The organism is Petrotoga mobilis SJ95 (assembly GCF_000018605.1).
GTDB classification, from domain to species: domain Bacteria; phylum Thermotogota; class Thermotogae; order Petrotogales; family Petrotogaceae; genus Petrotoga; species Petrotoga mobilis.
This window is the reverse complement of record NC_010003.1, coordinates 1-57,671: the sequence shown is the minus strand read 5'-3', so window position 1 is coordinate 57,671 and position 57,671 is coordinate 1. Positions and strand designations below refer to the sequence as shown.

62 protein-coding genes and 2 riboswitches (1 of these 64 running past the window's edge) are annotated in these 57,671 nt (G+C 33.9%); of the genes, 31 read left to right on the top strand and 31 right to left on the bottom strand.

The window, feature by feature from the left end; all coding sequences use genetic code 11:
• On the bottom strand, positions 1-1,463 hold the 5' portion of the coding sequence (pulA, locus tag PMOB_RS00305) for a type I pullulanase (protein WP_012207917.1). The gene continues 1,237 nt to the left of window position 1, outside the view; only the first 1,463 of its 2,700 coding nucleotides appear in the window; its start codon is at positions 1,461-1,463; its stop codon lies beyond the left edge, outside the window.
• Positions 1,464-1,537: 74 nt separating this feature from the next.
• Entirely contained in the window at positions 1,538-2,542 is a 1,005-nt protein-coding gene (locus tag PMOB_RS00300) for a LacI family DNA-binding transcriptional regulator (RefSeq protein ID WP_158245174.1), read from the bottom strand.
• Between the two features lie 538 nt (positions 2,543-3,080).
• On the opposite strand from PMOB_RS00300, the gene secG reads away from it, so the two are divergent.
• From secG to PMOB_RS00280, 4 genes are all read left to right on the top strand, one after another.
• Complete coding sequence (secG, locus tag PMOB_RS00295; protein WP_012207915.1) at positions 3,081-3,317, top strand: preprotein translocase subunit SecG; 237 nt, start codon at positions 3,081-3,083, stop codon at positions 3,315-3,317.
• A gap of 15 nt (positions 3,318-3,332) precedes the next feature.
• Positions 3,333-4,526 carry a tyrosine--tRNA ligase gene (tyrS, locus tag PMOB_RS00290; protein ID WP_012207914.1) on the top strand — a complete coding sequence of 398 codons (1,194 nt, stop codon included), beginning with the start codon at positions 3,333-3,335 and terminating at the stop codon, positions 4,524-4,526.
• A 99-nt stretch (positions 4,527-4,625) separates the two neighbouring features.
• A complete protein-coding gene (locus PMOB_RS00285; protein WP_012207913.1) occupies positions 4,626-5,582 on the top strand; it encodes an S-layer homology domain-containing protein in 957 nt (318 codons plus the stop codon).
• A 104-nt stretch (positions 5,583-5,686) separates the two neighbouring features.
• Entirely contained in the window at positions 5,687-7,021 is a 1,335-nt protein-coding gene (locus tag PMOB_RS00280; protein WP_012207912.1) for a hypothetical protein, read from the top strand.
• A gap of 61 nt (positions 7,022-7,082) precedes the next feature.
• On the opposite strand, the gene murA is transcribed toward PMOB_RS00280, so the two are convergent.
• The 3 genes from murA to PMOB_RS00265 are packed head-to-tail and all read right to left on the bottom strand — an operon-like array spanning position 7,083 to position 10,005.
• On the bottom strand, positions 7,083-8,375 hold the full coding sequence (gene murA, locus PMOB_RS00275) for a UDP-N-acetylglucosamine 1-carboxyvinyltransferase (RefSeq protein WP_012207911.1): 1,293 nt from the start codon (positions 8,373-8,375) through the stop codon (positions 7,083-7,085).
• A gap of 33 nt (positions 8,376-8,408) precedes the next feature.
• Positions 8,409-9,221: a hypothetical protein gene (locus PMOB_RS00270; protein WP_155811028.1), complete on the bottom strand. Its 813-nt coding sequence runs from the start codon at positions 9,219-9,221 to the stop codon at positions 8,409-8,411.
• A complete protein-coding gene (locus PMOB_RS00265; protein ID WP_012207909.1) occupies positions 9,172-10,005 on the bottom strand; it encodes a Cof-type HAD-IIB family hydrolase in 834 nt (277 codons plus the stop codon). The genes PMOB_RS00270 and PMOB_RS00265 overlap by 50 nt, the downstream gene beginning before the upstream one ends.
• Positions 10,006-10,211: 206 nt before the next feature.
• Between PMOB_RS00265 and PMOB_RS00260 the strand changes: the two genes are divergently transcribed.
• The gene (locus tag PMOB_RS00260; protein WP_012207908.1) at positions 10,212-10,634 is read left to right on the top strand and encodes a PPC domain-containing DNA-binding protein; all 423 of its coding nucleotides are present in this window, start codon (positions 10,212-10,214) and stop codon (positions 10,632-10,634) included.
• A gap of 34 nt (positions 10,635-10,668) precedes the next feature.
• Positions 10,669-11,436 (top strand): TatD family hydrolase, encoded by a 768-nt coding sequence (locus tag PMOB_RS00255; RefSeq protein ID WP_012207907.1) that lies wholly within the window; start codon positions 10,669-10,671, stop codon positions 11,434-11,436.
• Here PMOB_RS00255 and fmt read toward each other — a convergent pair.
• The 3 genes from fmt to surE are packed head-to-tail and all read right to left on the bottom strand — an operon-like array spanning position 11,423 to position 13,678.
• Entirely contained in the window at positions 11,423-12,382 is a 960-nt protein-coding gene (gene fmt / locus PMOB_RS00250) for a methionyl-tRNA formyltransferase (protein ID WP_012207906.1), read from the bottom strand. The genes PMOB_RS00255 and fmt overlap by 14 nt on opposite strands.
• Positions 12,379-12,915 carry a peptide deformylase gene (def, locus tag PMOB_RS00245; RefSeq protein WP_012207905.1) on the bottom strand — a complete coding sequence of 179 codons (537 nt, stop codon included), beginning with the start codon at positions 12,913-12,915 and terminating at the stop codon, positions 12,379-12,381. Before def ends, fmt begins: the two co-directional genes overlap by 4 nt.
• 4 nt (positions 12,916-12,919) lie before the next feature.
• Positions 12,920-13,678 (bottom strand): 5'/3'-nucleotidase SurE, encoded by a 759-nt coding sequence (gene surE, locus PMOB_RS00240; RefSeq protein ID WP_012207904.1) that lies wholly within the window; start codon positions 13,676-13,678, stop codon positions 12,920-12,922.
• A gap of 389 nt (positions 13,679-14,067) precedes the next feature.
• On the opposite strand from surE, the gene PMOB_RS00235 reads away from it, so the two are divergent.
• From PMOB_RS00235 to PMOB_RS00210, 6 genes are all read left to right on the top strand, one after another.
• A complete protein-coding gene (locus PMOB_RS00235) occupies positions 14,068-15,360 on the top strand; it encodes a nucleotidyltransferase (RefSeq protein WP_012207903.1) in 1,293 nt (430 codons plus the stop codon).
• 30 nt (positions 15,361-15,390) lie between these two features.
• Positions 15,391-16,914 carry a glutamine-hydrolyzing GMP synthase gene (guaA, locus tag PMOB_RS00230; RefSeq protein ID WP_012207902.1) on the top strand — a complete coding sequence of 508 codons (1,524 nt, stop codon included), beginning with the start codon at positions 15,391-15,393 and terminating at the stop codon, positions 16,912-16,914.
• 17 nt (positions 16,915-16,931) lie between these two features.
• Positions 16,932-17,585, top strand: a complete 654-nt coding sequence (locus PMOB_RS00225) for a histidine phosphatase family protein (RefSeq protein WP_012207901.1) — start codon at positions 16,932-16,934, stop codon at positions 17,583-17,585.
• A gap of 31 nt (positions 17,586-17,616) precedes the next feature.
• Positions 17,617-18,318: a 2-phosphosulfolactate phosphatase gene (locus PMOB_RS00220; RefSeq protein WP_012207900.1), complete on the top strand. Its 702-nt coding sequence runs from the start codon at positions 17,617-17,619 to the stop codon at positions 18,316-18,318.
• Positions 18,319-18,346: 28 nt separating this feature from the next.
• Entirely contained in the window at positions 18,347-18,892 is a 546-nt protein-coding gene (locus tag PMOB_RS00215) for an ECF transporter S component (RefSeq protein WP_012207899.1), read from the top strand.
• Positions 18,893-19,032: 140 nt separating this feature from the next.
• Positions 19,033-19,485, top strand: a complete 453-nt coding sequence (locus tag PMOB_RS00210) for an RrF2 family transcriptional regulator (RefSeq protein WP_012207898.1) — start codon at positions 19,033-19,035, stop codon at positions 19,483-19,485.
• 9 nt (positions 19,486-19,494) lie between these two features.
• On the opposite strand, the gene PMOB_RS00205 is transcribed toward PMOB_RS00210, so the two are convergent.
• From PMOB_RS00205 to PMOB_RS00190, 4 genes are read right to left on the bottom strand one after another with little or no spacing between them, the layout of a single operon-like run.
• Complete coding sequence (locus PMOB_RS00205) at positions 19,495-20,247, bottom strand: PfkB family carbohydrate kinase (RefSeq protein WP_012207897.1); 753 nt, start codon at positions 20,245-20,247, stop codon at positions 19,495-19,497.
• 10 nt (positions 20,248-20,257) lie between these two features.
• Positions 20,258-21,028: an ABC transporter ATP-binding protein gene (locus PMOB_RS00200; RefSeq protein ID WP_012207896.1), complete on the bottom strand. Its 771-nt coding sequence runs from the start codon at positions 21,026-21,028 to the stop codon at positions 20,258-20,260.
• A complete protein-coding gene (locus PMOB_RS00195) occupies positions 21,025-22,035 on the bottom strand; it encodes a FecCD family ABC transporter permease (RefSeq protein WP_012207895.1) in 1,011 nt (336 codons plus the stop codon). The genes PMOB_RS00200 and PMOB_RS00195 overlap by 4 nt, the downstream gene beginning before the upstream one ends.
• A complete protein-coding gene (locus tag PMOB_RS00190; protein WP_012207894.1) occupies positions 22,032-22,910 on the bottom strand; it encodes an ABC transporter substrate-binding protein in 879 nt (292 codons plus the stop codon). The genes PMOB_RS00195 and PMOB_RS00190 overlap by 4 nt, the downstream gene beginning before the upstream one ends.
• Positions 22,911-22,978: 68 nt before the next feature.
• A riboswitch (cobalamin riboswitch) is annotated at positions 22,979-23,143 on the bottom strand.
• 160 nt (positions 23,144-23,303) lie between these two features.
• On the opposite strand from PMOB_RS00190, the gene PMOB_RS00185 reads away from it, so the two are divergent.
• The 7 genes from PMOB_RS00185 to PMOB_RS00155 all read left to right on the top strand — a co-directional run bounded on the left by PMOB_RS00185 (position 23,304) and on the right by PMOB_RS00155 (position 29,443).
• Positions 23,304-23,603, top strand: a complete 300-nt coding sequence (locus PMOB_RS00185) for a stage V sporulation protein S (protein WP_012207893.1) — start codon at positions 23,304-23,306, stop codon at positions 23,601-23,603.
• A gap of 26 nt (positions 23,604-23,629) precedes the next feature.
• On the top strand, positions 23,630-23,860 hold the full coding sequence (locus PMOB_RS00180) for a hypothetical protein (protein ID WP_231282472.1): 231 nt from the start codon (positions 23,630-23,632) through the stop codon (positions 23,858-23,860).
• Positions 23,844-24,806: a DUF1385 domain-containing protein gene (locus PMOB_RS00175; protein ID WP_012207891.1), complete on the top strand. Its 963-nt coding sequence runs from the start codon at positions 23,844-23,846 to the stop codon at positions 24,804-24,806. Before PMOB_RS00180 ends, PMOB_RS00175 begins: the two co-directional genes overlap by 17 nt.
• A 409-nt stretch (positions 24,807-25,215) precedes the next feature.
• A complete protein-coding gene (gene rho, locus PMOB_RS00170; RefSeq protein ID WP_012207890.1) occupies positions 25,216-26,541 on the top strand; it encodes a transcription termination factor Rho in 1,326 nt (441 codons plus the stop codon).
• Between the two features lie 19 nt (positions 26,542-26,560).
• Positions 26,561-27,298, top strand: a complete 738-nt coding sequence (locus PMOB_RS00165) for an alpha/beta hydrolase (protein WP_012207889.1) — start codon at positions 26,561-26,563, stop codon at positions 27,296-27,298.
• Positions 27,299-27,401: 103 nt separating this feature from the next.
• A complete protein-coding gene (pyrE, locus tag PMOB_RS00160) occupies positions 27,402-27,992 on the top strand; it encodes an orotate phosphoribosyltransferase (protein WP_012207888.1) in 591 nt (196 codons plus the stop codon).
• An 89-nt stretch (positions 27,993-28,081) separates the two neighbouring features.
• On the top strand, positions 28,082-29,443 hold the full coding sequence (locus PMOB_RS00155) for a Do family serine endopeptidase (RefSeq protein ID WP_012207887.1): 1,362 nt from the start codon (positions 28,082-28,084) through the stop codon (positions 29,441-29,443).
• A 61-nt stretch (positions 29,444-29,504) separates the two neighbouring features.
• Here PMOB_RS00155 and glmM read toward each other — a convergent pair whose 3' ends face one another.
• The 4 genes from glmM to PMOB_RS00135 form a co-directional block, all read right to left on the bottom strand.
• Complete coding sequence (gene glmM, locus PMOB_RS00150) at positions 29,505-30,827, bottom strand: phosphoglucosamine mutase (RefSeq protein ID WP_012207886.1); 1,323 nt, start codon at positions 30,825-30,827, stop codon at positions 29,505-29,507.
• Between the two features lie 5 nt (positions 30,828-30,832).
• Entirely contained in the window at positions 30,833-31,684 is an 852-nt protein-coding gene (locus PMOB_RS00145; protein ID WP_012207885.1) for a carbohydrate ABC transporter permease, read from the bottom strand.
• Positions 31,685-31,697: 13 nt separating this feature from the next.
• Positions 31,698-32,600: a carbohydrate ABC transporter permease gene (locus PMOB_RS00140; protein ID WP_012207884.1), complete on the bottom strand. Its 903-nt coding sequence runs from the start codon at positions 32,598-32,600 to the stop codon at positions 31,698-31,700.
• Positions 32,601-32,704: 104 nt separating this feature from the next.
• Complete coding sequence (locus PMOB_RS00135; protein WP_012207883.1) at positions 32,705-33,946, bottom strand: ABC transporter substrate-binding protein; 1,242 nt, start codon at positions 33,944-33,946, stop codon at positions 32,705-32,707.
• A 322-nt stretch (positions 33,947-34,268) separates the two neighbouring features.
• On the opposite strand from PMOB_RS00135, the gene PMOB_RS00130 reads away from it, so the two are divergent.
• Both PMOB_RS00130 and PMOB_RS00125 read left to right on the top strand, forming a co-directional pair.
• Positions 34,269-34,799: a dihydrofolate reductase family protein gene (locus PMOB_RS00130; RefSeq protein WP_012207882.1), complete on the top strand. Its 531-nt coding sequence runs from the start codon at positions 34,269-34,271 to the stop codon at positions 34,797-34,799.
• A gap of 85 nt (positions 34,800-34,884) precedes the next feature.
• Positions 34,885-35,808 (top strand): carbohydrate kinase family protein, encoded by a 924-nt coding sequence (locus PMOB_RS00125; RefSeq protein WP_012207881.1) that lies wholly within the window; start codon positions 34,885-34,887, stop codon positions 35,806-35,808.
• Here PMOB_RS00125 and PMOB_RS00120 read toward each other — a convergent pair.
• From PMOB_RS00120 to PMOB_RS00075, 10 genes are read right to left on the bottom strand one after another with little or no spacing between them, the layout of a single operon-like run.
• Positions 35,778-36,398 (bottom strand): ComF family protein, encoded by a 621-nt coding sequence (locus PMOB_RS00120; RefSeq protein ID WP_012207880.1) that lies wholly within the window; start codon positions 36,396-36,398, stop codon positions 35,778-35,780. The two genes, PMOB_RS00125 and PMOB_RS00120, sit on opposite strands and share 31 nt — an antisense overlap.
• 7 nt (positions 36,399-36,405) lie before the next feature.
• Positions 36,406-37,674, bottom strand: coding sequence for a HEAT repeat domain-containing protein (locus PMOB_RS00115; RefSeq protein WP_012207879.1), 1,269 nt, complete (start codon positions 37,672-37,674; stop codon positions 36,406-36,408).
• Between the two features lie 34 nt (positions 37,675-37,708).
• Entirely contained in the window at positions 37,709-38,206 is a 498-nt protein-coding gene (locus PMOB_RS00110; RefSeq protein WP_041533978.1) for a type II secretion system protein, read from the bottom strand.
• On the bottom strand, positions 38,163-38,678 hold the full coding sequence (locus PMOB_RS00105; protein ID WP_012207877.1) for a hypothetical protein: 516 nt from the start codon (positions 38,676-38,678) through the stop codon (positions 38,163-38,165). Before PMOB_RS00105 ends, PMOB_RS00110 begins: the two co-directional genes overlap by 44 nt.
• A gap of 2 nt (positions 38,679-38,680) precedes the next feature.
• Positions 38,681-39,307: an LptA/OstA family protein gene (locus PMOB_RS00100; protein WP_012207876.1), complete on the bottom strand. Its 627-nt coding sequence runs from the start codon at positions 39,305-39,307 to the stop codon at positions 38,681-38,683.
• Positions 39,304-40,077, bottom strand: coding sequence for a patatin-like phospholipase family protein (locus PMOB_RS00095; protein WP_012207875.1), 774 nt, complete (start codon positions 40,075-40,077; stop codon positions 39,304-39,306). The genes PMOB_RS00100 and PMOB_RS00095 overlap by 4 nt, the downstream gene beginning before the upstream one ends.
• A complete protein-coding gene (locus PMOB_RS00090) occupies positions 40,074-40,874 on the bottom strand; it encodes a patatin-like phospholipase family protein (RefSeq protein WP_012207874.1) in 801 nt (266 codons plus the stop codon). Before PMOB_RS00090 ends, PMOB_RS00095 begins: the two co-directional genes overlap by 4 nt.
• Before the next feature lie 15 nt (positions 40,875-40,889).
• Positions 40,890-42,950: a coiled-coil domain-containing protein gene (locus PMOB_RS00085; RefSeq protein WP_012207873.1), complete on the bottom strand. Its 2,061-nt coding sequence runs from the start codon at positions 42,948-42,950 to the stop codon at positions 40,890-40,892.
• 2 nt (positions 42,951-42,952) lie between these two features.
• Entirely contained in the window at positions 42,953-44,614 is a 1,662-nt protein-coding gene (locus PMOB_RS00080) for a PEGA domain-containing protein (protein ID WP_012207872.1), read from the bottom strand.
• A 2-nt stretch (positions 44,615-44,616) separates the two neighbouring features.
• Complete coding sequence (locus PMOB_RS00075; RefSeq protein WP_012207871.1) at positions 44,617-45,054, bottom strand: MarR family winged helix-turn-helix transcriptional regulator; 438 nt, start codon at positions 45,052-45,054, stop codon at positions 44,617-44,619.
• A 239-nt stretch (positions 45,055-45,293) separates the two neighbouring features.
• Here PMOB_RS00075 and PMOB_RS00070 point away from each other — a divergent pair, with 239 nt between their 5' ends.
• The 3 genes from PMOB_RS00070 to PMOB_RS00060 all read left to right on the top strand — a co-directional run bounded on the left by PMOB_RS00070 (position 45,294) and on the right by PMOB_RS00060 (position 48,753).
• Entirely contained in the window at positions 45,294-46,655 is a 1,362-nt protein-coding gene (locus PMOB_RS00070) for an MATE family efflux transporter (RefSeq protein ID WP_012207870.1), read from the top strand.
• A 199-nt stretch (positions 46,656-46,854) separates the two neighbouring features.
• Positions 46,855-47,319, top strand: a complete 465-nt coding sequence (locus tag PMOB_RS00065; RefSeq protein ID WP_012207869.1) for a MarR family winged helix-turn-helix transcriptional regulator — start codon at positions 46,855-46,857, stop codon at positions 47,317-47,319.
• On the top strand, positions 47,320-48,753 hold the full coding sequence (locus PMOB_RS00060; RefSeq protein WP_012207868.1) for an MATE family efflux transporter: 1,434 nt from the start codon (positions 47,320-47,322) through the stop codon (positions 48,751-48,753).
• Positions 48,754-48,797: 44 nt separating this feature from the next.
• Here PMOB_RS00060 and efp read toward each other — a convergent pair whose 3' ends face one another.
• Positions 48,798-49,355: an elongation factor P gene (gene efp / locus PMOB_RS00055; RefSeq protein ID WP_012207867.1), complete on the bottom strand. Its 558-nt coding sequence runs from the start codon at positions 49,353-49,355 to the stop codon at positions 48,798-48,800.
• A 327-nt stretch (positions 49,356-49,682) separates the two neighbouring features.
• Between efp and PMOB_RS00050 the strand changes: the two genes are divergently transcribed.
• The gene (locus PMOB_RS00050) at positions 49,683-49,880 is read left to right on the top strand and encodes a cold-shock protein (protein ID WP_012207866.1); all 198 of its coding nucleotides are present in this window, start codon (positions 49,683-49,685) and stop codon (positions 49,878-49,880) included.
• 66 nt (positions 49,881-49,946) lie between these two features.
• Here PMOB_RS00050 and deoC read toward each other — a convergent pair whose 3' ends face one another.
• Positions 49,947-50,696, bottom strand: coding sequence for a deoxyribose-phosphate aldolase (deoC, locus tag PMOB_RS00045; RefSeq protein WP_012207865.1), 750 nt, complete (start codon positions 50,694-50,696; stop codon positions 49,947-49,949).
• 106 nt (positions 50,697-50,802) lie between these two features.
• Positions 50,803-50,907, top strand: a riboswitch (TPP riboswitch).
• Between the two features lie 132 nt (positions 50,908-51,039).
• On the opposite strand from deoC, the gene PMOB_RS00040 reads away from it, so the two are divergent.
• Positions 51,040-52,017 (top strand): thiamine ABC transporter substrate-binding protein, encoded by a 978-nt coding sequence (locus tag PMOB_RS00040; protein WP_012207864.1) that lies wholly within the window; start codon positions 51,040-51,042, stop codon positions 52,015-52,017.
• A 159-nt stretch (positions 52,018-52,176) separates the two neighbouring features.
• On the opposite strand, the gene PMOB_RS10875 is transcribed toward PMOB_RS00040, so the two are convergent.
• Positions 52,177-52,329, bottom strand: coding sequence for a hypothetical protein (locus PMOB_RS10875; RefSeq protein ID WP_231282503.1), 153 nt, complete (start codon positions 52,327-52,329; stop codon positions 52,177-52,179).
• Here PMOB_RS10875 and PMOB_RS00035 point away from each other — a divergent pair.
• Positions 52,256-53,560, top strand: coding sequence for an ABC transporter permease (locus PMOB_RS00035; RefSeq protein WP_231282502.1), 1,305 nt, complete (start codon positions 52,256-52,258; stop codon positions 53,558-53,560). The two genes, PMOB_RS10875 and PMOB_RS00035, sit on opposite strands and share 74 nt — an antisense overlap.
• On the opposite strand, the gene PMOB_RS00030 is transcribed toward PMOB_RS00035, so the two are convergent.
• Positions 53,557-54,270: a hypothetical protein gene (locus PMOB_RS00030; RefSeq protein WP_012207862.1), complete on the bottom strand. Its 714-nt coding sequence runs from the start codon at positions 54,268-54,270 to the stop codon at positions 53,557-53,559. The genes PMOB_RS00035 and PMOB_RS00030 overlap by 4 nt on opposite strands.
• Positions 54,271-54,467: 197 nt before the next feature.
• Here PMOB_RS00030 and PMOB_RS00025 point away from each other — a divergent pair, with 197 nt between their 5' ends.
• Genes PMOB_RS00025 through PMOB_RS00010 form a run of 4 tightly spaced genes read left to right on the top strand, consistent with a single transcriptional unit; the run spans position 54,468 to position 56,146 of the window.
• Positions 54,468-54,680 carry a DUF2281 domain-containing protein gene (locus tag PMOB_RS00025; protein ID WP_012207861.1) on the top strand — a complete coding sequence of 71 codons (213 nt, stop codon included), beginning with the start codon at positions 54,468-54,470 and terminating at the stop codon, positions 54,678-54,680.
• Positions 54,680-54,904 (top strand): PIN domain-containing protein, encoded by a 225-nt coding sequence (locus PMOB_RS00020; RefSeq protein ID WP_041533977.1) that lies wholly within the window; start codon positions 54,680-54,682, stop codon positions 54,902-54,904. Before PMOB_RS00025 ends, PMOB_RS00020 begins: the two co-directional genes overlap by 1 nt.
• Before the next feature lie 50 nt (positions 54,905-54,954).
• Positions 54,955-55,317 carry an encapsulin-associated ferritin-like protein gene (locus tag PMOB_RS00015; protein WP_012207859.1) on the top strand — a complete coding sequence of 121 codons (363 nt, stop codon included), beginning with the start codon at positions 54,955-54,957 and terminating at the stop codon, positions 55,315-55,317.
• Between the two features lie 31 nt (positions 55,318-55,348).
• Positions 55,349-56,146: a family 1 encapsulin nanocompartment shell protein gene (locus PMOB_RS00010; protein ID WP_012207858.1), complete on the top strand. Its 798-nt coding sequence runs from the start codon at positions 55,349-55,351 to the stop codon at positions 56,144-56,146.
• Between the two features lie 108 nt (positions 56,147-56,254).
• Here PMOB_RS00010 and dnaA read toward each other — a convergent pair whose 3' ends face one another.
• The gene (gene dnaA / locus PMOB_RS00005) at positions 56,255-57,619 is read right to left on the bottom strand and encodes a chromosomal replication initiator protein DnaA (protein ID WP_012207857.1); all 1,365 of its coding nucleotides are present in this window, start codon (positions 57,617-57,619) and stop codon (positions 56,255-56,257) included.
• Positions 57,620-57,671: the final 52 nt, after the last annotated feature.

Sequence of the window (57,671 nt, the reverse complement as noted above, 5' to 3'; positions counted from 1 at the left end):
TATGGATCTGTCGAATAAATACCTTCTGGAACATTGTACACTAAGGGATCGTATCCCCAACCGTATTGCTCATCGAATTTAGTTTCATCTAAAGAACCAGCATCTTGAATAGGCATAATGTGAACGTGAGTAACTCCAAGTTCCTTTAGGTGTGATAATCCTGTTTTCACACCTGTGGGGGATTGTGTATTGTCTACAGTCAATCCAAGATATTTACCCCTGTACTCTTCTGGAACTCCAGAGCTTTCATCTATTGTAAAATCTTTTACATGAATTTCATAAACAATTGCATCTTCAGGATTTTTAAGAACAGGTCTTGTATCGTTATTCCAACCTACTGGGTCTGTATCATTCAAATCTATAATAGCTGATTTCGCGGAATTGACGGCAAGAGCTGTGGAATAAATATCTATTGTTCTTCTTGTTTCGCCATAAGATACGAACTCATATAGATAATATTGCCCTTTTAAATCACCGTTCATAGTGGCATGCCAAACTCCGTTATCGTTTTTTGACATGGGAATTTCTTTATATGGTTCTTCATCCAAATAATCATGGAAAAGTAGTACCTTTGCTTCTGAGGATACTGGGGACCATACTTTAAAATCTGTTTTAGCTGGAGAATAAACCGCTCCTAAATCGTTCCCATAGTAATGAAAAACTTCCTCATCTAAAATATTACGCATAATCACATAATTTTCTGATACATATCCTTCTATATCTATTTTATACAATTTATCCACATCCTGGGAAGATATTGGATTAGCTAGTTTTATTGTAATATTTGAGGTAACAGAAATATCGGTGGGATCGGTTTTATAAACATCTGATACATCCATGGCAATAGGATCAGAACCATCGACCTGATAAAAGTGGACTTTTCCTTCCCACTCTTTTGTATCAAAGGGTACCGTTAGACTAACCTTTATTTCATCGAAAGAATCCATGATAGCTGCATTTACTCGGGGACTTAAGTCAAGGTTTTTAGGATCGGTATAGTAATTCTCTACTCCAGATAAGACCCATATTTCAGCAACTCCGCTTTCAGGTATACTCACGAATCTATCCATTGAAATATCTTTTTCCCAACTATCTGTTCTTACAATGAACCCCAACTCCTCATGTTTTTCCTCAAATTTGACAATCGCATACTTACCAAAACTATCCTCACCTTCAAATAAATATCTAGCGCCTTCTTTGGAAACAGGTTTACTTGGCCAAATCCAAAGATTCCAAGGTTCATAATCACCATCAGGTCTGTGATAGTGTACGATCAAAACGGTCTGTGCGTCAAAGTTAGCAGCGGTTTTCCCTTCAGAAAGGCTTACAAAATTGTTAGGATTTGTACTTTCAACCTCTTCAGGCAAAGCTTGAGTTTGTGTGGCTTGATCTGCTTGCGCGGAACAACCTAACAACAAAGAAATTAAGAAGAATACTAGCAAAAAGTAACCTACTTTCCTCATAAATACCGACCTCCTTTTGAAGTTGTGATATAGTGAAAAGGTTTCCACAATATAGAAAAAAATAATAATATCTTCTATGTTTCTCTTTCTACTATTTTGGCTTCCAATTTGTAATGTTCAGCTTTTTCTCTTCCTTCCATGGAAGAGACGAACATCTCATAAGCAATTTCGACCATTTCGCTAATCGGTTGTCTAATCGTTGTTAATTGAAATAGCCTACTAATAGGAAGATTGTCAACAGCTATCAATGAATAATCCTTTTTTGGATACATATTCATTTCTTCCAAGTATTTTTTGACACCTACTCCAATCATGTCACATGTTGCAAAAATGGATGAATATTTTCTGGGGCGCCTTTTTATAAGGGTTCCAATCGCTTTATACCCCCCATCCCACAATAAATCGCTATATATAATCTTTACCTTTTTATTGTTCTCTTCCATAACTTCTAAAAAACCTTCGTCTCTTTTTTTGAAGACGAAAGAGGTAAATTCATTGTTGAGCTCCTTAAAAGTAACTAAATAGAAAGTACTATTTGCAGGTGAATTATTTATGAGATATTGAGCGGCTGTTTTCCCGACTTGATAATTATCAACGTAAACAGAATCGAATCTCTCATCATATGAATCGATCAATATTATTTTCTTAGGGGGAATTCTGTTATGAAAAATACTTGAAACGGAAAGAGAAGAGATAAACACACCATCGGTTTGATAAATTAGATCAGTATTTTGCTTAATCTTTTCCAGAGATATCTGATCTATGAGGGGAAAAACAATCAACCTATAATTATTTCGAGAAATTTTCTTTTCAAGTAGAGAATACATGATTCCATAAAATTCGTTTCCCATGTCTGGTGTTACAAAAGAAAGAGAATTTATATTTTTTGAAGATAATGTTCTAGCGTTAATGTTGGGAGAATATCCCAACTCTTCTATGATTTCTAGAACTTTCTCTTTTGTCTTTTCGCTTACCTTTTCGGAATTATTTAATACCCTTGAAACTGTTGCTATTCCAACGTTGGCGAGTCGTGCTACGTCTTTAATAGTGGGATTTGGATTTCTCTTTTTCTCTTTCACAATATTCACCTCGGAATCATAATTATATATATAGCGGAGCTTCAGCCCTACATTAAGGGGCAAGCCCCTTAAAAACCCCGAATTCAATACATCATTTGCAAAGCAAATGAGATTAGGAAAGTTATTCAAAAACATTACGAAAAAAACCATTTTGCATAAAACTGCAAAAAAACATAGTTTGCAAATTGCAGCAAACGCTCCCCACCCTAAAGGATAAAAGAGTTTTTGCCCCTTCTCCAAGCTCCTTTACCTAAAGGATAAAGGAGTATTTGCCCCTTCGCCCCGCTTTCCACCAATAAGGAACCGTTTCCTTTTTTACTCAATCTTATTTTACCTTTTTGATTAAAAAAAAGCTAATCAAATTATTCCTGATTAGAGACGATTATAGGCGATTATCATCGAATAAGTGAGAAAAACTTCGTTTTTCTCTATTTTAAGAAATTTGAAAAAGGTTTGCATAACGTTTATTCGTATGATATAATAAAAAAGGAATTATAAAATTTCATTGATAATCTAAGTTATAAAGAGGAGGAAATTTATGGGTTTTCTAGGAGTCTTGCTTATAATTATTCATATCATTTTAGCTTTAGGAGTAATCTACTTTGCACTGCAAAGAATGCAAAAAAACAGTGAATTAGGTGGGGCATTTGGTGCAGGCGGTTCTGCCACCAATTTTGGAAGAGAAAAAGGGCTAGATAAAACCTCCAAAATTGCTCTAACTTTTGGCATACTTTTCATGATCAACTGTTTTTTGGTAACTTGGATAATAGCTTAAAGGAGGAACCAATATTTGAACCCTGAAGACCAACTTAGAATTATACAAGAAGATTCCGTAGATTTTATTACACCAGAAGATTTTTTGAACAAATTAAGAGAAAAAGGCCAATTAAAAGTTAAGTTGGGAGTGGATCCTTCTAGAGCTGATCTTCACTTAGGCCATGCTGTTGTTTTAAGAAAGTTAAAACAGTTTCAAGAGTTAGGTCATATAGTTTACTTAATAATCGGGGATTTCACGGCAAGAATAGGAGACCCTTCTGGAAGATCAAAAACGAGACCTTTACTTTCTGAAGATGAAGTCCGAGAAAATTCTAAGACATACGTTGAACAAGCTTTTAGAATTCTTCACCCGGATAAAACTGTGGTAAAATTTAACAGCGAATGGCTTTCCAAATTATCTTTTGCTGATATAATTAACCTATCATCAAGATACACAGTTGCCAGGATGCTTGAAAGAGATGATTTCAGTAAAAGGTTAAAAGAAAATCAGCCTATAAGTATATCTGAATTTTTGTATCCTTTAGCACAAGCGTATGATTCTATTGTTATTGAAGCTGATGTGGAACTTGGAGGTACAGACCAACTTTTCAATCTTTTAGTTGGAAGAAAGCTTCAAGAAGAGTTCGGTCAGTCCCCACAAGTGGTGCTTACAATGCCTTTGATTGAAGGAACAGATGGGTACCTAAAGATGAGTAAAAGTTACGACAATTATATAGCTTTTAACGATTCTCCACAAGATATTTTCGGTAAAGTTATGTCTATTCCTGATCATCTTATTATTAAGTATATGAAATATTTAACAGATACTCCAAAAGATAAAATAAAAGATATTGAAAATCAAATGAAGAGTGAAGAAGTGAATCCAAGAGATATTAAAATGGTTTTAGCAGAAGAAATAGTTAATTTGTTATATAATAAAGAAGAAGCAGAAAAAGCTAAACAAAACTTTGTCTCAATCTTCCAGAAAAGAGAAATGCCCGAAGATTTGCCAGAGATTCAAATTAAAAGTGGAGAAACGATTTTAGACATAGTTTCCAAGACCAACGTTTACGATAGCAACAGTGAAATAAAAAGGGCTATAATGCAAGGTGCCATTAGAATCAACGACGAAAAAATAAAGGATTTCAAAGATGTTGTTGATTGTGATGATGGAGCTATATTAAGAGTTGGGAAAAAGAGTTTTTTTAAAATAAAAAAGATGAAATAGATTTTGCAAAATTTCTTTAAATATAGTATAATATAGTGACGGTTTTTTGAGAAAAGTAGTTTTTTATCAAATCAAAATCATAAAAGGGGGTAAGGAAGAATGAAGAAAACGCTTGCTTTATTTGCAGTAATGGTATTTGTGGTGTCTGCTTTTTCACTTGGCTTCACCGACGTAGGAGAGGATCATTGGGCGTATGATTACGTTATGAAGCTGGTTGAAAAAGGTGTAATTCCTGTAGACGAACCAACATTTAGAGGCTATGAACCTTTGACAAGGTCGGATGCAGCAGTTTGGATGTCGAGGTTGGTAACTTATTTAGAAAACTCTCCTGAAATCGCAAAGACGAGCGATTTAGCCTATTTGGAAGTCAAAGTAGATGATCTTTCAAAGAAGGTAAATAACGTTGAAAGTCAGTTCAATTCATTGAATGAGCAGTTGCAAGCGGATGATCTTTTATCCGATCTGCAGGCAACATATCAAGATGTTAAAAAGACAGCCTATAGAGCCAAAAACATTGGTGATGCTTTAGAGACTGATCTGTTGGCAGTTAGTCAGGACGTAGCTGGTTTAAAAGCAACGGTTAGTCAATTAGAGGTAACGGTAGAAGAAACAAAGAGTTTAGCTGAACAAAATCAAATGTTTGTCAAAGCATTGCCTTCGCTTTCTCAGAAAGTAGCTTCAAACGAAGAAAGGATTGCTTCGCTTGAAGAATTCAAAACAAGTATGACTAGGCAACATTTGAATCTCAAATACGATACTTACGACAAGATCGACGAATTAAGTAGCAGGGTATCTACAAATGAAGAGCAAATCGCATCTTTGTCTCAAGATTTAGCAGAAGTAAGAACTATAGCTGAGCTAAATCAGATGTATGTTAAGGCTTTACCAGATTTAGCAAAAAAAGCTGCTTCTAACGAAGCAAAGATAACAGAGTTAAGTCAACAAGTTGAAGCTCAAAATGCAGAAATACAAAAAGCGCAAGATAAAACAATGTTATGGTTAGTAGCTGGTTTGGGAGTTATTTTAGGTGCCGTTGGTATCTTCATGCCTCAATAAAATTTTATCAAATGTATGATTCGTATTGACAAGTACTATGGATGTTTGCTATAATAGTAAGGATTTTTTAAAAAATTAAATCAAAAGTAGAAGGGGGTTTTTGTATGAAGAAAGTTTTATTGTCTTTGTTGGTAGTTTTTGCTTCATTTGCACTTTTTGCAGTAGAGCCAGTGTATGATGTTAGCGGTACAGCTGGTTTTGAATTCAAGATGGATGAGAGTCCGTTGGATATCGAATCAGTGTTGGACTACGATGTCAGTATGGATGTTAGTTTTACAACCACACTTCCGGCAACTTTAACAGCAGGTTTCACGTTTTCACCTGTAAATGTGACTAAGGATGCCTCAGGTTATGTTACTGATGTATCACCAGCATTATCCTTAAACTACGTTCAATATGAGCAAGAAGCATGGTTATTAAGATTCCAACCAAGCGTTATAGCTTTAAGTAATTACACCATAAGCGGATTTACTAACGCTGTAGGCTCTTTAAAACTTGGGTTAACAGATTACGGAGTTAATGTCGTATTAGCTGACACAGTAGCTGGAGAGGTTACAGAACATGCTACAGGAGACTTTGCAATCCCTGGGAATATGATTTTAGGTGCTAGTTACGATCTCGATGTAAGTGGAGTAAAAGGTCTTGTTGCTGGAGCTTTCAAATTTGAAGATGCCTCCAACAATAGAGTTACGGTTGAAGTAGAAGTTACAGAAGTGCCAATTCCTGGTGAATTAAGTGCTGATTTAGCTTTTGGTTTACTGAATTTCTTAGATGCTTCTGACGAGGCCTCATCTGCTACGGCATATAGAGTAGATGCTGCTTATAAATACCCATATAAAATGGATACATTAACAGTTACACCCCACGTTGGGTTGACATGGCAGAATAACTTAAAGACTGTTTATGCAGAAGAAGTTGCAAATGATATATATGTCACTGTTAGTTGGGCTGACACACAAGAAGTCACAGCAGGGGTAGATTTGAGCTATCTTTTGGACCCATTGACTGTTGATTTAACTGATACATTAACAATCGATTTTTTAGAAGCAACACCTGTGTATTCCTTGGCTCTTACTCCAACCGTTGAGTACGCTATTTCAGAACTAAGTGTTGCAGGAGTAGAAGTACCTGTTACAATTGCTGATTTAACTGACTTCGCAAGTACATTATCTATTACACCTCATGGATATATAACCTATGGTGTGGCTGAAGTTCCTGTTACTTTAGGTGCAGATGTTTACTATTTCTTCGAAGATGGAGAACAGGCAGAAAATCCAATAGCATATATAGCCAACGTTTCTTATGCTTTCAACGACTACATGTCTGCAGGTGCCCACCTTGGCAACGAAACTCTGGACGTTTATGGTAATGTAATCGGAGCAGATACCTTAGCAGACTTACATTGGTATCTATATCTCAAAGCTGAATTTAAATTCTGAGATGATTGATAAAACAAAAAGCTGGCTATAAGAAGCCAGCTTTTTTAAAAACTAAAAAACATTATTTTTCATAAATTAATTCTATACCCACTTGTTCCAATTTTTCGTGTATGTTTTCATATCCTCTAAAGATATGATCCACATTCGAAATAATTGTTTCTCCTTCTGCAACGAGTCCAGCTATAAGTAAAGCTGCTGCGGCTCTAAGATCTGTAGCTTCTACAGGCGCTCCCGATAGTTTGTTTACTCCTTCTATAATTGCCGTGTTGTCTTCTACCCTAATCTTAGCTCCCATTCTGTTCAATTCGTCAATATGGTAAAATCTACTTTTAAACACAGTTTCTGTTATTGTAGATCTGCCTGGGACCAAAGATAAAAATGTTGTGATCTGAGGTTGCAAATCTGTTGGAAATCCCGGGAAAGGAGCTGTCTCCATGCTGATACTATTTAATGGATTGAGAAGAGTTTCTGATACTTTTACTTCTCTTTTTTTCTCGTCGTAATCTACTGGGCTTCCAATATTATCAAATACTGAGAATAAACTATTTAGATGTTCAGCAGATACATTTTTTATGGTTAGTTTTTCGCCCACGAGTTTACCTAGTATGATGTATGTACCAGCTTCAATTCTGTCAGGAATTATGGTGTATTTTACCCCCGATAATTTTTTTACGCCTTCAATTTTCAATATTGAGGTTCCACCACCTGTAATTTTAGCTCCCATTTTATTTAGAAAGTTTACTAAATCAGTTACTTCTGGCTCTATAGCGCAATTGGTGATAGTCGTTTTTACGCCTTCTAGTAAGCAAGCGGTGGTCAAGACATGCTCTGTGGCTCCAACACTTGGAAAAGGTAAGGATATATTTATAAAACTGTTAGGATTGTTCAATTTACTGGTTACGAAACCGTGTTCAATCGTACTTTCTATTCCCAACTTTTTTAAACCCTCTAAATGAAAATCCACAGGTCTTGCACCGATAGAACATCCACCTGGAAGTGCAACTTTCGCATAACCATTCCTGAGGGTTAATGGACCATAAACGTTGAAAGAAGCCCTCATTTTCCTTACGGGTTCATATGGAATCTCAGAATTGATATTACCTGAACTCTTAATTATCAATTGATCATCGAAACGTTCTATTACTTTTCCTGCACTTTCTAGTATTTCAATCATGGTTCTCACGTCTGCTAGATCTGGGACATTCCTTAAATCAATATCATCATCAGTGAGTAAAGATGCTCCCATAATTGGTAGCACGGCGTTTTTTGCTCCAGAAACGGTTAAAGTGCCTTTTGCCTTTTGAGGTCCTTTTACGATCATTTTTCCAGATGTATCTAAACCAATGCTTTTCAATTTTAGCCCCCCTAAGAAATAATGAAAGAACTTTTACCAATTTTTATTTCCGGTAGGTAGTAATTCACCAGAAAAAACCTTCCTTGCACTTTCTTCAACTGATTTGGAAAAATACGTTACTGATTTTAAATCTGTAGTGTTTATTTTTCTATATAATAAGTTTTCTCCTTCATCACGCCATCCCGTTAATACGATGCTATTGTTAAAAATTTCCTGAATTGTTTCTTCGAGAGTATCTTTACCGTAATTCCACGGAAGTGAAAATAGATTGTTTTTCTGCAAATAAAGATTATTACCATCAAAAAAGAGATCTACATTCTTTATTTGACCTGAATAAGTATAAAACGATCCACTCTTTTGAAGTAATGATTGTGTGGCATTTCTATCGTCTTTGGAGGTTACAATGATTACAGGGGTAACTCCACTTGTTTCTAACCCTCTTATCATTCTATAAAGAATTTCAGATATCAAATAAGGTGAATTTCCAATATACTTCAAAGGATCATCTGCATCTTTTTCCAAAATCATTAAATTACCGAACACAACAAAATCAATTCCCAAGTTTTTAAGGTAATAACCTAATTCTCTTGAAAAATCCTGAATTAAAGAAAAGTTTCTAACTGATCCTAAAGCCAAATAACAAAGCTCGGGATCAATCTCATTTAAATCTAAAAAATACCCCACGATGTAATTTGGGTCTAATTCAGTATTTTCAATATCGGTTAAAGTATGAAAAAATTTTCCAACTATTTGATTATCCTCTTTTATTATATCGTATATACTTCCAAAAGTAAAGCTAAATATTAACATTATCGAGATCATCAGCCAGTATCTTTTCAATGGCATATGCCACACCATCCTCATCGTTACTTGGTAACAAGTAATTTGCTACTTTTTTTACATCTTCTTTAGCGTTTCCCATCGCGAAACTGTTTTTTGTTAATTCAAGCATGTCTATATCGTTTTCGGAATCACCAAAAACGTAAAGAGTATTTGGATCTAAGTTGTAGATTTTTGAAATTATCTTCAAGCTATTTCCTTTGGAGACACCGTAAGGAATAAAGTCCAAATAGGTATCCCAAGATTTCATAAGGTTAAACTCTCCTTGGAGCTCATTTTCCGCTAATTTTTTAATTACGTCTATTTTATCTGGCTCTCCAATTGCCAATATTTTTAATGTTGGGTGAGATGAGGTTTCTATTTCAGCTATTAAATCATCTACCAGTACGTAATCAACAAATGAATGTTTAGAGTAATCTCTAATCTCTTTATCGTCTATTTCCGAAATAAGTTTATCGTTTATATAGATATGTCTGTGGATATTAAGGTCTCTAAGAAATTTTATACATTTAATTGCACTTTCATTTGCTACACCTTTTTCAAAAACTACTTTTCCATTGTGATCGACTATATATCCCCCGTTGTATGAGGAAATAATCACATTCCCTTTCAAAAAAGGTAGAAAGTTTTCCACTACGTACATAGTTGAAGCGTACATTCTTCCACTTGCTATTATTATAATATGTCCTTCTTCTTTTAATCTTTTTAAAGCTTGGTATGTTTTTGGCGAAATTCTTACCTCAGAATTTAAAAGAGTTCCATCCAAATCAAAAACAAAGGTTTTTTTCATATTCTTCCCCTTTCCAAACTGTAACTTTTTTAAAAACAAATTTCTTCTTTTATGAGTATTAGCGCCCCTTCTTTTATACTATTTTACCATATAAATCATTAATTATAAATTAATAAAGCAAACTAACAATGTTTTTCTTTTGCTTAAAGCCATCATAACAAATGTGTGGTATGATTTTTATAATTTAATTAAAGGGGGAGTGCCAGATGGATTTTGCTAAATTTGGTAGTAAATACATAGTTAGGTTGGATAAGGGAGAAGAAATCGTTTCAACATTGAAAGAGTTCTGTTCAAAAAATTCAATAAAATTAGGAACCGTATATGGTTTGGGTTCAACGAACGATATAACAATTGGTTTGTTCAATACTCATGAAAAGAAATACTTTTCAAAAGAGTTTAAAGGAGATTTTGAAATTTTGAATCTCACAGGTAACATATCTACTATGAATGGAGAGACTTATTTGCATTTACATGTAAGTACCTCAGATTCAGATCTTCATTCTTATGGTGGCCATTTGAATTCTGCAATAGTTAGCGGAACCGCTGAAATAGTAGTTGAAAGTATAGAGGGTGCAGTAGAGAGAAAATTTGATTCAGAAGTAGGTCTCAATCTGTATAATTTTAGGTGATAGTGAAGTCTATTTTGAGAAGGGAGCAAATAATTTGAATTTTATTGATACCCATTGCCATTTGTTACTCAAACAGTTTGATGATGATAGGCAAGAGATGTTGAAAAAAGCTAATGAAGAGTTGGATCTGTTGATAGAAATTGGTATAAATGTAGAGTCTTCAAAAAGTGTCGTTGATTTTGTAAAAGATGAGGAAAAAATATTTGGAGCTGTCGGAATACATCCCACTGAAAGCCAGGATTTAAAGGAAACAGATTTAGATAAAATAAAAGAACTGGCAGGAAAGCCTAAGATTGTAGCTATTGGAGAAATTGGATTGGATTTTTATTGGGAAACGAATAAACAAGATCAGTATAAAAGTTTGGATGCACAATTAGATATTGCTGAAGAAATGGGCTTACCGGTAGTTTTCCATATTAGAGACGCATATGAAGAGGCATACAATTTCTTGCAGAAAAAAGGGTTGCCAGCAAGAAAAGGTGTCGTTCATTGTTTTTCAAGTGATTGGGAAATGGCTGAGAAATTCTTGGATTTGGGATTATATTTAGGTTTTGATGGGCCGATTACTTATCCAAAAAATAATAAATTGAGGGAAGTGGTTGAAAAAACACCTGTTGAAAGAATTTTACCTGAAACAGACTCACCATTTTTACCTCCCGTACCATACAGAGGAAAAAGAAACAACCCAACTTATGTAAAATATGTTTATGAAAAAATATCAGAAATAAAAGGGATAGATGTTGAAACTTTGAAAGAGATCACAAAAAGCAATGCTGAAAAGTTTTTCTTTAATAAGGGCTGAAATGTCCCAATAATTTTAGTTTTTTCCCATTGATGGCATCTATTGTAGATATTCTTTTTTTACCAGGGAATTGTATCTCTTTTATCTTTACAGCCCCATCTCTACATTTTACAAGTATTCCGTCTTTTTCAATACGTATTATTGTTCCTGGTTCTTCTTTATTTTCTATTGTAAACAAATCATCAGAAAATTCCGAACCAAATATCTTTACCTCTTCTTTTTCGTAGACGCTTCTTACCCCGGGGTATGGATCGTAAGCTCTAATCTTGTTATGAACCTTTATAGCATCATTATTAAAATCTACAATTAGATCTTCTTTTGTAATTTTTTCTGCATATGAGGCTTCTTCTTCGTTTTGTGGTTTCAAAGTTAAATGATCGAATGAGTTCAAAAACTCTAAAACAGTTTCTTTTGCAAGTGATAATAATTTTTCATAAACTATGCCGTAATTGTCGTTTATTTCAATGGGGACACTTTTTTGAATGGCTATATCTCCCGCATCAAGAGCTTCTACCATCTTGAAAATACTGATTCCCGTTTCTTTTTCTCCATTTTCTATAACGCGTTGAATTGGGGCTGCTCCTCTATATTTTGGCAATAAAGAAGCATGTACATTCCAACATCCTTTAGGTGGAAGTTTTAAAACATTTGTTTTTAATATTTTTCCAAAAGCTGCGGTGATAATAATGTCAGGGTTCAGCTCTTTCAAAAAGTCAAACCCCTCTCCCTTATTAACGCTTTTTGGTTGAAATACCGGGACATTGTATTTTAGGGCAACTTCCTTAACCGCTGGTGGTTGAAACTTTTTCCCCCGCCCTTTAGGTTTGTCAGGTTGGGAAAATACTCCAACAACATTGAAATTGTTTTTTATTAGTTCTTCCAAAACTTGGGCACCAAAATCAGGTGTCCCCATGAAAACAATTTTAAAATCCTTACTATTTGTCATGTTTTTACCGTTTCACCTAACTCCCATGCACGTTTTTTGCCCTTTTCTATTAGTTGGTTCAATTCCTTTTTTAACCTGGCTTTCTTTACAATGGGTAATTTGTCAGTGAATAGAATTCCCTCAAGGTGATCTGTTTCATGTTGAAATATTCTTGCCTGATACCCGTGAAGTTCTTCCTCTATAACGTTGCCACTTAAATCCTGATAACGCACCCTCACACCTTCAGGTCTAACAACATCTTCAAATATATCAGGAATGCTTAGGCATCCTTCTTCAAAGCTAACCTCTTCTCCTAAGAACTCTATTATTTCGGGATTAATAACAACTTTTTTGCCCTTTTCATTTTCTTCCCGAGAATCCATGATGAAAAACCTCAAAGATATTCCCACTTGAGGTGCAGCTAAACCTACTCCATCGTATAGATACATTGTAGAAAACATCTCATCAACGACATCTTTTAAATTGTCATCGAAATTTTCCACTTTTTTTGCCCTTTTTCTTAAAACAGGGTCCCCAATAAGTCTAATTTCCATCTTTTTAAACCTCCAACCAAGATTTTAATTCATCTATAAAATCATATTTTGTCATGAAAACACTTAGCGGCGTTACAGCAACATAACCTTGATTTATTACGTTGTAATCTGAATTGTCATCGTTATCATCTTCTATGATATTTCCCAACATCCAATAATAAGAATTCCCAAAAGGATCTTTTCTTTCTTCAAAGTAATCTTGGTATCTTCTTCTACTCTGCTTGGTAATTTTTATCCCCTTCATTTCATCGTAAGGGATTTTTGGGATATTGACATTTAATGTAGTAAATTCTGGCCAATTGTTCAAATCTAATTTTTCCAATATGTTCAAAACAACCTTTGCTCCATCTTCAAAGTTAGGATTGGAAAAGTCAACACATGAAACAGCGATAGAAGGATAACCACCAACAGCGCCTTCCAACGCCGCAGAAACGGTACCAGAATAAAGGACATCTGTTCCAAGATTGGCTCCCCTATTTATACCGGAGATTACCACGTCGAAATGTATGTCTTTATATATCGCGTCTAATCCAATTTTAACACAATCGGCAGGTGTTCCATTCACTGCGTGACCAAAGAAAGTATCTCCAAACTTAACTTTTTTAGCCCAAAGAGGGTTTCTCACTGTAATTCCATGCCCTGTTGCACTTCTTTCGATGTCGGGAGCGACAACGTAAACATCATGCTTTTGCTGGAGATAAGTTTTTAGTGTGATAATACCTGGAGACATTATTCCATCATCATTTGAAAGTAAAATATTCACAAGTCTTTCTACTCCTTTTTTAAATATATCTATTAATTTGCTTTTTATAATTTTAACATATTTATTTTATAATTTATTAAATACTAAATTAATTTTGCTGCTTTTTGCAAAACGCTTTATTCGTAATGCTTTTGAAACAACATCCAAACCCTCATTTGCGGAGCAAATGATGTATCGCCCTGTGCAAAACGTTTTTTTGTAATGCTTTTGAAACAGCATCCTTATTCTCATTTGCGAAGCTTTTGCCGCCCTGTGCAAAACGCCTTTTTGTAATGCCTTAGAAATAATTACCAATAGCTCATTTGCTTCGCAAATGATGTTTGCAAATGACGTACACAAATCTGGTATAATAAATATAAAAGGCAATATTTTACATAAGGAGACCAATTTTGAAAGTTTTAGGTGTAGTTGTTGAATACAATCCCTTTCATAATGGACACCTTCATCATTTGAGAGAAGCTAAAACTTTAATTAACCCTGATTACACAATCGCTGTGATGAGTGGGAATTTTGTCCAAAGAGGAGAACCTGCGATCTTGGATAAGTTTTCGCGTGCAGAAGTTGCGGTAAATATGGGAGTAGACATCGTCTTCGAATTGCCTTTTGTCTATTGTATACAAGATGCAAGTGGCTTCGCTATGGGGTCCATAGGCGTATTAGAGAGAACCAATGTTGTTACAGATATAGTTTTTGGTAGTGAATCGAGTAATTTAGAAGTTTTGGATAAAATATCGAACATTTTATACGAACAACCCAAAACTTTTAAAAAGTTACTCAATAAACATTTAAAAAAAGGTTTATCTTTTCCAAATGCTCGAAAGTTTGCCTTAGTCGAGTATTTAGAATCTTCAAATTACGAACCCAATGTGATAGACATATTAGAACAATCAAACGATATCTTAGGTTTAGAGTATTTAAATGCCTTAAAATTATATGATTCAAAGATTATTCCACACACTATTCAAAGAATAAAAGCTGAATATAATCAAAAAGAATTCACAGGTGAAATTTCCAGTGCCACTGCGATACGAAATCTTATAGAAAAAAACGAGATGAACAAAGTTAGACAGGGGGTTCCATCCCTTTCATATGAAGTTCTTCGCAGGGAGATTGAGAAAGGTAAGGCTCCAATCATGTTTGAAGATATGAGAGATATGATTTTAGGTAAGCTGCGAATGATGAAAAAAGAAGAATTAATACAAATAGACGGTGTAAAAGAAGGATTAGAAACTAGATATTCAAAATTTTCGAAAATAAGTTCCAACCTCACAGAATTAGTAAACCACGTCAAGACGAAAAGGTTTACGTTGACGCGAGTAAAAAGAACGCTTTTAAAGATTTTTTTTGATTTAAAAGAAAGAGACGTGAAATTATACAACAATCACGGACCACAATATTTAAGGGTTTTAGCCTTCACAGAGAAGGGGCAAGAGTTACTTGGTAAAATGAAAGATCTTTCTGCTTATCCAATTATTACTACCCCATCGACATACAGAAAAATATATAATAGATTAAACGACAATTTATTATCAAGCAAAAAAAGGTATCAAAGTATTCCTGAAATCTATTTAAATCAGATTGAATACGATTTTTTGGCAAGTAATATTTACACCTTATTATTCAAAAACAGGGATTTATCTTCATATGAACCTGATAAAAAGCAAAGGGTTATAATGTTATAATCAAAACATTTCGTTTTCGGAGGTTCTTCAATGGAAAAGATTCTTGTTATCGATTATGGTTCTCAGTACACTCAGCTTTTAGCAAAAAGGATTAGGGATCTGGGGGTATTTTCAGAAGTAATTCAGTATGACGATAATATATCCCTTAGCAATGTGAAAGGCATAATCTTATCCGGTGGACCTGACAGTGTTTATAATATCGATGCACCCGATATATCAGATGAAATTTTGAACGCTGAACTACCTATTTTAGGTATTTGTTATGGAATGCAACTTATAGCGAAGAAACTTGGCGGGAAGGTTGAACAAAGAGGTATAGCTGAGTATGGAAAAACGAAGATTAACATAACCGATCAATCCCTCTTGTTTAAAAAGATTCCCAGTACGTTTAACGTTTGGATGAGCCACAAGGATATGGTAACTAAAGTTCCTGAGAAATTTAAAATTACTTCTCTCACCTCAAACAATATCATCTCTTCTTTTGAAAACGAATCAGAAAATATATACTGCATCCAATTTCACCCCGAAGTTAGACATACTGAATTCGGAATTGATATATTGAAAAATTTCATTCAGGGTATATGTGGTTTGAAAGGTTCTTGGACCTTGATGGATTTTGTTGAAAATAAGATAAAAGAAATAAAAGATACAATAGGTGATAAAAAGGCAATTATAGCTTTATCAGGTGGAGTAGATTCATCGGTTGCCGCTGTACTAACCCACAGGGCTATTGGCAACAACCTGAAAGCTATCTTTGTAAACCATGGTTTTTTGAGAATGAACGAAGTTGAAGAAGTTGAAAGCACGTTCAGAGATTATATGGGTTTGAATTTGACAACAGTAGACGCCCAGGAGCGATTTTTAAGCAAATTAAAAGGGGTCACCGATCCCGAACAAAAACGTAAGATCATAGGGGAAGAGTTTATAAGGGTTTTTGAGCAAGAAGCAAAAAAAGAAGAAGGTTGCGAGTATTTAATACAGGGAACAATATATTCAGATGTCATAGAAAGTGCAAAATCCGGGAAAAAGACATTCAAGATAAAGAGCCATCACAACGTGGGAGGGCTTCCAGAGGATATAGATTTAAAAATAGTGGAACCACTTAAAGAACTTTTCAAAGACGAAGTTAGAAGCGTTGGAGAAATCTTAGGTCTCCCAAGAGAGATACTGTACAGGCATCCATTTCCAGGACCGGGATTGGCGATTCGAATCATGGGAGAAATAAACGATGAAAAACTCACCATTTTAAAAAAGGTAGACAATATTTTTATAAACACCCTTAAAGAAACAGGCTGGTACGATAAAGTATGGCAGGCTTTCGCTGTTTTAATACCGGTAAAAACGGTTGGTATAACTGGGGATAAAAGAAGTTATGGCTATGTGGCAGCTTTAAGATCCGTTGATAGTGTGGAAGGAATGACTGCAGATTGGTCTAAGGTTCCCTTTGAAATTTTGGACTTAGTTTCCAGCAGAATAACCAACGAAGTTGAAGAAATTACAAGAGTGGTTTACGATATTTCATCAAAACCCCCTGCTACAATAGAATGGGAATAATTGGAGGTGTTTGAGTTTTGGATATTTATTTAGTAAGACATGGAGCTACACTTTGGAACAAAATGGGAATTTGGCAAGGTCAAAGAGACGTAGAGCTTGATGAAGAAGGAATTAGTCAGGCGAAGGCAACCGCAGAAAGATTTAAAGATATGAAAATAGATGCAATGTATACATCCGCTCTAAAAAGAGCTATTAAAACGGGAGAAATCATCAATCAATACCACAATTTGCAAATAGTAAAAGATCCTGATTTGAACGAATGTAATATAGGAAGTTGGGATGGGAAAAAGTTAGAAGAGATACTTCTTAATTACAAAGAAGAATTAGAATATTGGCATAAAGATATCTGGGCATTGGTGGAAGGTGTTGAGGCTTTAGGTGATGTTCAAAGAAGAGCGGTAAGGGCAATAAAAAGGATAGTTAAGGAGCATAACTTAGAGGATAGAATAGTGGTAGTTGCACATGGTTTAACCATTAGGACCATTATTTCATGGATTCTCAATATTCCACTTAATCAACACACTTCTTTTAGAGTTGACAATACGTCTGTCTCACACGTTATATATGAAGGAGATTATAGATACGTTTTAGCTTCTTTAAACGAAACGTGGCATCTCGAATATTATGGGCTAGAAACCTATCTCACTCCAGAAGAAAAGGAGATCGATTAAGATAACAGAAGAAAGTCTTTTTGAACGAGAATTGAATGTCTATTTTCTACCGAATGAGAATATAAAAAATCATCAGATCTATGTCCTTATCGATCTTTTAAGGGCTACTTCTAGCATATCAGCATTACTACATTGTGGTGCTGAAGAAATTTTTGTAACAGACGACATCAACATGGCAAAAGAATTGAAAAATATGGGATATTTACTCGCTGGAGAACGAGGGGCTATAAAGTTAGAAGGTTTTGATTTTGGCAATTCTCCGTTGGAATTTTTAAATAATTCTGATAAAATAAGGAAAAAATCGATTGTACTAACCACTTCCAACGGATCTAAAGCTATGAAAAAAATAAACGAACTTGGGGATACGATTGCCCTTTCGTTGCTAAATTTCTCTTCTGTCGTAGATTTCATAATACAGAGGGATTTTCAAAATATTGGCATAGTGTGCTCTGGTACCAATGGGGTCGTTTCTTTAGAAGATTCATATTTAGCTGGATTATTTGTTCAAAGAATCATGGAAAAGCAAACTTACCACTTGAACGATGGCGCAAAAGTATCTTTAAATTTAACAAATAGCAAGAGAAGTTTAATTATGAATTCCGATCATGCCAAAAGGCTTAAAAACCTTGGGCTCAAAGATGATCTGGAATTTTGTTTCAACATGGATTTGTTTCAAGTAGTACCTTATTCAAAACAAAACAGTTATACGTTCAAAAATTTAATTACAATTTAGCTCATACATCAAAATAGGAGTGATTTAGATGGAAAACACTACTGCTCGCCAAACAACCCTAAGAAGAGTCGCAAGATCGCCTGTATATATAGCATTGGGTGTTGTTATTTTTTCTTTTTTGGTTCATGGTATTGGCAATCCAATGCTGGGAACAATAATCTTACCGTTGCATTTTGTTGCTTTAATGGCTGGTATCATGGAAGGGGCAACGATTGGATTACTTGTAGGGGCTTTGATGCCTGTTTTAAATTTCTTGCTTTTTGGTATGCCACCATTCCCTGTTTTTATATTTATGACTATAGAAGTTGCAACCTACGGATTTATTTCAGGACTTTTAAATAAGAAAAACATATATTTTAATCTTATAGTATCAATGTTGATAGGTAGAGGTGTATATATGATAGCTTATTACACCATAGGACTAATACTTAACATAAACCTTAGTCCTCTAACTTCAATTTTGATGAGTTATATGTTCGGAATTCCCGGTATAATTCTTCAACTGTTATTTATACCGATGATTGTGAAAAGAATGCCGTTTTCTGTTAGAGCAGATAGAGGAGCGAAAAGGTAAAAGACTCCTATGATTTTCTGGGTTTGGGTCAAAATAATAAAACCTTTTCCTTATGGGTGGGGAGCGGGGCGAAGGGGCGCTTAAAAGGGTCTTAGAATTCTTCAAGGGACTATAAAAAAAATAAAGGCGGAGGGAGTTTAATGTCGTTAACAGTAAAAAGTTGTTATGCCATACGTGGTTTGTATGAAATGTATAAACTTCAAAATAGAAACGAAGATGAGAAAAACACCAAAATCTCAATAGCAAAGATTGCCGAAAGTTCTGGTGTTTCACAAGAATTTTTAGCGAAGATCTTTGCTGAATTAAAAAAAGCCAAGATAGTTTCTTCAGAAAAAGGTAAATTTGGAGGATTTTATTTCACAAAAGCACCTGAGAAAATCAATCTTTCTGAAATTGTAGAAGTCTTAGAAGTGCCGTTGAATTCTTACGACTGTGTTTCCGGGGGTGAATGTGAAAATCAAAAAAATTGTCCTGTCGAATTTGTCTGGAAAAGGGTACAAGATGCAATATTCAACGAGTTATCTAAGATTACTTTAAAAGACGTGATAGAATATGGAGAGAAGAAAGAAGCTTTAGCAGTTAAAACTAAATAAAAACAATTATTAAAACTCCATATTGATAATTTTGTTGTAAGCTCCTAAGTATTCTGAGATTTTCTGAGTAGCGTCCACGGCATTTTGTAGAATTAGTTCTTCTTCTAAATCATTCAAAATTCCGTCTATTAAGACTGTATCAAACACGTCACCCATACCGATTTCATATGAAGCCTTTTGGCCAGATAATGCTACTATTTTTTCACCCCATTTGGCCCCTTTTTCTCCCATCTTCACAACATCACAGGTAAACAGAAAATTTTCACACTCTTTTTCGTTACCAATAAAAAACACATTTTCACACCTTTTATCTATTAACTTTGGCCTGGGACCTATATCAAAAAAGATTTTTTTGTAATTCAGAAAAATATCGCTGTTTATTATTCGTTCATTAGTTTCGGTAGTGATGAAGAGATACTCTGATTTATTCTTTGGTATAAACAAATCTAAATCATTTATTCTTCTATCTATTGCAATTGGTTTTTCATTTAATGTAATAAAAGTAGCAGTGTTTTTATCAATCATCTTTATCCATTCAACATTAACAGAATGAAAGGATAGTTTTTCCAACAAGTACTCTCCAACGAAATCTTTTCCCACATTACCGAACATCCTCACATTATGGCCTAATTGAGAAAGACCGATAGCCACATTTAGTGCCGATCCTCCCGGAAGTTGTAAAATTTCAGAATTGTGAAAACCATCATTTTTAACTATATAAATGTCTAAAAAAATCCCACCGATTACGTCGATAGTAGCCATTTTTCACACCTTATTTGAATAAAATTTGAGGGACTTTTTTTATCGGATGTTTTATAATATAAGCATCCATTTCAAAGATTTCCCCCATGATGGATTCAGTTAACACCTCTGCAGGTGTTCCTGAATATTTAACAGTTCCATCCTTCATAATGATTATTTTATCGGAGAATAATGCAGCATTGTTCACATCATGAAATACTGCTAGGACCGTTTTCTTTTCTTTGGTGACCATTTCCTTAACTAATTTCAAAAGACTTTGGGTATAACCTGGGTCTAAATGCGAAGAGAATTCATCCAAAAGCAATATGGGAGTTCTTTGGGCAATTGCTCGAGCTATCATAACTTTTTGCTTTTCTCCTCCAGACATAGATGAAAATGGCTTGTTCTTATAATTTATTAGTCCAACAGTTTGAAGGGCTTCATCGATAATCCTCTTGTCCTGTTCGGATTCAAAAAAGCTTATTCTCTTTGAGAAAGGTATTCTTGACGTTGAAACGATGCTTTCCAAATCGTAATCGAAAGAGGTGTTGAATTCTTGGGGTACAACTGCTACCTTCTTAGATAGTTCTTTGTTAGAATAATTCTTTAATTCACTATCGTTTAGTATTATTTCTCCTTTGTAATTTCTGATGATCCCTGAAAGAATCTTGATCAGAGTACTTTTACCCGCTCCATTGGGACCAATTATAGAAATAATATCTCCTTTTATTATTTTTAAATCATCGATTTTCAAAAAAAAGCCATTTCCATAAGTGAAACGGACGTTGTTAAATGTTATCATATTTTCTCTTTTCTCCTCATTACAAAAATGAAAATTGGAGCACCTACTATTGAGGTCACTACACCGATAGGAAGTTCTGTTGGAGCAAATAGTGTTCTGGAAACAAAATCGGCAGACATTAAAAACATTCCTCCAATGAAGAGTGAATACAAATTTGAAACAAACGAGTACGGCCCTTTAATCATTCGAACTATATGAGGGATAATAAGTCCTACAAAACCAATTATTCCTACCTGCGACACAGTAAAAGATACTGCAAAAACGTTTATTACAATCAAAAAAAGCTTCAATCTATCGGGGTTTATCCCTGAGAATACAGCCATGTCATCCCCCATAGAAAGGACGTTCAGTTGTTTAGAAAATAATAAAACTAAAATAAATTGAAAGATAAGTGTAAAAATAAATTTAAAATTGTCGCTCCAAATTAAATCTGCTGTACTTCCCATCAACCATGTATTGACGTGAATTAAGTTTCCCCAATACATCACGGTAAAAAGTGTTGTAAAAGAATTAAACAAAAAACTAATTATCACCCCGCTTAGTATTAGAGATAAAACAGGGAGTTTTTTACCCTGTCGAGCCAATATTAAAACAATAAATGTCGCTAAGATACCAAAAAGAAAAGAAAAAGTTTCCAGTCCGAGAAAAAGAGAAAGACCATAAATACTGCTCAACGCGGTGTATAACACAGCACCAAAGCTTGCCCCTGACGAGATTCCTAAAATGTATGGATCTGCGAGGGGATTTTGTACTACCAATTGTAAAACATTCCCGGAAACTGCTAATATGCTTCCAACAAGAAAACTTCCAACCACTCTTGGAAGCCTTATGTTTAAAATCAAATTGTTGTAAATATCGTTGTTGTTTTTAGCTATTAAAGAGGTGAAAATGTCTTTAACGGGAACCTTGACACTCCCAAAGGATGTGAAAAGTAAAATTAATAAAAAGCTCGAGATTATGAGAAATAAAACAAGGGGAAACTCCCCTCGTTTTTTGATCTGTTTCATCTATTTTCACCAAAATACTCGTATAATTGTTCAAGTATATCGATCAATGATGGAGAAGCTTGATGCATTTTGTTACCATCGACCATTACTATTTTTCCTTCTTTAACAGCTTTTACGTTTTTAAACTGTTCGGCATTTAAGATAGTATTTTTAGAGGTTTCGTCGCCTTCATAATACGAGGAAACAATTATTATATCAGGATTTTGAGCAACGACGAATTCAGGTCCAACCAGTAAAAAACCATTGTTCCCAGTATATGGAGCGGCTAAATTTAATCCTCCAGCGTAGGCAATTAACTCATTTATATATGAACCGGTTCCTGCTGTCCAAATTTCAGATACATTATTTTGAACCATTAAATATAAAACTGTTGGTTTATCTTTCCAAGTGAAAGAGTTTTTGGCAATATTTAAAACACTTTGCCTCAGTTCATTTGAAAGAGCCTGGGCTTTTTCTCTTTCCCCCAAAATACTGCCAATTAATACAATTTCCCTGTAAATATCGTTGAAACTCACTGGATTAATCACCAACGATTTAATATTGTACCTTTCCAACCTACTAATCTCATGCTCTTGAAATCCTCCGGTTAAAAATACAACATCAGGACTTAAAGAAACTATTTTCTCCAGGTTTAAAGGTACTAAATTACCAATTTTCTCGGCATCAATGTTAATATCCCAATCTGTAACGCCCACAACTTTGTCCTCTAAACCTAGATATTTGATGTAATCAGATACAGCTGGTGCGGCGGAAATAACCCTGTTGACCTCCTCTTCAAAAGGAACTAATCTTCCAAGGTCGTCCACCAATAAATACTCAGCGCTCAAAACAACCGACAACAAAACTGTAAAAAAAGTAAATAACACCTTCCTCATACCAAATGGCCTCCTTGTATAAATTAGCGCCATTTAAACATTTTTTCTATCTCTTTGGCGCGAAGAGATAGAAAAAACAGCATTATTCAGGTCTCCCGACTTTCGGATCACTCTACTCCTTACGCCTTCCCGGATCTCTCCAGTGGCTTTTTGTAAGTTTCGTCCCCGATTACGGTGGCGCGACCGTAACGGATTTTCACCGTTTTCCCTTAAAATAATGCAGTAAATATTAACTTCATTACTTGCCGTGAGGCTGTTTCCTTATTTGCCGTGAGGCTGTTCTTTTATCAATTATATCATTTAGATATTCTTTTTTCAATTTTTTCTTTGACATTATTAAAATTTATGATAGAATAAATATATATAGCCTGTCCACAAAGGAGGAGCCAAGACATGGAAGTGTTGAAAGTCAGTCATTCATCTGCACCGAACAAAGTTGCTGGAGCTATAGCAGGAGTTCTGTCAAAAACAGACGAGGTTGAGCTACAAGCTATTGGAGCTGGAGCGGTTAATCAAGCAGTGAAGGCTATTGCCATTGCAAAGAGATTTATCGAGGCTAAAGGCAAGGAGATATACGTTATCCCTGGTTTTGTGGAGGTTGAAGTAGGTTCAGAAAAAAGAACTGGTATTAAGTTTAAAGTCGTTGCAAGGGTTTCTGAAAGTATTTCCCCAGAAGAATATTCTCAACAGTAAAAATGAATGAAAATGAGAAAGCAATATTGGAAATCATTGAAGCGTGTTCACAAAACACGCACCTTTTTGATATAATAAAAGACATTACAAAATTGAATAATGATGAAAGGTACAAATTGAGAAGAAAGGCGTCTCAAGTGCTTAATAAGAACAATGGAATAGACAAAGAGGCTATAAAATTTTACTATGTAGTCACTGAACAAGGTGTTGCAGAAGAAATTTTAAGGAGGATCCAATCTAGTGAAACCAAAACCTAAAACAGTAGGTGGACAAGCGGTTATCGAAGGCGTAATGATGAAAGGAATAAATACCGTAGTCGCGGTAAAAAGAAAAGACGGAAGTATTGCAGTTAAAAGATTAAAGGATAACTCATGGGGAATTTGGGAAAAAATACCCATTATAAGAGGTTTTTTTGTATTGCTACATTCAATGATAATTGGTATGAACGCATTATCTTATTCGGCTAAAGTATCTGGAGAAGAAGATGAAGAATTAACTACAAAAGATATGGTTATCGCCATATTGCTTGCGGTTGCAGTTGCAACATTAGGGTTTGGTGTTTTACCTGTATTTTTAACCAGACCTTTCAATATTAAATCTGAATTTTGGTTTGCATTTGTTGAAGGCTTTATAAGAGCGTTTTTGGTTGTCGCCTACATCTGGGGTATTTCTTTCATGAAAGATATAAAAAGGGTTTTTCAGTACCACGGAGCCGAACACAAAAGTGTATATACCTACGAAAACAACGAACCTTTAGAGGTCAAATACGCCCGAAAATACACAACTTTACATCCTCGATGTGGTACTAGTTTCTTGATAATTACAGTTTTTGCTTCGATTATTGTTTTTGCCATAACGGGAGGATTAGGCTTCAATTCAACTTTACAGAAAGTAATATCTAGAATAGTGCTTCTTCCATTAGTTGCAGGCTTAGCTTACGAATTTCAAAGGTTCACCGCAAAAATCATCGACACAAAAATAGGAAAAATTCTTGCCTATCCGGGTTTGTTGCTTCAAAAAATTACTACCAAGGAACCTGAAAAAGAACAATTGGAAATAGGGCTCATATCTTTAGAATATGCCCTCAAAGAAAATTTTGATGGGGAAATACTTTTAGATAAACATGGAAACCTACTTGAAAATCAAGGTACCGAAAGCAAAGTCTTAGCTCCAGGCGTAACTTCTTTCAAAGTCGATTCTTAATGTCTTAAAATAAATTGCTTGGCTTTTAAAAAGTTTTATCGTGTTTGATAATTTTTTATATTATATTTTCTGAATTACGATTGAACTTCTTTTAGATTCTCCCAAGAACGTTTATTGTTCTCCTCACAATACTATTTTTGATTTTAACCCTTTTTGCTTTTGAGGGATTACTTCATTCTTATGTTGTGGTATCCCCACAAAATTCATTAATATATTATGATCTGTATGTTATATTCTTACTCTAGAAGTCAAATGCCTACATTTATAAAGGATAATTTGTGGGTTGAGCTTCGCAATGAAAGGGTAAAACTACTTTCCTTAGAAGGGTAGGCTGCGGGGCGAAGGGGCGCTAGTACAGTTTTAGGATTCCTAAACACAGTATATACTAAAGGTAATAAGGAGGATTCACATGGATGAAAATACTAACAATTTAGTATCAAAGAAACAAAGTAGGGATAATATCCAAGCCATTGAAATTAATATGGCTAAATTAAACGAAATGACCAGAAAAGAATTATACGAATTAGCTCGTAAACTTGAAATATCAAATTATTCCAAGATGACAAAAAGCGAATTAAAGTTTGCTATTTTAAGAAAGCAAACTGAATCAATCGGATACTTCTTCTATGAAGGAATTTTGGAAGTATTGCCGGATGGTTACGGTTTCTTGAGAAGCGTAGACAACTCGTTGTTGCCTGGAACCGATGATATATATGTTTCTCAATCACAGATTAGAAAATTCAACCTTTTCACGGGAGACATAATAGCTGGTCAAATAAGACCTCCAAAAGAAGGTGAAAGATTTTTTGCCTTATTAAGAGTAGAAGCGGTAAATTCTTTACCTCCCGAAAACGCTCGGGATAGAGTCTCTTTCGAAAATTTGACTCCCGAGTATCCCAAAACCAGAATGGTTTTGGAACATAAAAACGCACCATACAGTTCCAGAATTATTGATCTATTCTCTCCTATAGGTTTTGGGCAAAGAGGTTTAATAGTTGCTCCCCCTAAGGCTGGTAAAACCACGCTGTTAAAAGATATTGCTAACTCCATTGCTGAAAATTACCCCGATACTAGAAGGTACATACTTTTAATAGACGAACGACCTGAAGAGGTAACGGATATTCGTGATACAGTAGATGCTAACGTCATAGCAGCACCGTTCGATATGGATCCAGAAAATCAAATAAGAATCGCAGAAATGGCTTTGGAACATTTTAAGAGGTTGGTTGAGTTTGGCCACGATGTAGTTGTCCTTGTTGATAGTTTGACGAGAGTTGCACGTGAATACAACCTTTATGTACCATCCAGTGGGAAATTGCTGAGTGGAGGTCTTGACCCTGCCGCTGTAATTTTCCCAAAGAAATTTTTTGGTGCTGCAAGAAAGATTAGAGAAGGCGGTAGTCTTACTATTTTAGCCACTGCATTAATAGAAACAGGATCGAAGATGGATGAAGTGATATTTGAAGAATTTAAAGGTACAGGAAATATGGAACTGGTGTTAGCTAGAGAAATGTCTAATGAGAGAATATTTCCTGCCATAAACTTAAAATTATCGGGTACCCGAAAAGAAGAATTGTTATATAGTCCGGATGAGATGAAAAATACAATCATTCTAAGAAAGTTCATTAACGATATGTCCCCAAAAGAAGCCTTGGAATTCATCTTGAGTTTATTACGAAAGCATAAAACTAATGATGAAATAATGGAAGCGATAGAAAATCAAAAAGCTTTGTGAACTGTGATATAATTTGTTTATGAAAATATATCATAGATACTACATGCCAAACACCTATAACTATAAAACTTTATATCTGATTCACGGTCTCGGAGAATATTCTGGAAGATACGTGAATTTCATTAAGCAATTAAATGAAAAAGGGATTGCTGTGTATACCTTTGATCTTCCCGGGCACGGTTATACTTCTGGGAAAAAAGGTGATATAGAGAATTTTTACGAAGTTTATTCTTTTTTGGAAAATTATGTTCAAGAAGAATATATTCTATTCGGACACTCTCTTGGTGGGTTGGTCGCCACAAGATTTGTTGAAATAACAGAGAAAAAACCGAAAAAACTTATACTTTCTTCTCCTGCCTTGGGTGATATTAAACAATTGAGTTGGCTTTTAAACCTTTTCTCAATATTTCCTACCCTTTCCTTTTCAAATCGGATAAATCCTTATGATCTATCGACGGATGAAAAAGCTTGTGAATTTTATGAAAAAGATCCCCTGGTACACGATAAAATAACCGTTCGAACTGCTCGACAAATGTTTGACGAAGCTGATATTGCATTGAATGAAATCGAAAAGGTTGATATTCCCACATTGTTGCTTTTTGGAGAGGAAGATAAAATAGTCAACATCGAAGAGTATAAGAAGATAAAGAATTCAAACATTTCCAAAATTTCTTTTTCCAAAGGTAAACATGAGTTATTTGAATGCATTTACAATAAAAATAAATTTTATGATAAGATTTTAGAATTTTTAAAATAGAGATAAATTCTTTAGAAATAAAAATTGGGTGGGGAGCGGGGCAAAGGGGCGCTAACATAATTTTAGAGTATATAAAAAGAGATATCAGGAGGTAAAAATCTTAATGATAGATAACACAAAAAATGATGAAACTAGAGTATTAAAAATACTGCAAGACACCGGGGCCTTTTTAAAGGGGCACTTTTTATTATCTTCCGGATTACATTCAGACACATATATTCAATGTGCAAAAGTTCTTAAATATCCAGAGTATTCGGAACTTCTTGGCAAATTAATTGCTGATAAAGTAGCCTCAAAAATAGACTACGTTGTTTCCCCCGCATTGGGAGGAATTATCATAGGATACGAAGTGGCGAGAGCTTTAAAAGTACCATTTTTATTCGCAGAGAGAAATGAAAAAGGAAACATGAGTTTACGTAGAGATCAGGTCATAAATAATAACAGCAAAATACTAATAGTAGAAGATGTAATAACTACAGGAAAATCCACACTGGAAGTTGCAAAATTGGTTGAAAGTAACGGAGGATACGTGACTTCATTCGCCTGTATCGTCAATAGGTCTGATAAAATTGTTTTAGAAAACAGAGAAATCATATCTCTAGTTAAGATACAAGCTGCTACCTACTCCTCAGAAAACTGTCCTTTATGTATCCAAGGTTTACAATTAGTAAAACCAGGTAGTAGAAAACAATAGAAACAACAAAACTGAAAATTCAAGCTTTTAAGTTTCTTTTAAGAAGTTGGTTTATAATTTAAATAACTAGAATAATCGGAGGTGCTAGTATGAAAAAATCTATCGTTTTGATTTTGACAGTATTTTTGCTTTCCATATCTTCGTTTTCAATTGTGAATGAAGGATACGAAAGCCCCATAGTTAATGTGGTTGAAGAGGCCGCTCCAGCGGTTGTAAATATTGAATCCACTCGTTCAGCTCCAGTTCCTGTCGACCCATACATTCAAGATTTTTTTGAAAGATTTTTTGGTCAACAAATGCCAGAGTATCAAACAAAAGGAGTGGGGTCTGGCTTTATTTTCGATAAAAGAGGTTATATATTGACAAATTACCATGTGATAGATAGTGCAGAGAAGATATCTGTATCCTTGCCGAATGGAAAGGACTATGACGCCGAGTTGGTAGGTGGTGATGAAGATCTCGATTTAGCAATAATAAAAATAAGTGCTGATGAAGATTTACCAACGCTACCTTTAGGTGATTCAGACAAGATTAGGATTGGAGAGGATGCTATAGCTATAGGCAATCCACTGGGTTTACAAAATACTGTTACGGCAGGGGTTATAAGTGCAACCAATAGGAGCATTCCAAAACCCGATGGAAATGGGAATTATGTTGATTTAATACAGACTGATGCAACTATTAATCCAGGTAATAGTGGAGGTCCCTTACTGAATATACATGGGGAAGTCATTGGGATCAACACTGCAATCGCAGTAGATCCTCAGTTAGGAAGCGTGAACATAGGGTTCGCCATTCCTATTAACATAGCGAAAAGATTTGCTGATTCTGTAATGGAAACAGGGACCTTTCAAAGAGCTTATTTAGGTGTATACATCAGCGATATAACTGAAGAATTGAAAAAATCTTTGGGGTTAAAAGTAGACAAAGGAGCCTATGTCCAAGATTTGGTACCAGGAGGAGCTGCTGAGAAAGCAGGTATAAAAGTGAATGACGTAATAGTTGAAGTGAACGGTAAAAAAATTGAAAATACAGACGATTTAACTTCATTGTTGGCTACTTATCCAGCAGGGAATACTGTAGAGGTTGTTGTCGATAGGTTTGGAGAAAGGATTACTTTCAATGTAACTTTGGGGAGCCAAACGCCTGAAGTTGTAGAAGCCTATTTTGGAATCGTAGTTAGGGATATAACTTCAGAAGATCGACAAAAATACAGTATAAGAAGTAGCATTCAAGGAGTCATCGTTGAAGAAATACAAGACGATACATACGCGCTTGGGCTAAGAGCAGGTGATGTTATTACAGAGATAGCGGTTAATGGAGTGTATTACGACATACAGAACGTAGCTGACTGGGAAAAAATAGCTTCCTCAGTTGAAAAGAACAGTTATGTGGCATTGATAGTTTATAGAAATAATGTGAGGTACGTTGTTCAATTCTTCTATAGGTAAACCAGAATAATCAATTAAAAAACGGGGCTTTTTAACACTAACCCCGTTTTTTTAAGCTATTTCACTCGTTATCAATACTTTGTATAAGTTGGCTAAATTCTGTGACGCATGTTTTAATTGTTTCTTCATTGGACCCTTCTGTCATGATTCTTATTTTTGGTTCAGTTCCTGAAGGTCTGACTACAATTCTGAATCCTTCAATACTTTGATATTTTCTTATTAAATTTTCAATTCTGCTGTCCTTCATGATTTTTACTTTATCTTTTACTGTAACGTTTTCCAAGTGTTGTGGATATTTAGGAATTTCTTGAAGAAAATTATCAAGAGACTTAGAAAAATATTTCAGCGTTTCCAAAGTCTCTAAAGCGGTAATTATTCCGTCGCCGGTAGTGGATCTATCAAGAAATATAATGTGTCCTGATTGCTCACCACCGATTGTAGCATTTTCTTGTAGCATTTTTTCCAAAACGTATTTATCTCCTACGTCTGTACGTATAAGATGTATTTCATTTTTCTTTAAATACTCTTCCAAACCTAAATTACTCATAATTGTTGAAACAACAATTTTGTTTTTTAGTCTTTCTTGAGCCTTTAATTTCAGAGCGTTGATAGCCATCAAAACATCACCATCTACGAGATTACCGAAGCGATCAATAAAAAGGCATCTGTCTGCATCCCCGTCGAACAAGATGCCAAAGTCATATTTTTCTTCCTTAACGATTTTAGATAATGTTTGAGGTGATGTAGAACCACAGTTTTCGTTGATATTGAAACCATCTGGGGCATTTTGGTATACCGTATAATTCAAGCCAAGTTCACCAAAGATATCGTTTATTATCGCTCCAGCAGCTCCATTAGCGACATCAACAGCAATTTTTAAATCATTACATTGTAAGTTCTTTTTATATAGAGAAACCACATAATCAACATATTCTTTTTTTGAAGAGTCTTCTATGTATCTTCCAATATCTCTATAATCACTGTATTTAAGTAGACCTTTCAAAATTTTTTCTTCTAACTTTTCTTCTGTTTCATCTGAAATTTTAAATCCTTCACAAAAAACTTTTAATCCGTTGTACATTGGAGGATTATGAGATGCAGAAATGACAACACCTATAGATTTTTCTATTTTCGTTATAAATGCTAATCCTGGTGTAGTCAGAACTCCACATGACTCTACATTCATTCCACCTACCAATGCTCCAGAAGCTAAAGCCATTTCCAATACCTTTCCTGAATTTCGTGTGTCTCTTGCAATATACAATTTTTTATACTCTGAACCAAAAAGGTTAGCAAGTGCGTTTCCGAGTTTCATCGCCAAGTCAACGGTCAGCTTTTCATTAACGACCTCTCTTATGCCGTCTGTACCGAATAAAAACTTCATCTACATCATCCTTTAACGCTACCGGCCGTTAAACCTTGAACTATCCTGTTTTGGAACACTAAAACTAAAATAACTAAAGGCATCGTAACTATTACAGACGCCGCCATTAGTTGTCCCCAAGGAACTTCGTAGAAGGTTTTACCTGTAAACATAGCAATTGCCACAGGAACTGTGTATTTTTCAGGAGTTTGCATAAAAGTTAGAGCAAATAAAAACTCATTCCAAGCTTGAATAAAAGCTAACAAACCAGTCGTGACCAAACCTGGAGCGGAAAGAGGCAAAACAATTCTCCACAAAGTTTCAAATTTTGAACATCCGTCTATATAAGCAGATTCTTCTATCTCTTTGGGAAGCTCTCTGAAGAAATTTTGTAAAATCCACGTTGTTAAAGGCAAGTTCAATGCAATATATGGGATTATCAGCCCAGCATAAGTGTTTATCAATCCTAAATTTCTGAGCAACTGAAAAAGGCCACCCAATATAGAAACTTGAGGGAACATACTTACCGCAAGTATCAGTAACATCAAAGGCCCTTTCCCAGGAATCTTTAAACGAGCTATTGCGTAGGCTGCAAAAGAACCAACGATTATTGAGAAAATAGTCGTAGCTCCAGCAACTATAATAGAATTTAATATATTTAATCCAAAAGGTCTCTCTGTGAAAACCTTTATATAGTTTTCAAAGGTAAAACCTTGAGGCCAGAGTGTAATGTTTTTTGTAAAAAGGTACTGATCGGCAGTAAAAGAACTTTTAATTGCCCAATAGAAAGGGAAAATGTAAAAGATAACCATCAGTATAACCAGAATATATAAAATTGTACGTTGAGTATTTCTTTTTGCTCGCATTCCCCATCTCATATTTTTGCCCTCCTCAATCTAATTTAATGTTCAACGAGCGCATATAGATTATTGTAAATATACCAATTATCAAAAATATTACAACCGATAATGCAGAGCCATAACCAAACAAACCTCTTGGAGAGAAGATATTATCCATTAAAAGTGACCTATTGTAAACTGCGAGAGTTTCCGTTCCCACTGCTCCTTGTGTCATGATGTAAACAATATCGAAAACCCTCAAAGCGTCCAAAGTTCTGAAGATCAACGTTACACCAATCGTAGGCCTTAACACAGGTAAAGTGATAGAAGTGAATTGCTTCCATATAGTGGCGCCATCAATTCTAGCTGCTTCGTATAACTCATTAGGTATGATTTGAAGTCCTGCAAGGAGTAAAAGAGCAACAAAAGGAGTAGTTTTCCATACATCAACGCCTATAATCGCAGCCATAGCCATACCTGGAGTTCCTAGAATGGGGGTACCTTCCTCAAGTATTCCTAGATTATATAGCATTAAACTTATTACACCATATTGATCATTATACATCCATTTCCACATTTGGGAAGAGACGGCTGTAGGTATTGCCCATGGTATTAAAACTGCTGCTCTTACCAAACCTCTCAATTTAAAATCCGCATTCAATATTAAAGCTGTTCCTAATCCCAAAAGGAATTCTATAAGTACAGAAAAAAAAGTGAAATAAATTGTATTCCACAAAGAACTCAAAAATCTGGGATCTTGAAACAAATTGACATAATTTTGAAATCCTACAAACTCTCTTTCAAATCCTGGTCTGAGAGACCATTTGAAGAAACTATCATAAAGAGTTTGTCCTAGAGGATAGAAGGCGGTAATACCGATAGCAATTAAAGTTGGAATAATGAGCCAAAAGGCAAGCCAGATATCGGATCTCTTATACGTACCTTTTACTTTCATTAACGCACCCCCTAATTATAGTCTACTATATTATACAGAAAGGCGGTAGACGGAGGAACTCCGTTTACCGCCCACCTATGAAAATTATATCAAATTCTTCTTTTTCATTCAACTATAGATTTGAGATTTTCTGCTAAGTTGTTTAGAGCATCTTCAGGTTCAGCTTGCTGCGTTAAAACTTCGTGAACAGCAACTTGTATCTCGTAAGAAATTTCAGCATATATTGGAGAAATTGGTCTTGGTTCAGCATTCAAGAAAACATCTAAAAGATCAGCATAGAAAGGATTTGCTTCAATAGTTCTTGGATCGTTGTATGCTTCGATCATAGTTGGTGTTTGACCTGAATAAACCGCTTTGTAAACTTGTTGTTCTTTACTAAGCAAGAATTTGATCAGTTTTTTAGAAGCTTCTACCTCTGCAGCAGAAGAGTTTGCGTTTATACCAAGGTTCCATCCACCCAAAGTAGCAGAATTCCTTCCATCTGGTTCGGGCCCTTTTGGAAGAACCGTTATACCAACTTTTCCAGCAACTGGTGACTCGGGAGCGTTAACTAAGGACCATGCGTATGGCCAGTTTCTCATAAAAACTGCGTCACCATTTTGGAAAATTCTTCTAGCTTCTTCTTCCATGTAGGTAGTTACTCCCCTTGGACTTACGCCATCTTCTATTAATTTATCCATAAAGGTTATTGCTGCAACATTGTTATCGTAATATTCAGGATCATCAACGACAACTTCTCCATCTTTCATTATTTCTCCACCAAAACTATGGACGAATTCCATAACGTCACAGGTTAAACCTTCATACCTGGCTCCTTGCCATACAAAACCTTCGATTCCTTCTTTCTGGGATATATCTTTTGCAATTGTATAAAGTTCATCCCATGTTTCTGGAACATCGTAACCGTACTTTTCCAACAAATCTTTTCGGTAATAAAGAATACCTGCATCAGTAAACCAAGGAACTGCTACCAAACTGCCATCGACGGTATTTGAAGCAACGGTTCCAGGGAAAAATCCATCAAGTCCAAAATAATCATAGTCATCAGTCAAATCTACTAAGAATGGCGAAAATTCTGCTGGCCAGATAACGTCAAGCATTAATACATCTGGATCAGGGGTACCTGAAGCTAAGTAAGTAACGTAAAGATCGTGCCTATCCGTAGAGCTGTTGGGCATTGGAAGAACATTTACCGTTATGTCTGGGTTTTCTTTCATAAACATCTCAACTTGTTCATTGAGAACTTCTAATTCCCTTCCTACTGCACCCGCTGTCATTGTAATGGTAATAGAAAAGGCACTCAACACCATCGTCAATATAGCAAATAAAACAACTACTTTTTTCATACTACTGCCACCTCCTGATATGATATAATAAATTAAATAAACAAATTAATCATTAGTTATTTTATCACATGTAACCTTCATCTCAAAAGGTAATTATATGAAATTAGAAGCTATTAGAACCAATTAAATCCGAATAAAGACGATTAGAGCCAAAAATCTTAGTTTTCCTTGAAAATGATAAATTCTGTTATAACTATTATTAAAAAAACAAAAATAATTTAACATTTCGAACTAATCTAGGGTGCTTAGGGCGGTAAGAAGTTTTGTAAATTCTAAAAAATATTAATTTTAAGAGAATTTAAGTTTGGGGAGGATTAATTTTATGAGAGTAAAGTTAATTATGGTTCAAAGTATCAATGGAAAAATCCGAATGTCAGATGATTCTCAGAGAAGTTGGTCCTCAGCAGAAGATAAGGAACATTTCTATAATATAACCAAAGATATTGGCATAATACTTATGGGGAGAAAAACATTTGAAGAGATAGGATCTCCTTTAAAAAATAGAATTAATATTGTGTTGACAGGAAATCCTGAAAAATATAAAGAAGTTGAGTTAAAATATGACAAATATCTCTATTTTACAGATAATCCTCCAGAGATATTGTTGGATAAACTAGAGAAGAAAGGATACCCTGAAGTTGCATTAATAGGTGGTTCTACGATAAACTCCTTGTTTTTAGAGAAAAATTTAATTGATGAAATCTTTCTAACTATCGAACCAGTAATTATTGAAGGTGATCTATCGATTTTCAAATACGTGAATGATAAATATAATTTCAAGCTGACTGATTTTAAAAAATTAAATGAAGATACTATTCTTTTGCATTACCTGAAAACTGACGATAAAAAATAGCCTTATGCGAAATAAAAGAAGTTTTCAAAGATAAGGCGGAGAGTGGAGCGATAAGCTAAGATAAAAAAAGAAGGTGGATTAGTGTATGATTAATTTTGTCTCGTTTGGTGAGGTATTGATAGACTTCATCTCTAAAGATTATGTAAGAGGATTAAAAAATGCAACTTCTTTTGACAAATTTTTAGGTGGCTCCCCCAGTAACATAGCTGTTAATATCTCTAAACAGGGTTTTAAATCCGCTATAATTTCAAGGATAGGTAAGGATCCTTTTGGAGAATTTATCCTTGAACAATTAAAAAATTATAATGTTGATATAAAAGGCATCTTACAAGATGAAGGATTTTCTACAGATATTGTTTATGTTTTGAAGTCTAAATCATCTCCAGAATTTTATCCATTGAGATCTGCCTCTTTAAATTTAGAAATTCAAGATTCATTCTTTGATATTGTGAAAAAAGCAAATATCTTTCATTTTTCTTCTTGGTCATTATCTTCTGATAAAAACCTAAAAAACACGCTTAAATTGTTAAAAGTTGCCAAAAATAATAATGTTTTAATAGGATTTGATCCAAATTATCGAAAGATCTTGTGGAAAACATCCTTAGAAATAGAAGATGTTCTAAAATTGATTATGCCTTACGTGGATTTTATTAAGCCTTCTTTAGATGATTGTACACATATTTTCGAAGAAAATAAGAATGAAGAAGAATACATAAATATTTTTCATGAATGGGGAGTAAAAAACGTAATTCTTACCTTAGGTGAAAAGGGATTTGTATTTTCGGATGGTAAAAAAATTACTCATTTTGACTCCTATGCAAAAGAGGTAATAGACACAACGGGAGCAGGGGATGCATTTTGGTCAGGTTTATACATAGGAACGATTATAGGTTTGGATCCTATAAAAGCTGCAAAGTTAGGGAATGCATTTTCAGCAGAAAAATTAAAATATGTTGGTGCAATCTGTGATATAAAAAACTATAAAGATTTATTAAAAGAATACCTATAAGCTTTTGCTACAGTGATGCCAATTAAAACATCACATTTCTTAATGAGTAGATTACCTACTTCGTTCATTGAAGCCCCTGTAGTGTACACATCATCTATAATAATAATGTTCTTTGGGGGATCCTGAATCAATTTTATCTTGTTTTTAACGTTTTCATTTCTCTTTTTATAATCCAATTGAACTTGTCTTTTAAGAGTTTTTGAGGAAAAGAGATTTATTAAGGGAAAGCCTAAGATGTCTGAAAAATACTGAGCAATTAAGTGAGCAGGTACAAAGCCTTTTTCATGAACACTTGAGAAATTTGAAGGTACATATGACACAGTATAATTTAGTTCTGGAAATTTTAAATCTATAAAAAACTTTGCTAACATATTCCCCAAAAGCCGGGCAATTTTTGGATGTGAATGGTATTTGAACTCTTTTATTAAGTTGGACAAAGGATACTCGTATTTTCCATAATGATAAACCTTAAAAGCACCATTTGAAAGAGAAGGCGAATAAAGATTTTCTTTGCAATTGTCGCAAATAAGTTCTCCAAAGGCAATAGGTTTTTTGCAAACAAGACAGTGAGGTTCAAAAATTGTGGTCATTATCTTTTTAAAAATTAACTACCATCTCCGCATTTAGACGTAGAAGTGCATTTAACGCAGCAAGTTTTAAATTCCCGTTTTCGTAAGGGTCTTTGAGTATTTGATTTGGCACTTCCCAATAATCTTTGGCTTTAAAAAATTTCAGTAGATTGACGGCGGCTTTTCTCAAGGAAATAGGATACATTTTGTTGAGAGCGATTAATGATATTTCTTCTAAAAAATTATCTAACTTTAATTTTCTGATTATTTTTAATCCTTCCCTTATTCGTTTGGAGGACAATGAATTGAGAAAGTTCGGAACGTAATCTTTAAGCATATAGTCTTGAAAATAAATAAGATAATCACTCGCTCCGATGACTAAGTCATCATCTACTGCCGATAACAAGTCCCTACAAAATTCCACATACCCCATATCTTCCTTTTCAGAAGCTAACTTTAATCCAAACTTTACGACTTTTGCCTCTTCGCTGTTTACCAATTTGTCGATCAACCAAGTAGGAACAAAATCAATTCCACAAACTTTCTTTGAGGTATTTGCAGTTAGTTGAAGAATGTGAATATCCTTTTCTTCTTGCACGATTTTTTCTATGAATTTATTTATAACTTCACATGGTAAACCTGAAAAGAATTTAATTATTATACCTTTAGTTTCATTGTTGCAATCAAAGTATGTTTCTTTTAGTGAATTAAAAAAGGTATAGGCATCGTCTCTTTCATAAAATCTTCTTAGCGCCATAACCTTAACGCTTTTATCTACTTGTTCGGATTTTAAGGTTTCAGAGATGTTTTCCAAAGCTGAAATCAATTGTTTTATCTTAACGTAGGGATCATTTTTCATTTTGCTAATAATTTTTTCTGAGTCTTGTGGGTAGAATTCCAAAAACGTGGATATGAGATGATATCTAACAATTGGATCTGGATCTTCGGTAAACTCCAAAATAAATTCTATAGGTTTTATACCCATTTGAATGTAGCTGATGATTGCTTCTTTTCTGAGGTTTGCTGAAATGTCTTTCAAAGCTTCTTTTATATTATTCTCATCCAAAAGACCCATTTTATCTAAGTACCTATATGCAGAAAATCTGACATTTTTATCGGGATCTTTTAAGTATTCTTTAATCCTTGGGGCATCAATTTTTTGCTTTGTTAGTTCCTGAATAGCCTTGGATTTAAAAGAAGGATAAGGAGAATCCAACATATCAAAATATATTTGAATGTTTTCTGACTTTATTCTTTCTTCTAAAATTTTATATGTTTCGATTATTTCATTTGCCATTGATTAATGTTTTCCTCCTAAGTCTCATCTTTATTTAGCGCTCCTTTGTAACACGGCCAGGGATGAAAAGTTTTAATTCATACTCATCATTCCATGTTACCTTTAAAAATTTTCCATCGTATGAAAAAGCAGTTATATTTTCTGAAATTAATGTAGATCCTTTATCCCACCCAGAGTCTTTGTAACGGTTGATCTTTTGTGCAAATCTATTGTAGGAAAAACCAACTGTTTCACCATCAGATGAATTTCCTAAGACGGTTGAAGAATCAGAATCGTAGGAGGTCACATTAGTCATCTCATTTTTTGCGACAACTATCACTTCCATAATGGCATTTGAAATAAGATTTATATTAATCATTTCCTCCAGTGAACTTTTTAAAATGTTCAATGTACCGGAAAAAGTACCTATTACAATCAACATTGTTAAAGAAACAATAAAAATTTCAAATACACTCTCTATCAGTAGAAACCCTTGATTTTTATTCATTTCACAAAGGTTCAACCAAAAAGATTGAAAAGTCAATCCTTCCATTTACCACCCTTAACTCCAACTTTAAATCATCGATGAAATCGGCAGGTTTTGGAACTACATAACCCAATTTTATTGCGAAATAGTTCAAAGGATCGTCGGTATTGTTGAATGGGTATCCAATGTACAATTTTCCTAAAATGTTGTTAAAATTCAGATTGAAACCTCCATATGCAAGAGTACCTGGAAAATCTTCACCGTAGACCCATAATAAACCAACATCTAAAAAAGCGTTCGGGTTTATATCCAAAATTTTAACAGAAACATCAGTAATCGTGATCAAAGAGAACGTTTCTTCAAAAGTTGGGCTAAGATCAAAATTAAGGTTGAAGGAATCTGATTCCAAACCACTCCTTAAAGCAAATTTGAAACCATCGGGATAATTCAGCAAAGAAAAACCCATCTCATAATATGTTTGCGAAAAGACGGAAATAAATAGAGAAACTAAGAAAAAAACAACAAAAAATTTTTTCACAACTATTCCTCCTCATCTGCTACTTCCAAAATTAAATTAACCTGCTGGGCTTCTATATCGTTGGTCTGGGTATTGAATGTGGCATATGCTGATTTCATATCAATTTTTTCCACAGAATTGACTATATGTACATTTTCGGAAAGTGTGAGCAAGTTTTCTTTTTCAACAAAAACAAAGGATTTTGCGTTTATTATATAATCCCCTTTTTTAATCAAAACCATATTTTCAGATCTTCCCTCGTATCTTTTGTTATTGTTATCAATCTGAAGTTCATCAGAATTTATCTCGATCTCTGATTCTTCCAAAAAAATCTTAGCTAAAACATTCCCTGAAAGTTTTCCTTTTTCAGTCTGAAGGTCAAAGTTCATAGAAGAGGATGTGGCTTCAAACGTGTCGGCAGTTATATAAACCTTGTCGGTGTTTACTTCTCGCCACTCGTCGTTAACGAGTGTAATGGTAGCAAAATCCGTTGAAATAGAGAGATCTTCTTTCTGTATAAGGACATTATTTTTCAGTATGTATCTACTTTCTTCACCTTTTACTTCATCTGCTCTTACATTTATTTGTGCGGAATAAATAATCAAATTTGTTAATATAAGCATTAAAAAAAATAAAGTGAAACGCTTCATACTTTTGCCTCCAAAAAATTGTTAGCATGATTTTGACCATCAAAAAAAGCGGACATATTAAAATAATCTTTCAACTGTTTTTGCGGTTCGATAGTACTAAAGTCTTCGGTCAATAAACGATAATTTTTTAACGTTCTAGAATAGGAGGTTTTTAAAAGAATTTCGACGGTATTTTTTGGATCTGGATAAGTTAAAGCGGGATCAAATGATATAATTACTGCATCTTTAGGAAATTTTTGAGGAATAAACGATAAATATGAGGTTGGAATAAAAAATCCACCTTGATATTCATAATAACTGTAATAAGGCGGGAACGCTAATTCCATCATTAACATATCAACGATTTTTGTTTCATTTTTCAGTATAATTACTTCTTTATTTTTTAGCTCGAAGACTTCGAAACTTACGTTTTTCCGAAGTGAAGAAAGTGTTTGGTTACCAAAATAACCTTCCAAAAATTTTTTTAAATTATCAGGGTTGTAAAGCGACATTTTCCCTCTTCCCAATCTTATCAATGCTGTTGTTTGGGCGTATCTACTGTTGTATAATTCTGTATTAGTTATTACTTCGCGTAAAGGATTATTTTTTTCGTATATGAAATCTTTTAAACGTCCGAAAAAATTTACTCCGTACAATGCATAAAATAATCCTCTTAAACTTCCTAGACTAGAAGTATATAGATTTAAGGCGTTTTCTTTTTTTGCTATAGACTCTAAAACGCCAGATTCCCAATAAAATCCTTCAAAAAAGCCACCCATTACTAAGTTCAAAGTTGTTCCCTCGCTTTATTTTGTATGGATTTTAAAAAATTTTTAGCATCTTGGTATATTTCGTTAAAATAAGAAAATCCTTCCCAAGAATACTCTATTGGGAATGTATAAACCTCTTCGGCTATATTTATTTCATAGTTAACCATAAGATCATTTTTAAAATCTTCAATGGAAATAATATAATCTAATCCGTCGTTAAACTTAAAATCATTCTTAACCTCACCATTTAAATTACTTGCTATTACATAATCTGCTCCTAGTTTTTTAGTTAATTTTACTGGAACAGGAGTTAAAACGCCTCCATCCAACAGGCTCATGCCCCCTAACCTTAAAGGAGGGGAAACGCCGGGAACACTTGAGGAAGCCATAACAGCATCGATAATGTACCCTTCTGTGATCTCCACTTCTTCACCGCTTTCTAAATCATATGAAACGATTCCTAATTTTATCTTACAATCGGAAAAACGTTTACGTCCATACAACTGCTTGTAAATATCGTAAACGAAATCACTTTTTAAAAAACTTTTACCTGCAACCATTTTAGGGAAATTAGTAATTCTGTTGTTTAGAGTTCTAAACTGTGAATCTATCATTTTTTTCTTTTTAAGGGTCAAGTCTTTGAATATTTGAAATAGGTCTACATCAGGATTTAAAGCATAGAGGGCACCTACTAATGCACCTACGCTCGATCCTGTTACTACTTCGATCTTTATTGTTCTTTCTTTCAGTTCATCTATTAAGGCAACGTGAGCGGCTCCTCTAGCGCCACCACTCCCTAAAGCTATTCCGTAAACCATGGTTCCCTCCCGCAATTATTGGAATAATAAAACAATTCCTGCACCAACCAAAACCCCCACAAGTCCTATAATTATTGATGAAATATAAGTCTGATTAGGTTTTTCAATCTGTTGTACAGAACTTTCTAAATTATTAATTTTTTCTACTGTCTCATCAGTTTTTTGTGAAAGCATGGCAATACTTTCATCGTGAAGAAAAACGGTTTTTTCAAGGTTAGAAATTCTTGATTCAACACTTGAAAGTTCATCTTCGATATTTTTCAATTCTTTTTCGAGGGAAACTAACTCCGTTGCTAACTGCTGAGATAGTTCTGCCTTGAGATCGTTTTTTAACATCATAGGATCATTCAAATATTCGGACTCACTTTTAATTTCATAGTATTTTTCAAGTAAAGAATTATAAGAATTTTTAAGTTCTTCTATCTCAGAAGAAGTTATTTGAAAATTGTTCAAAGTATTTTCAATATTGTATAATCTATTCTCTACTTGTATTAAGTCGTTTTGTAATTGCGCATTTGTTCTGTTCAAATCTTGATAGTTATCATTCAAATAATCTACTGTTTCAGCTATTTTTGTAATATCACCTATTTGTGATAATGTATCTTTATTTAAATTAGTCAAAGTTGCTAAAGACGATATTTGAGCATTTAACGCTTCTGTTTGTTCTTTTAAAGTTTGAATATCACCGTTATTTTTTTCTAATGCCAAATAAAGTTCATTCAAATTATCATTAAATTCTTCAAACATCGTAGCATATACAGTCAGCTCACCAATTTGATCATAATAAGCACCAATAGTTCTTTCTAAACTTGAAACTCTTTCTTGAAGATTTTTGATATCAATAGTATACTGAGGAGCAACCATCTCTGATGACGTTGGCGTAAGCTTTGATAATTCAAAAATTATGTTATCCAATTTTTTGTTCTGAATTATTATTTGCCCAGAAAGAGTGTTATATTTATTTTGCAAATCTAATATTTTAGAGTTGTAGTAGGCATGCCTTGCATCGAAAGTTTCTATGTAAGATTGGTTAGAAGACACTTGATCATATAATACAGTTAGATCGTTTGAGAGATTATTAGTTTTTACTTTCAACCCTTCGATATCGGCTCTTATTCCCAACAATAGTTCATCGTTTAATGTTTCTGATGAAATACTTGTTGAAACATTTGAGAGAATGAAATTCAGCTTGGCTTCGTTTTCATTAATCTTTTTACTCAGTTCATTATAACTGTTTTCATATGGAAGTATCTCACTTTCTAACCTTAAAATTCTTTGATCAAGATTATTCAGTGTAGCAGACAATGTGTCGTTATATAGATAAACTTCATTTTTAGCGATGTTTGTCAAAGATGTTCTCAATCCGTCTATTTCGAGATTTAACAACATGTCTATATAATTTTTTAGTTCTTCTCTATTTTCTTGTGTAGAAGTTAGCAATACAGATTCCAAACTTTCAATAGTTTGATCGTATTTGGTGTTTAAGTTCTTTACCTCTTGTTCAAAATTGTGAAGTTGTTCTTGAAAAATTGTTAAAGATGCCATTGAAGACTCAGCAATCATTTGAACTTCATCTTGTGCAGTTTTTTTTGCAATATCAATTGCTCCTTGAGAAATCTCTTGGAAGATAATATTGTCTTCGTTAATTGGTTGACTGGGATCAATTACTTTTAATATATCCGATACATTTTTCCCCAAATTTTGGATAGTAGAGTCCAAATAAGATAATCGGTCATCGTGGGCAAAAACGGTACTTTCTAAATTGTACAGTCTTATTTCAGTATTTAAATTTTCGAGCTTAAGTAATCTATTACTTATTTCTTGTAGATCTTGACCATAAAGTCCATCTACATAATCGAGCATGTTTGAACCAAATTCGGCCAAATCATATCTTAAAACTTGTTGAGAACCCCTAAACCGGCCTTGATTGTCCAGATACATGATTCCTGATTCAACCATTCTCACCACTTGAGGATATATTGGCGAGGATGGTTGTAAATCTGATATGTTGGTTTGGGATAACAAACTCAATGAAATAAAAGTAAAAAGTAAAAATAAAACTATTTTTTTTGCCATCGTTATAACCCTCCAAAAAGTTTATCTAGATCAACGTACATAGGTTCGTTTACAAAAAGAACTACAGATACGCCTCCATTTGAAAACAGAGTTGGACCTGACGGTAAAAAGAAAGTTTTCTGAGAGTTGGTATATTCTTCACCATTGATGGTATACTTCTCCCCTGTAAAATTGACCTTTACAGGTACAGCGGAATCAAATTCAAAATGTACGAAACTTTTTTCGCCTGGGTTTATGGTTACTTTTTGTTGTTTTATTTCGTTAAACTTTCTAACCTCTACCATATAGACTCCAGATTTAAGAGGGTAACCAAACCGATCATTATAATTCAAATATTGACCGTCAATGTAGATAAGGGGATCTTTAACGTTAGTAGTAATAAAAATATTACCAAAATCACTACTCGTATAAATATCCACACTTTCAGAAGGTTCCAAAAGTACACTGTACGTTCTATTTAGTGTCCTTAAGTTAACAAACTGGGCATTGTTTAACATATTGTAAAGAAAGAATGCAGGAGTCTTTTGAGTTTTTCCTAAAAAGCTCACATTCGTATTGGACATAGCATAAACATTTACTGTGCTAAGTTTATTTAGATCTATACTTTCCATTTTGTCATAAAAATCTCTATAAATAGGAAATTCTAAACTTTTTGTTCCGGATACAATTCTAACAAAATGTGGTGAATCATCCAAAATAATCGAATCAATTCCTTTCCCTACGTATTTACCATCGATATTGAATTCATAATTTTCAGAATTTAGAAAATTTATTGTATTTAAAAATGGATTCAATTCAACATAATATCTGTTCAAGCCGTTTTGGGTTAATTCAATCAGCATTTCTTTAGATTCGTATCCTAATTTAGATAATGTTAAATTATATGTGCCAGTAGGGAATAAACCTTTCATTGGTGTACTTCCTACATATTCACCATCCAAAAATACCCCCACATCTTTTGGTTCGCTATCAACAAAGAGTTCTATTCCTTTTTCTAAATCAATTAAGATTCTATCATCTTGAGGCAAATTTTTTATTGTTTTAACTAAATAACCTTCTTTTTCCAACAAAATTATATCGAAATTATCTCTTTTTACGGTAATAGGAGTTGTTCCAATTAACTTTCCATCTACAAAAACGTTTGCTTGGTTAGGATTTGATTCAATCAATATTTCATTAGAAGGAATTAGAGAGACCCTTAAATTTTTCTTATCAAATGGTTTCAACTCAAGGTTTAGTTCTTTTGCAAAAAATCCATCTTTTTCTATAATTATTTTTTCTACGTTGTACGGAATATCAACTTCATTAGATGTGGGTAAGGCTATATTGTAATCTTGATTTAAAAAGGTGTATTTTATATTGGCAGAATCAACGTTGATATCAAAAATAAGTTTGGCTAAAGGAACTTGTTCAGCTGTAATTTGGGATTCGCTTCCTAAAAGCTCTATACGGACAATAAAATCGCTGTATCCCAGTTTTTTTACATGGAGATAACCATCCGTATCATTAGGTACTTCGATTGTAAAAGGTGTTTCTGTAACAGTTCCCATAAATTGAGAATCAAAATAAACTTCACTACCAGGTAATGCTATTAGATTTATTGTGTAAGAAAAAAGAAATGTTGTAAAGATTAATACGAGAAACACTAAAAACCTTCTATACACTGTTATATCCCACCTTGATTTTCATTCAAAATTTTATTGATTTCATTTAATATTTCTACACTTCTTTCTTTTTCTCCCAATTTTTCATATACTTTTTCCATCAATATTACCCTGTTTTTTATCACGTTTTCTATTATATTAGTCCCGTCTTGAGTAATTTGAACAACATATACCCTTTTATCCTTCTTTGATTTTTCCCTAACCAAATATCCTGCAATTTCCAATCTTCTAATGAGTCCAGTTGTTGTGCTTTTTGTTACCCCCAATCTTTTACTGATGTCACTGAGCATTTTAGGACCTTTGAAATAAACGGTTTGCAAAACATCAAACTGAGCCGGAGAAATGTTGAACTCTTTTAAAACTTTTCTTCCTTCACTTTTTACTTTTGAGCAAATCTCTCTAATCATCTTTTCCATTTGAATTGAAGGGTTATTTTCCATTTTATTCCTCCCCAGATTATGAAGTATTTCTCTAATTTTCTGGATTCAGTCATGATCAAAACGCAATATCTAATATAGTATATCATATTCTTGAAAAATCAATCTGACAATTTACAAAGTTGAGTTATTTATACATTAATGGTAAAATAATCAAAGGTTCTTAAAAAGAATTTTTAAGGGTGGGGAAGGGGTGAGGGGCGCTATTAATTAAATTATTTTAATGTTTATGGGAGGAATATATGGAAAAAGATCTAACAAAAGGTAGTGTAATAAAGCATATTTTGTTGATGGCACTACCTACAATGTTTGGTATGGCAGCCCAAATGGTTTACGATCTTGTTGATATCTTTTGGATAGGTATGATTTCCAGTGAGGCGATAGCGGGGGTGACGATTTTTTCAACTATATTTTGGATGGTGGATTCATTAAATGAGATTATTGGTGTAAGTTCAATCTCATTGGTATCTCAAGCATACGGTAAAAAAGATTATAATCAAACTGCAAGATCAATTGAACAAACTATAAGTTTCAAATTTTTGGTTGCATTGATAGCTGCAACCTTCATGGCAGTGTTTTTGGAACCATTGATGTCTCTTTTTGCAGATGAAACTGTGGTGAATTATGGTTTAGAGTATGGTTATTTAAGATTGTTCTTTTTACCGATAATGTTCTCTTCCTACTCTGTAAACACTGTTTTTAGATGTTTGGGGGATGCTAAAACACCAATGATTATAATGATATTTGTTAGCATACTAAACCTTTTTCTTGATCCTATTTTTATCTTTGAAACGGTACCTTTTATCAACTTACCAGGCTTGGGTTTTGGAGTTTTGGGAGCAGCAATTGCAACCGTGGTTTCTCAGTCCATTGCTTTTCTTATAGGCTTTTTAATTCTTTTTTCCAGAACTCATGAAGTCAAACCTCGTATAAAAGGTTTATTTAGACTAAATAAAGATATTGATATAAAATTAATAACTATAGGAATGCCAAACGGTGTAGAAATACTTTTTAGAAATCTTTCAAATATAGTTATATTAGGTTTTGTCTCACTTTTTGGTAATCAGGCTATCGCAGCAAATGGGATCGCTGGCAGGATTTTTGGATTTGCCTTCGTCCCTTTGTTTGGTCTTACTATGGGGGCATCTTCTGTGGTTGGTCAGGCGATAGGAGCCGGAGATATAAAAAGATCTGAAAGAGCTGCAAATATCACGGGAATATTAGGTTCAGTTGCAATGTTATTTTTCATTGTAATGGCGTTTGGTTTTGGTGAAAGTGTGATTTCTCTCTTCACAAACGACGCTATTGTGATTAAATATGGAACTGAATTTCTAAAGTATGGATCAGTAGGTTTAGTTGTATTAGGATATGGTTATGGCCTTGCAAGTGCTTTTTCTGCATCGGGGTACAATTTTCCGTTTCTTTTATCGAGCATTATTTCAAGGTGGGGAATACAATTATGCATTTTAATCGTAGCTATTAATATTTTTAACCAGCCCTTAACATGGGTGTGGCTTTCTTATATGTTCGGGGATATCGCAGAATCTTTCATCCTTTTTTATTTTTATCAAAAGGGAAGATGGAAAGAGAAAAAAGCATGGTAGTAAAATATAAAACCAGAAAATATTAGTTGCACATGCAACCAAATTTTAACGGGAAAATGGTTGTATATGCAACAATTTTTTTCTATAATTATTTTTGTTTCCATTTCTCCCTTATGGTCAGGCTGAAGGTTTCAATTGATCACTGGGCTCTTCCTTAGAAGAGTGGAGAGCTGATTTTTAAAGGAGGCAAAATCAAAAGTTGCTTAATTTAGAGCAAGATCCATCGGTTATTAGCAAGATATCATGTTTATTCAGAACCATGAATTCGATGATGAAAAAAGAACTTCAAAGGTTTGACATTGGAAGAGGTCAATTTCAGTTTCTTATGTACTTACTTAAAAATGGAGATGGAATAAGTCAAGAAGAATTAAACGAGCATCTAAATTTCGATAAAGCAACTACCGCAAGAGCAATCAAGAAGCTTATAAAAAATGGTTATCTTACGAAAAAAATCGATGATAATGATCATCGAATCAATAGAATATTTTTGACAAATAAAGCTTACCAAATCTATAACGAAATGGTTAAGATGAATGATTATTGGGAAAGAATTATAACAGACAATCTTTCAACTGAGGAAAAAGAAATGGTTCAACATATATTGGATAAAATGCTCACTAACATACTAAAATACAAAGCTAAAGATCATGAGGAGGTGTCGTAATTGGAAGAAAATACCAATAAGCTTGAAGACAAGAAGATAGGGAAGCTATTAATGGAACTGTCATTACCAGCAATAGTTGCCATGTTGGTCCAAGCTTTGTACAATTTTGTCGATACTATATACATTGCCCGAGGTGTTGGTACACTTGGAATAGCTGGAGTATCTGTTGCATTTCCAATTCAGATGATCATTATGGCTTTTGGTGGAATGATAGGAATCGGTGGGGGAACATTAATATCCCGAAGTTTAGGAGCCAAAGATGTTGAGCGGGCAGAAAACGCTTTAGGGAATATTTTTTCTGCTATCTTCGTTTTAAGCATAGCTCTTACTATTCTTGGTACTATCTTTTTAGATCCTATTTTAAATCTCTTCGGGGCCACACCTGATATCCTTTCATACTCAGAGGATTACATGAGTGTAATCCTTTATGGAGCAATATTCTTTTCAATTGCAATGGCAAGTCACAACGTTATGAGAGCAGAAGGTAACGCAAAATATGCTATGATAGCTATGATCGTTCCAGGAGTATTGAACATTATTCTTGATCCTATTTTTATATTTGTATTGAATATGGAAGTAAAGGGGGCAGCAGTTGCTACTGTTCTTTCTCAATTTGTTGGCGTTGTTTATATAGGATATTACTTTTTGAGTGGTAAAAGTGCATTGAAATTTCATAGAAAGAATTTCATATTAGATTGGCATATCATGTCTGAAACACTAGCGGTTGGCTCTTCTGCTTTTGTTAGACAAGTTGCTGGAAGTTTACTAGCAATAGTTTTAAATAATTTGCTAGGGACGTACGGGAGTTCTCTACATATAGCAATCTTTGGGGTAATAAATAGACTTTTAATGTTCTTTTTTATGCCTATGTTTGGGATTGCACAAGGTTTTTTACCAATAGCTGCGTATAACTATGGTGCCAAAAGATATGACAGGGTAAAGGAAGTCTTGAAAAAGGCAACAATTGCTGCTCTTACATGGTCCATAGTTTCATTCCTTTTAGTTCAATTATTTCCAGGTTTTCTACTCTCTATATTTTCAACAGATCCGTCCTTGATTAGTGAAGGTATTCCTGCTTTAAGGATAGACACGATGTTTATATGGGTGGTAGGTTTCCAAGTTGTTGGAGCATCTTTATTTCAAGCTATTGGTAGAGCTGGTCCTGCATTATTGTTATCAATGTCAAGACAAATATTGATATTTATTCCAATGGTGTTTGTAATGTCACACTTTTTTGGATTAATGGGTATTTGGTACACATTTCCTGTTTCCGATGTTTTATCAGCATTGTTAACATTATTTTTTGTGATTAGAGAGACAAAAATTTTGAATACTCTACAGAAAAATCAGGTTCAAATTAACAATGAAGAAAAAGAAATCGAAGAATCTTATACATCCGAAGGCAAACATGAATACCAACCCCAAGAAAAATAAAAAGGCTCGATAAAAATATATCGAGCCTTTAATATATGCACTTTTTATGCCCTTTCTAGGTAATCTCCAGTGCGAGTGTCTACTTTTATTTTTTGGCCTCTTTCCACAAAAAAAGGGACAGTGGTTTTCAATCCTGTTTCTAATGTTGCTGGTTTGCCACCACCCGACACTGTGTTTCCTTTAAAGTTAGGTTCTGTGTCAATAACGGTTAGAACCACAACTGTGGGAAGTTGAATAGAAACAGGATTTCCATTAAAAAAGATTAGATCTACTTCTAAATTTTCGGTTAAATAAAATTTTTCATCTTCTAACTCTTGAGCAGGCAAAGAATATTGTTCATAGGTGTCGAGTAGCATAAAGTAATAATGATCGCCATCGTTGTATAAATACTGGGCTTTCCTAAAACTTATATCAGCTTCTTCAACCTTCTCACCACTAGAAAAACTAACCTCTTTTATTAATCCCGTTATGACACTTTTTAGGCGGGTTCTAATCAGTCCGCTGCCTCTTCCCATAAAATGCTTATTGGCTTCAATTACACGGTACATTTCGTTTTGATAAACTATCATATCTCCTTTTCTTAAGTCTCCTACATCGATCATTCAATTTCCTCCTTGCATTTTTCGTTAATCACCGATTGGCAATAAAAACTAACGTCCTAAAATCATTATTAGAATTTAATGATGTTTAAAAATAGGTGAATTCCTTTACAGAATAAATTTAGCAATTATTTCTTAACTTGTCAAGTCTTTTCTTGTACATTTGTTTAAAATGTTGTACCTAATTATCTTTGGGTTGGGTTTATTAATAATTCATATACTGTTAATAAAAAATTAACTTGCATTCCTGTCCGTTTTGTATTATAATTCTTTTGCAACACATTCCGTATGCTGCAATGGGTGGCGCGGTAGAAATTTGGAGGTAACAAAGTGAAAGGTAAAGTAAAGTGGTTTGATTCAAAGAAAGGTTATGGCTTCATCACTGGGGAAGATGGGAACGACGTATTTGTACACTTCTCAGCTGTTCAAATGGATGGCTACAGAAAGTTAGAAGAAGATCAAGAAGTTGAATTTGAAGTTGTCGAAGGTGACAAAGGACCTCAAGCTTCAAATGTAAGACCCTTATAACCCTTATAAGTGTATACCATAATCTAAACCCAAAATACACCAAGGAGCGCGAAAGTGCTCCTTTATTTATATACTTTCTTGAATTATCTTTAATCCTGAACTGGTTCCTATTCTATCTGCTCCACAACCTATCATTTTTAAAGCTGTTTTCAAGTCTCTAATGCCTCCAGATGCTTTTACTTTCATTCCATTTCCTGAGAGGAACTTCATCAATGCCACGTCCTCTAATTCAGCACCTCCACTTCCAAAGCCTGTAGAGGTTTTAACAAAATCTGCACCAGCTAGTTTTGAAATTACAACAGCGGCTATTTTTTCTTCCTTCGAAAGGTAGCAAGTTTCAATAATAACTTTTAATAGTTTTTTGGAATCTTTAGTCAATGAGGAAATAGCATGTATTTCATCATAAATATAATCGTACTGTTGTGCTTTAAGTCTCCCTATATTCAAAACCATATCTAATTCATCAGCGCCATCTTTAATCGAATTCTCAGATTCATAAACTTTTGTTTCTATAGTATTGGCTCCCAAAGGGAACCCAATTACTGTTGCTACTTTTACTTCACTATCTGTAAGGACTTCTTTTGATAAACTTACATAAGTTGGATTAATGCAAACCGCATAGAAATTGTTATCTTTAGCTTCTTTACATAATGCTTGTATATCTAAAGGTGTTGAGGTGGCTTTAAGCATGGTATGATCAATATATTTTGATACCTCGTAAGGTTTTAAGTTTGCCTGTCTTTCTTCAAAAGTAAATTCATTTTCTACTCTTTTTATTTCGGTTTTAATGATCTTTTCTAATTCTGAAATTCTCATTTTTTAACCCCTTTCCTTAAATAATAAGATTGTTTTACAAAAATAATTTCTAAAATATTTTATCATATTTTAAAAAAATGTGATATAATAAGTTTGAAAGTAAATAACAAATGGCCAGGGGAGCTGAAAGGCTGAGAGGATGCCAAAAAGGCATCGACCCTGACTACCTGATCTGGATAATACCAGCGAAGGGAGGCTAAAAATATGTATTCAATTTGATCCTGTTCTCACTTTGCTGGTGAAGAACAGGATTTTTGTTTTACGTAAGTTAATGATGGGCATTCTATGTTATGGACTATCTCATTTAAGTTAACAAAAAAATATTTAAAAGAGGTGAGTTAAGGTGAAGAGGTTTTTCGCGTTGGTGGGTATTATAGTTATTTTGTTCTCTGCTGTTTTTTCTGAGGAATTGACTGTCTATGTTTATGAAAGTTTCAGTTGGATTGAGCAAGGAATGCTTCAAAAGTTCGAAGAGATGAACGAATGTGAAGTAAAAGTGGTAAAATTAGGTGACGCTGGTAACGTTCTTACGAGATTGGTGTTGGAAAAGAAAAATCCTCGAGCAGATGTTGTCATTGGGCTTGATCAATCACTAGCAGCAAAGGCGGTTGAAGAAGATTTATTGATCCCTTACAAGCCAAAAAACATTGAAAATATTACAGATAAAGCATTGATATTTGATCCAGAATATTATGTAATTCCTTATGACTATGGAGCTATAGCCATCATTTATGATCCGGAAAGGATAGAAGAAAAATTAGAATCCTTTGAAGATCTAACGAAATATAAAAATTCGTTGATAATACAGGATCCAAGAGCCTCAAGCACCGGTCAAGCTTTTTTACTATGGACAATAGCAGTGTATGGAGATGAGTGGAAAGAGTTTTGGGAAAGACTTAAGCCTGCAATATTAACGGTGAGTCCTAGCTGGGATGATTCCTTTGCAAAATTTGAAATTGGTGAGGCACCAATGATGGTCAGCTATGCAACTGATAGCGCATATTCACAATATTACTATGGATCTAGTAAGTACAAGGTTTTTATCCCCAAAGAAGGTGCTTATGTTCAAATAGAAGGTGCGGGCATCGTTAAAGGTACTGATAACTTAGATTTAGCCCAGAAATTCATAGAATTTTTGCTAACAGAAGATTTTCAAAAAGAAATACCTTTAAATCAATGGATGTTCCCTGTAATTGATGTTGAACTGCCTGAGGTTTACCAATATGCAGTGGTTCCCGAAAAAATTCTAACAATTCCAGCTCAAGAAATTTCAAACAATCTGGAACAATGGCTGAAAGAATGGGAGGCTCTATTATACTGAATTTATGAACAATAGAAAGGGCAAAAATTTACTGTTTATTTTATTTTTGAGCTTATGGCTGATCCCTTTTTCTTTTTTATTTAAAGATTTTTTTCGTTTAGAAGGTTTAGCGAATTTTTTGGATCCGCGTACGTGGCGGATCCTTGGCTTTACTTTTTATCAATCTATTCTTTCATCTGTTTTATCGTTGGCAATAACTTTGATTCCAGCGTATTTTGTTTCAAGAAACGAGGGGATCATTTCTAAATTATTAGACAACACTATTTTTATACCTTTCTTTTTTCCACCTATTTCGGCAGTTATGGCTTTCACTCTTGTTTATTCTTCAGTTGGTATCCTTTCAAAATTGGGGTTTAGTATAAACATTATGTACACATTGAAAGCGATAATATTGGCCCATGTCTTTTATAACTCTCCTATCTTTGTTCGTTATATATCGGAAGCTCTTAGAAGGGTACCTGCAAGTTTTATAGAAACAGCCAGTATTGAAGGAGCGAGTAAATTTAAAACTTTTATTAACGTAGAATTACCTTTGATCATTCCGTCTATTTCAAGGGCTTTATTCTTAGTATTTACATATAACTTCACAAGTTTTGCGATTGTTTTAAGTTTAGGTGGAGTAAGATATTCAACTTTGGAAGTGGCTATTTCTACAACATTGAGAAGTACTTTGGATTTTCCCAAGGCTTTATCTTATGCTTTAATTCAACTCATAATTCTTACAATTCTTAATATCTTTATATCAAAATTTGAACCTATATCTTTTGAATTTGAACCATTCTCTCAAAAAAAATCTGGATATTTAAGTAGAACAATATCCATCTTTTACTTGATTTTTGAATATTCAATTGTCTTAATTGGTGTTGCAGCTTCTTTTTTCGATTTTATAAATATGAAATTTGATATATCTTCATTTTTGAATTTATTCTCTAAAGAGTTGAATAGTGTATATCCTGTTGTTAGATCTATTTTAAATTCCTTTTTAGTCTCGACTGTATCAGCTTTCTTTGCTGTAATAACAGCATATTATCTATTAAAAAATTACAGTAAACTCATCAATGTTAGTGTAATGGCTACTTTGGGAATATCATCTGCTTTTTTGGGTATGGCTCTACTTTATTTAAATATATTGTTCAATATTCCATTCGTATTGTTATTGATCTTGGGATATTTCTTAATAACCATTCCTATAGCGTATTCATTTTTGTTTCAGCCAGTGCGAGGATTTGACAATAAAATAATTGAAGCCGCAAAGATAGACGGAGCAAACAAAGCGACTATCTTTCTAAAAGTAGAATTACCCCTTCTGTTTACTTCGTTTACAAGTGCGTTTCTTCAAATATTTGCAATAATTTTTGGTGAATTCACTATCAGTTATACTATGCAAGTAAGAGATTACTTTCCACTTGTCAGTGTGGTTAACTATTCCCTTTCCTCTGCGAGATTATACCAACAAGCAAATGCTTTAAGCGGTCTGAACATACTTTTAATCTTCTTTATCTTTTATATAAGCAATAAGTTAGCAAGAAAATCAAATACTTAAATACTATCTTTTTCCACTACAGCAATAGCAAACTCTGTAATAAAATATGCTTTCATCATATAATATTTTTCGTTTTCCTCGTTACTTAAAATTTCTTCGAACAATTTATCATTAGAAATATGAAGTTTATTCCTCAATACAACTAACATATTAAATTCTCTAATCTCGTCTATTTCAAAATATTTAACAAGTCCAGTGGTCTTTAAATAATTATTTACGGCGGTTTTTATGTAATCATATATCTTTTGTTTTATTGGTAAAAATTTAAAAAAATTGTTTCTCATCAAACTAGCAACCTTCATTGCTCCAACCTTTCTAATAGATAAAAGTTCAAAAACGTTATCGTATTTAAAATCAATATACATTCCAAAAAATTTACCGCTCAATCTCCCTTTGGCATCTTTTTCTTTCAACATCTCACTGTTGATAGTTAATGCGAACGGAAATATAGTTATAGTCTCTAAGAAGTTATCGAAATTAATTTCTAAATCATCGATATTGTAATTTAATTTTTCCTCCACTTCTGACCTTACACTGATCTCTGCTTCTTTGAATTTATAAGCAGCCTCTTTTAGATTTTCTATAATCTCGTCCATTTCACTGGGATCTGCGTTTTTTAAAAATTCAAGATTGAACTTTTGAAGCTCTGGATGTTCCTTAAACAATCTATCTAAAAATTTTTTAAAATCTTCATCATCGTAATCGCTCATAATACATTCCTCCAAACAAAGTTTCAAAGAAAATATGTCTCATCTACGTTAATTATAACATATATTGTGATCTATCTAGGAATTTTTTGAAAAAAATAAAAAAATGGTATAATTTTAAATGAAAAAGTAAATTTGTAGGGTGCTATATAAAAAGTTTCTAGAGATAGTCAATCAAAAATTAAAAGGAGTCAAAGATTATGCATGATAAAGAAATCGAGGGAAAAATGGAAAAGCTTCCCGAAGATTTGAGGAGAGAGGTTTTAGATTATGTGGATTTTCTACTAAGTAAGTATCAAGGCAGAGAAAATTCGAGAGGTAAATTCAAGTTCGACTGGGAAGGAGGTCTATCAGAGATAAGAGAGGAATTTACTTCTGTTGAGCTGCAACACAAAGCTTTGGAGTGGAGATAATGTTTTTAGTGGATACGAAACGTATTTTTAGAAATTCACCTTATACCAAACTCCTGTTTTTACCGATGGAGCTATACAGAGAAGTTGTAAGTGTAAGAAAAATCCTGAAATTAGATTTTGATGATGCATATCAATATAGCATAGCTAAATACCATGGATTGAAAGTAGTTACAATGGACAAGGATTTTGAAAGAATAAAGGATGTAGAAACTTTGTTTTTATAGGATATTACTTAACAGAGCAGTAAATCAAAAATTAAAAGGAGGGAAACTTAATGCAAGATTACCATGAACCATATGAAGAACTAAGCGACAAGGATCGTTCTTATGTTTATGCATTAAACAGTTTAAAAGAGGAGATTGAAGCGATAGATTGGTACAACCAAAGGGCAGCTGTTTCCAAAGATCCAACCATCAAAGAAATTATGGAACACAATAGAGACGAAGAAATTGAACATGCGGTAATGCTTATTGAATGGTTAAGAAGAAACATGGATGGATGGGATGAAGAACTGAAGACTTATCTTTTCACAGAAAAGCCATTGCTGGAAGTAGAGGAAGAAGCTGTTGAAGGAGAAAGCAAAGAAGAATCTTCTTCGAATAAAAAAGGTGATTTAGGACTAAGAGGATTGAAGTAGAAAAAATACTAAAGATGAAGGAGGGGTAAAAATGGATTTTCTTAAAAGAGAGTTAGCTCCAATAACTGAAGAAGCTTGGGAAGAATTAGACGAAAGGGCAAAGGAGATTTTTAAGAACAAATTAAAAATAAGACCAATTATTGATGTTGAAGGTCCTTATGGATGGGATTATTCTTCATACAATTTAGGTACCAACGAGCTTATAGAAAACCCAAGAGATGGATTGGGATGGGGAATAAGACAAGTTTTACCTATAGTAGAGATTAGAAACCCATTTGTTTTGAAACAATGGGAGCTTGATAATATCGAAAGGGGCTTAAAAACTCCGGATTTGGAAGGGTTAGAAACCGCTGCTAAGCAGTTGGCTTCCTTTGAAAATAAATTAATTTTAAAAGGTATAGAAAAAGCCAATATAATTGGCTTGCAAACGCTTGCTAAACAAAATTCTGTGGAGAGCTCCAAAGAAAGCCTTAAAGATTTTGTTAAATCTTTATTTGAAGTAAAAAAGAGATTCATGGAGCAAGGGATTGAGGGACCGTATACTTTAGTGATCAACAAAGAATTATGGCAAGATTTATTTACCATGAATCTATCGTATCCTTTGGATTTGGTTGTTAAAGAAATTATAGACGCCAAAGTGAAACCTATGCATGAAGTGGATGAAAGTTTTGTGGTTTCTAACCGTGGTGGAGACTTTAAATTAATTTTAGGCCAAGATATTTCCTTAGGATATGAAAGCAAGTTTGACGAGCAGCTCAAATTTTTCTTCACTGAAAGTTTAACCTTCCATGTAGTAACGCCAGAAGCTATAGTGGGTTTAGAAATGTAAATTACTTTTAAAAAACATTTGTTGCAACAACCTGATTATTATAAATAAAAAAATCGGCCTCAATTTGTTCTTGTTTAAATCATAATTTGAGGCCGATTTCTTCTATTTTTATAAAGTAAGAATCCCTTTTTCATCTTCCAATTTGTTCTTGATGTTGTTGATCTTATTTTTTATCATTTCATTTCCCATCAACAAAGAATGTTCTATTTTTTTGATGGAATGAATAATAGTAGAATGATTTTTATCTAATTTTTCGGAGATATCTTTGGTTTTCAACTTCATAGTGGTCTTAAAAAGATAAGCTAAAACTTGACGTGCTAATGCTATTTCTTTTTTTCTAGATGATGAGAAGATATCCTTTCTATTTATATCAAATTCAGCAGCAACCAAATCTATAACGGTATCTATTTTCACAGTTTCAAGAACTTCTGGTGATTGGAACCTAACTTTGTTCGCGTTCATTCTCATCATTGAATTCACTATCGTTTTTGCAGATTCGATATTTGCTGGTGCACCTGAAATTTGACTTTGCAACAGAAGGTTCATAATTGCGCCCCGAAGTTTTCTTAAGTTTGTATCGACATGTTCAGCCAAATAATAAGCAACATCATCGGTAAGTTGAAGAGAAATCATTTGTGCCATTTTCTTAGCTATTAGGTACTTTGTTGCCTTATCAGGTGCTTGTATATCAGTTATCAAACCCATTTCAAACCTACTAATCAATCTAGGATGAAAGGTTGCCAATTCATCGGGCGTTCTATCGGAGCATATTACTATCTGTTTTCTTGAGTTAAAAAGAGAATTAAAGGTATGAAAAAGTTCGCTTTGTACGGTATTTTTCCCAATTAAAAATTGAACATCATCTATCAATAAAAAATCAACATTCCTTCTAAACCGTTCTCGGAAGTTCTCCATATCACTAGCTCTTATTCCATCCATCATTTGATTCATAAAATCCTCAGCGGTTACATACTTAACCTTCAAATCAGGAGCATTTTCCATCAAAAAGTTCCCTATTGCATGTAAAAGATGAGTTTTACCTAGTCCAACATCTCCATATATAAATAAAGGATTATATTTGCCAGGATTTTTACAAACTTCCAAGGCTGAATAATAAGCTATTCTATTGGAATTTCCTGTAACAAAGCTGTCAAAGGTGAACTCAGGATTAAACTCTGATAGTTTCAAAGGCCTGTTTTTTATTATTGGGCCATTTACTGCATTTTTTTGTTCTTTGCTAATAGGGATTTCCTTAAAAACAACCTCTACAGGTTTGCCTAGGATATTGTTTATAGTTTCTTTTATTATTGAACCGAATCTTTTCTCGACAGCTTCTTTAATAAATAAATTTCCTAATCCAACAACGACTTTTTTGTTGTCTAATTCCAAAATTTGAGCCGTTGTTAGCCAATTATTCCAGGTATCTCTAGACATGTTGGAACGTAGTTTTTCTATTAGTTCATGCTTTTCCATTATTTTCACCCCTTGGAATAAAACCCAATATATACTTTATCATAAGGGGTGA

Coding starts and splice junctions, on each gene's coding strand:
- PMOB_RS00200 (WP_012207896.1), bottom strand. CDS start 21,028: ATGATAACATTTAACAACGTCCGTTTCACTTATGGAAATGGCTTTTTT.
- deoC (WP_012207865.1), bottom strand. CDS start 50,696: ATGAGAATTTCAGAATTAGAAAAGATCATTAAAACCGAAATAAAAAGA.
- pyrE (WP_012207888.1), top strand. CDS start 27,402: ATGATAGATAACACAAAAAATGATGAAACTAGAGTATTAAAAATACTG.
- PMOB_RS00270 (WP_155811028.1), bottom strand. CDS start 9,221: ATGCCATTGAAAAGATACTGGCTGATGATCTCGATAATGTTAATATTT.
- PMOB_RS00210 (WP_012207898.1), top strand. CDS start 19,033: ATGTCGTTAACAGTAAAAAGTTGTTATGCCATACGTGGTTTGTATGAA.
- PMOB_RS00125 (WP_012207881.1), top strand. CDS start 34,885: ATGATTAATTTTGTCTCGTTTGGTGAGGTATTGATAGACTTCATCTCT.
- PMOB_RS00030 (WP_012207862.1), bottom strand. CDS start 54,270: ATGAGCGATTACGATGATGAAGATTTTAAAAAATTTTTAGATAGATTG.
- PMOB_RS00215 (WP_012207899.1), top strand. CDS start 18,347: ATGGAAAACACTACTGCTCGCCAAACAACCCTAAGAAGAGTCGCAAGA.
- PMOB_RS00260 (WP_012207908.1), top strand. CDS start 10,212: ATGGATTTTGCTAAATTTGGTAGTAAATACATAGTTAGGTTGGATAAG.
- PMOB_RS00145 (WP_012207885.1), bottom strand. CDS start 31,684: ATGAGATGGGGAATGCGAGCAAAAAGAAATACTCAACGTACAATTTTA.
- guaA (WP_012207902.1), top strand. CDS start 15,391: ATGGAAAAGATTCTTGTTATCGATTATGGTTCTCAGTACACTCAGCTT.
- PMOB_RS00190 (WP_012207894.1), bottom strand. CDS start 22,910: ATGAGGAAGGTGTTATTTACTTTTTTTACAGTTTTGTTGTCGGTTGTT.
- def (WP_012207905.1), bottom strand. CDS start 12,915: ATGGAAATTAGACTTATTGGGGACCCTGTTTTAAGAAAAAGGGCAAAA.
- PMOB_RS00205 (WP_012207897.1), bottom strand. CDS start 20,247: ATGGCTACTATCGACGTAATCGGTGGGATTTTTTTAGACATTTATATA.
- rho (WP_012207890.1), top strand. CDS start 25,216: ATGGATGAAAATACTAACAATTTAGTATCAAAGAAACAAAGTAGGGAT.
- PMOB_RS00185 (WP_012207893.1), top strand. CDS start 23,304: ATGGAAGTGTTGAAAGTCAGTCATTCATCTGCACCGAACAAAGTTGCT.
- fmt (WP_012207906.1), bottom strand. CDS start 12,382: ATGACAAATAGTAAGGATTTTAAAATTGTTTTCATGGGGACACCTGAT.
- PMOB_RS00110 (WP_041533978.1), bottom strand. CDS start 38,206: ATGGAAGGATTGACTTTTCAATCTTTTTGGTTGAACCTTTGTGAAATG.
- PMOB_RS00285 (WP_012207913.1), top strand. CDS start 4,626: ATGAAGAAAACGCTTGCTTTATTTGCAGTAATGGTATTTGTGGTGTCT.
- PMOB_RS00085 (WP_012207873.1), bottom strand. CDS start 42,950: ATGGCAAAAAAAATAGTTTTATTTTTACTTTTTACTTTTATTTCATTG.
- PMOB_RS00010 (WP_012207858.1), top strand. CDS start 55,349: ATGGATTTTCTTAAAAGAGAGTTAGCTCCAATAACTGAAGAAGCTTGG.
- PMOB_RS00155 (WP_012207887.1), top strand. CDS start 28,082: ATGAAAAAATCTATCGTTTTGATTTTGACAGTATTTTTGCTTTCCATA.
- PMOB_RS00090 (WP_012207874.1), bottom strand. CDS start 40,874: ATGGTTTACGGAATAGCTTTAGGGAGTGGTGGCGCTAGAGGAGCCGCT.
- PMOB_RS00280 (WP_012207912.1), top strand. CDS start 5,687: ATGAAGAAAGTTTTATTGTCTTTGTTGGTAGTTTTTGCTTCATTTGCA.
- secG (WP_012207915.1), top strand. CDS start 3,081: ATGGGTTTTCTAGGAGTCTTGCTTATAATTATTCATATCATTTTAGCT.
- PMOB_RS00075 (WP_012207871.1), bottom strand. CDS start 45,054: ATGGAAAATAACCCTTCAATTCAAATGGAAAAGATGATTAGAGAGATT.
- PMOB_RS00135 (WP_012207883.1), bottom strand. CDS start 33,946: ATGAAAAAAGTAGTTGTTTTATTTGCTATATTGACGATGGTGTTGAGT.
- PMOB_RS00100 (WP_012207876.1), bottom strand. CDS start 39,307: ATGAAGCGTTTCACTTTATTTTTTTTAATGCTTATATTAACAAATTTG.
- PMOB_RS00130 (WP_012207882.1), top strand. CDS start 34,269: ATGAGAGTAAAGTTAATTATGGTTCAAAGTATCAATGGAAAAATCCGA.
- dnaA (WP_012207857.1), bottom strand. CDS start 57,619: ATGGAAAAGCATGAACTAATAGAAAAACTACGTTCCAACATGTCTAGA.
- PMOB_RS00195 (WP_012207895.1), bottom strand. CDS start 22,035: ATGAAACAGATCAAAAAACGAGGGGAGTTTCCCCTTGTTTTATTTCTC.
- glmM (WP_012207886.1), bottom strand. CDS start 30,827: ATGAAGTTTTTATTCGGTACAGACGGCATAAGAGAGGTCGTTAATGAA.
- PMOB_RS00070 (WP_012207870.1), top strand. CDS start 45,294: ATGGAAAAAGATCTAACAAAAGGTAGTGTAATAAAGCATATTTTGTTG.
- PMOB_RS00265 (WP_012207909.1), bottom strand. CDS start 10,005: ATGAAAAAAACCTTTGTTTTTGATTTGGATGGAACTCTTTTAAATTCT.
- efp (WP_012207867.1), bottom strand. CDS start 49,355: ATGATCGATGTAGGAGACTTAAGAAAAGGAGATATGATAGTTTATCAA.
- PMOB_RS00165 (WP_012207889.1), top strand. CDS start 26,561: ATGAAAATATATCATAGATACTACATGCCAAACACCTATAACTATAAA.
- PMOB_RS00140 (WP_012207884.1), bottom strand. CDS start 32,600: ATGAAAGTAAAAGGTACGTATAAGAGATCCGATATCTGGCTTGCCTTT.
- PMOB_RS00120 (WP_012207880.1), bottom strand. CDS start 36,398: ATGACCACAATTTTTGAACCTCACTGTCTTGTTTGCAAAAAACCTATT.
- PMOB_RS00015 (WP_012207859.1), top strand. CDS start 54,955: ATGCAAGATTACCATGAACCATATGAAGAACTAAGCGACAAGGATCGT.
- PMOB_RS00115 (WP_012207879.1), bottom strand. CDS start 37,674: ATGGCAAATGAAATAATCGAAACATATAAAATTTTAGAAGAAAGAATA.
- PMOB_RS00025 (WP_012207861.1), top strand. CDS start 54,468: ATGCATGATAAAGAAATCGAGGGAAAAATGGAAAAGCTTCCCGAAGAT.
- PMOB_RS00020 (WP_041533977.1), top strand. CDS start 54,680: ATGTTTTTAGTGGATACGAAACGTATTTTTAGAAATTCACCTTATACC.